This window comes from Pseudomonas sp. I2 (assembly GCF_040984075.1).
Lineage (GTDB): Bacteria > Pseudomonadota > Gammaproteobacteria > Pseudomonadales > Pseudomonadaceae > Aquipseudomonas > Aquipseudomonas guariconensis_B.
The window spans coordinates 113,681-168,280 of record NZ_JBCGFQ010000005.1; the positions used below are offsets into that span (position 1 = coordinate 113,681).

Below are 54,600 nucleotides of genomic sequence, written 5' to 3' on the forward strand. Positions count from 1 at the left end.
CCCGGCAGTGGTGTTCTTGCCGAACAGCGTACCCTGCGGGCCACGCAGCACTTCCAGTTGCTCGACGTCGAGCAGGTCGAACACCGCCATGCCCGGGCGGCCCAGGTAGACGTTGTCCAGGTAGACACCGACGCTGCCTTCCAGGCCGTCGCTGGCCGGATTGTTGCCCAGGCCGCGAATGGAAATGCTCGACTGACGGGCATGGACGTAGGCGACATTGGTGCTCGGCACCAGTTGCTGCAGGTCCTGGACCCGGTAGATCCGCTGGGTTTCCAAGGTTTCGCTGCCGAGCACGCTGATCGGCGTGGGTACGCTCTGGGCGGTCTCCTCACGGCGGCGGGCATTGACCGTGACGGTGCCGAGCCTGGCGTCCTGCTGGGCCGCCGGGGCCACGTCGACCGGCGCTTGCTCGGCGAAGCTGCCGCCGGCCGTGGCCAGCAGCACGCCGGCGGCCAAGGGTTGCAGGGAGAACAGCGACACGCGGGCTGGCCAACGGTGAAGTCGGGACATGCAAATGCTCCTTGAGGCATGGGCCCTGGCGAGCATTTCCGTTGGCGGAACCGAATCGCGGTCAGGCAGGCTTATATTCTTTTAAGAGATATAAATATTTGTAATTCATATTTTGTGGAATAAGTAACTCCCTTTATAAGGATCGAGACCCTCATCAGCAATTGCATTCGACCGAAAGTTTCCATGTAGAAAATGCATATCGATCTCCGCCAGCTCCGCCACTTCATCGCCCTTGTCGAGCACCGCAGTTTCGTCGCGGCGGCGGCGGCGGTGAACCTGTCGCAATCGGCCTTCAGCCGCAGCATCCAGACGCTGGAACACAACGTCGGCTGCCGCCTGGTCGACCGCGCCAGCAAGGAACTGGCGCCGACCCGCCAGGGCCTGCTGGTGCTGGAACACTCGCGGCGCCTGGTGCACGGGGCGCACAACCTGGTCAACGAGATCAACCAGTTCAACGGCGCCACCACCGGGGTGGTGCGCTTCGGTTCCGGCCCGGCGCCGGCTGGGGGCCTGGTCCCTCGGGCGGTGGCGCGCTTCGTCGCCGAGTACCCGGCAGCGCGTACCTGTTTCCAGGTGGATAACTGGCAGGCGCTGAACCGCAGGCTGGTCGCCGAGGAGATCGAGTTCTTCGTCGCCGACACCCGCCAGTTCGAGGCCGACCCGGACTACCAGGTGCACAAGCTGACCCCGCAGCGCTGGCATTTCTGCTGCCGGGCCGGGCATCCCTTGACCGAGCGTGCCGAAGTGCACGCCCGCGACCTGTTCGACTACCCCCTGGCCACCACCTTCCGCCCGCCGAACATCCGCAAGGTCCTCGGCGACCTCAGCGGCCGCCAGGACTTCCTGCCCAGCGTGGAATGCGAGCATGGCTATGCGCTACTCAACGTGGTGCTGCATTCGGACACCCTGGGCATCGCCTGCAGCGCGAACCTGCGGCCTTACCAGCGGGAAGGGGGGTTGGTGGCACTGGAGCTTGCCGACCTTGCGCCGGAGCAGGAGGAAGCGTTCTACACCCGTTATGGGGTGGTGAGCCGGGTGGGGTATGGGTTGTCGGCGCTGGCACAGGGGTTGGTCAGGCAATTGATTGCCTGTGACAAAGAGGTGTAGCTGGCAGGGGCCGCTTCGCAGCGGCCCCAGGATCCATTGACCGGCTCACCCCTTGCGGATGGTCCGGCTCAGTTGCCCATCCACCCCCACCGGCACCTCGCCCGCCAAGGTCACCCGGCGCACCACCCGTGGCTGGGTGCCATAGTCATCCACCGCATAATGCTGGGTCGCGCGGTTGTCCCAGATCGCCACGTCACCGGCCTGCCAACGCCAGCGCACGGTGTTCTCCAAGCGCGTCACGTGCCCCTGCAGCAAGGAGAACAGGTAGGCCGAATCGGCCTGCGAGTACCCCTTGATGCGCTTGACGAAGTGCCCCAGCTGCAGCACCCGCTCGCCACTGACCGGATGCACACGGACCACCGGGTGCTCGGTCTCGTACACCGTCGAGGTGAATATCTTGCGGTAGCGCTCGAGCTTCTCGGGCTCGACATCCGGCTTGGCACCGGCATAGTCGTATTCGTTGCTGTGCACCGCCCAGAGCTTGTCAGCCAGCTCGCGCAGCGGCTCAGGCAGGCTTTGATAGGCCGCGGCGGTGTTGGCCCACACCGTGTCGCCCCCCGAGGCCGGTGCCACCACGCTGCGCAGGATCGAGGCCTTGGGGTAGGCGTCGACGAAGGTCACGTCGGTGTGCCAGGAATTGGCCCGCTGGCCCTCGGCGCCATCGAGCTGCAGCAGGTAGCTGGTGCCATCGACCACCGGCACGGTGGGGTGGGCGACCGGCTCGCCGAGCAGCTTGGCGAAAGCTTCCTGGCCCTGGTCGTCCAGGTGGTCCTGGCCCCGGAAGAAGATCACCTTGTATTGCACCAGGGCGGCCTGGATGGCGTCGAGGGTGGCGGCGTCCAGGTCGGCGGACAGTTTCACGCCCCGGATCTGGGCACCGATACGGCCGGCGACCGGCTGGATGTCGAGTTCGGGGATCTGTGGCGCGGCGGCCAATGCAGCGTTGCTCATGTCGTGCTCCTCACGGTCGATGATGGGGTTGCGGGTTCAGCGGACGGCCTGCACGGCCCGGGCCTGTTGCAGGGCGGCATCGAGAAAGCGTGGCTCGATCCATTCGGACACCTGGAAGCCACGGCGGATCAGGCGTTCCTTGGCGGCAAGGTCCACGCCCTGCTGCAGCAGGCCGACGAATTCGGCATCCAGGCGCGGATCGAAGTAGTGGGCGAGGTCCTCCTGGGCCAGGTCGTCGCTCAGGATGGAGCGCGGCCAGTTGGCGGTGCTCGCCACCAGCTCGATGTAGGCGTCGCGGTTGTGCTCGTTTCGCAGCCACTGCACCGCCTGCTGCTGGGCATTGACCAGCCGCTGCACCAGGTCAGGGTGCTGGCGGATGAACTCGCCGGTGCCCAGCAACACCGACTGGGTACTGCCGGCCCCCTCCAGGTCGCGCGAGTTCACCGGCAACTCGACCAGGCCACGCTCGCGCAGCGACAGCAGGCTGGACAGGCCCCAGGTGGCGTCGATCTGCTTGGCTGCCAAGGCGGCGTTGGCCGCGTTGAAGTCGAGGTTGATGACCTTCAGCTCGCGCTCGGACAGGCCCTGGCTGGCCAGTGCGCTGGCGAACGACAGCTGGTTGGCGGTGCCACGGAACACCGCCACGCGCTTGCCCTTGAGGTCGTGCAGGCTGTGGATACCCGAGCCAGGCACCACGCCCAGGTAGCTCTTGACCCCACGTACCCCGGCGGACAGCACGCGGGTATCCAGGCCATTGGCCTTGCCGATGATCGCCGCCAGATCGCCCAGGTAGGCGAAGTCCGCCTGGCCGTTGGCCAGGGCTTCGTTGACCACCGGCCCGGCGCCCTTGAAGAAGCGCCACTCGATACGGATACCGTCCTTGGCGAATTCCTTTTCCAGCAACTGCTGGTCACGCAGCACATCCACCACGCCTCCAGCGCTGGGCTTGCTGCCGGCGCTGAGGTCAGGCACGGCGATACGGATGCTGTCCGGCCTGGCCGTATCGGCGGCCTGGGCGCTCAGGGCGAATGCACTCAGCAGTCCGAAGGCACTGAGCAAGTGGCGAAAGGGCGTGTTCATGACAAGGCTCCTTGGCAGGCTGCCACCGGCGATGGCCGGCGCTTTGCCCAGAAGCTAGGCTGTCCGGATTAGAACCGACAAAGATCAAAACTTCATTTTTTAGTAACCAAAAGACATAAATCAGGCGACATGCGCCTTCGCGACGGGCTTGCGCAACGCGCATGGAAAATATGAGGAAAACGCAACGGCACAGGGCTTCCACGTACCACCGGCCCATGCTCTTATCCCTTGATCAGCGATCTAGTAAATTTTTAATTCCATAAACGCATAAATCAAAAACGCTTCGAGGGATGCCTGATGAGCGAAATCCTGAGCACGAGTCCATGGCGTCTGCGGGGGGCGCTTGGCGCTTTCGCCACTCCAGGCGCTCACCTCCTGCCGTGGGTGCTGCCCTTGGCCCTGGCCGCCTTGTGGGTCACGGCCAGCCGCCTGCACTGGATGAACGAACAGATCCTGCCGGCGCCGGCGCTGGTCTGGCAGAGCGCGCAGGAATTCGGCGCAGGCGAGCTATGGAGCCATTTGTGGATCAGCCTGCAACGGCTGTTCTGGGGCCTTTTGCTGGGTATCGCCAGTGGCTTGTTGCTGGGGGCCTGGCTTGGCGCGTCGCGTCGGGCACAGGCGCTGGTGCTGCCGACGTTCGTGGCCCTCGCGCAAATCCCCACGCTGGCCTGGATTCCGCTGTTCATGCTGTTTTTCGGCATCGGTGAGTTGCTCAAACTGGTGGTGCTGGTCAAGGCGGTGATCGTGCCGGTGACGCTGCACACGCTGGTCGGGGTGCGCGATGCCCAGCCCAAGCTGCGCGAAGCCGCTGCCGTGCTGCGCCTGCCGCCGCACCTGCTGTTCCTGCGCCTGCTGCTACCGGCCGCCCTACCCGCCTTCCTCGCCGGCGTACGCCTGGCCCTGGCCACCGGCTGGACATCGCTGCTGGCCGTGGAGTTGCTGGCCTCCAGCGAAGGCATCGGCTACCTGATGGTCTGGGGGCGGCAGCTGTTCATGCTCGACCTGGTGTTGCTCTGCATCCTGCTGATCGGCCTGGTCGGCGCCTGCATGGACCGTGGTTTCTCGACACTGGAGCGCCGCCTGCTGTACTGGCCGCAACCGGCCATGGGCGAGCAACCGCGCAGCACCGCCCCACGGAGTTGGCAGGGCCTACTGCTGCCGGTGGCGCTACTGGCGCTGTGGCAGGCCGCCAACAGCCTCGGCTGGGTCGACGGCAACATCCTCACCTCGCCGCTGGAGGTCCTGCGCAGCCTGCTGGCAGGGCTGGCGGACGGCTCGCTGCCCGAGGCCCTGTACCTGAGCCTGCAGCGCAGCCTCGTCGGCCTGCTGCTGGGTGGTGGTGCAGGCTTCGCCCTGGGCTTGCTGCTGGGCCTGGCGCCGGTGGCCGAGCGCCTGCTCGGGCCAAGCCTGTCGGCGCTGCGCCAAGTAGCGCTGTTCGCCTGGGTGCCGCTGCTCACCGCCTGGTTCGGCCTGGGCGAAGGGGCCAAGGTGGTGTTCGTCGCCCTGGCGGCGTTCTTCCCCTTGTTCATCGCCACCCAGCGCGGTATCGCCAGCCTCTCGCCGCAACTGGGCGAGGCGGCCCGCGCGCTGCGCCTGGGCTTGCCGCAACGCCTGCGCCTGCTGGTGCTGCCGGGTGCGGCCCCGTCGATCTTCGCCGGCCTGCGCCTGTCGCTCATCTATGCCTGGCTGGGCACCCTCGGCGCGGAATACTTCATGCCCTCCGATGGTGGCATCGCCAGCCTCATGCTCGGCGCCCAACAGCTGTTTCGCATGGACCAGGTGATGGCCGCCATGGTCTTGATCGGCCTGGTCGGCGCCCTGCTGGGCAGCCTCGGACAACGCCTCGAATCACGCGCCACGCGCTGGAGAACCGCATGAACGCTTTCAACACCTCGGCCCTGCACGCGGCCAACCAACCCGACGTCACTCCGCCACTGGTCAGCTTCGAGCGGGTCGGCAAGGTCTTCTCGGTGGACGGCCAGCCCTTCGAAGCCATCCGCGACTTCGACCTGACGATAGACGAGGGCGAGTTCATCGCCATCGTCGGTGCCTCCGGTTGTGGCAAGTCCACCCTGCTGCGCCTGCTGGTGGGGCTGGACACCGACTACAGCGGCAGCATCCGCGTCGATGGCCAGCCCGTCAGCGGCATCGGCGGCGAACGCGGCATCGTGTTCCAGGAACATCGGCTGTTCCCCTGGCTGACCGTGGAGCAGAACATCGGCCTGGGGCTGGTCAACGAGAAGCTCACCCAGGGCGAGCGTGCCCGCAAGGTGCACGCGTTCGTCCAGTTGGTGGGCCTGGTGGGCTTCGAGTCGGCCTACCCACACCAGCTCTCCGGGGGCATGGCCCAGCGCGTGGCGATCGCCCGTGGCCTGGTGGCCAGCCCGCGCATCCTGTTGCTCGACGAGCCGTTCGGCGCCCTCGATGCCCTGACCCGACAGCAATTGCAGGACGAGCTGCTGGCGATCCGCGAACGTGCCGGCATCACCACCCTGCTGGTCACCCACGATGCCGAGGAAGCGACCTACCTGGCCGACCGGGTGGTGGTGCTGGAGCCACGTCCGGGGCGGATCAAGGCGGTGGTGGAAATCGACCTGCCGCACCCGCGCCAGCGCACCGGCGTGGCCCTGCACGGTTTACGCGAGAAGGTGCTGCACCAGATCACCGGCGGCGAGGGCTACTTGCCGGCGCCCGTGCACAGGATCGAGAGCCTGCGCCCCGAGTTGATCGCCCTGTAGCGTTCAACGCCATCGCGCAGCGGGAAAGAAGCGCTCTACCAGCCCCTCGTCGGCCACGCGCCCGGCATAGGCCTGACGGTCGAACACCTGGCCGGTGCGCAGCTCATGGACAGGCTCGCCAAAGGGCCTGTCCACTTCGCGAAGCCTGAACGTGACGAAGCGGTAGTGCTCGCCCCGCACTTCGCCGACCCCGTCGATACGGAAGCACCGCCCAGGGAGGAACAGGACCTCCGCCTCCTGCCAGTGCAGCGACATCGGCGCCACCGGTGCGCCGCTGGTTTCTTCGCTACCGACCAGTTCGTACAGCACCGTATCGTCGTCGAACCAGGCTGACGCCTGCGCAAGCGGGCTGTCGGCAACGTCCGGCGGCAACATGAACCGGCGCGGGATGAAGGGATTGCTGGTGAAGGACGTGATGTCGGTGCTGACCAACAGGTCGCCGGCCTTGATCTCACCGGCGCGGTAACGGGCCCCCAGGCTGACGCGCGGGCTGCGCCCTCCTCGCCAGAGCAGCGAAGCCTTGCTCTTGGGCAACTGCTCCAGCGAGTCGGCCAAACGCTCGACGAAATCGCGCAGCTCGTCTTGCGCGATCCCTTGCAACCGTGACCTTTCGCCCCTGAACAGGTCGTTGACCTTGGCCATGTGGCCGCTGTACTCCATGACCAGGTCGTTATGGAACTCGCCCTCCTGCCTGAACGTATAGAAGCGCACCCCATCGCGCTCGACGAAGTGGTGGCCGAAGCGGTCCGCCTGCGCCATGTGCCCTTCGAAAACGGGCAGGCCTGCCTCTTCCAGATGTGCGGCCTGTCGGGCCAGGAGCGCACGCGACAGGCTGTCGCTCGATCGCCTGTCGGCATGCATGTAGGTGTCCCAGAACTGCCTCACCAGCCCATCCATGTCGCCGCCCGGTGCATACAACCGCCACCGGCCGTCCCGGCCCCGACGCACCAGCAGGCTCGGCTCCAGGGCATCCAGGTCTTGCACGACCATCCAGCAGGACAGCGAGGCGTGATAGCGCACCGGCAAGGACATCGCCTGCATTTCGATCCAGGTAGCGCCATCGTCGTCGAGCATCACACCTTCGAGTGGGCCGCCCTTACCCGGTGGCTCCGTGGGCACGCGGTTGTTGTCGAGCAGCCCAAGGCGCTCTGCTACCTGCCGGGCATCCTCGACCGGCTCCCAGGCTTGCGGTGTGAGCCGCAACCAATGTGGCGGATACGGGTGGACCAGGGCCTTGAGCCCAAGGCCTGCGTCGATGATCGAGAACACCACGACCAGCGCATCACCGAACGCCTCGAGGATAGCCCGGTCGCGTGCCCCGCTGGATCGAGCACGCACCGCCATGTCGATGTCCAGCACCATGCGCGCGGTACCGGCCCCCAGCATGGCCAGGCCGATCGGCCAGGCTGCAGCCGCGAAAATGCCGAACACCTGGATGAACGCGCCCAGGTAGCCGCGCCAGAGCTGCTTGCGCAGTTCGGCATTGCCGACCAGGTTGTGCAGGACGGTGTTGAGGTCGGCCTTCGCCCACAGCTGCAGGGTGTCGAAAAGGTCCGGCAGCATCAACTCGCGGCCTTCGCCAAAGGGCCACGTCGGCGTGGTGAACGAGCCAACACGCTGGCGCAGCATCTGCAACCGGCCCCGCCGCTCGGCCACCGGCGCCCGTTGGTCCACCCTGTACAGGGCGTCTACCCAAGCCTGCCCGTCGCTCCCGGCCAGGCGCTGGGCGATCCAGGTCAGCATCGCGGCGTGGTTGGCGAATGCCCGCAAGGGCATGGCCAGGGTCGGCGCGTAGAGCACGACGCGGCCTGACTCGTGGCTCAACGTGAACAGGTGCCCTGCGCCCGGTGTGTAGTGTCGCACGCTCGTGCCGGGCCCATGCCCGGAGCGCGCCAGCCGCGCCAGCGTCAGCGGTTGCCCGGCCTCGAAGCCGAGCCAGGCCAGCAAGTGCCTGCGATCACGCCTTTCCAGCAGCCCGGCCCGCACGCCTTCGTCGATCGCGGCGATGAAACGCGCCTTGGCCAGTAGCGCGAAGTCTTCGCCCTCCTCGCCCCAGAAGCGCTCGACACGGGCACGCATCACGGAGGCGAAATCCAGCCGCCACAAATCATCCATCACCGCCTGCGGCAGCAGCGCCACTTGATCGTCAACGCCATATTCGCCCGCACCGGCCGCCCGCGTGTAGAACCCGCCGAACACGGGCAGCACGTCGGGCGCTGCCTGAAAGCCACCGGCGAAGCGGTGGATCAACAGTTCAGTGAAACGCATCGAGCAGCGCGGCGGGCCGGCATGGCGCCAGCCGGTGAACGTCGGGGCACTGACACCGCTGTCGAATACGTGCCACCAGACGTTGTCGGGGTCCAGCGCCTGGCCGGTATGCTCACGCAGATAGACGCCCGCCGCTTCATGGGCCAAGCGGTAGGGGTCGGGCCAGGCCGCAAGGTATCGACGGGCCTTGTCCATCACCGCTCGCGCATCGCCCAGGGAGGCCAGGCTGCGTGCGTAGTGTTCACTATCGATTGCCATGTGAAGATCCTTGGTCGAGAAGGATCCTCGATTAGGCGCACACGCTCTCCCTGCAAGGCGTTAACACTTTCCTACCCGCTCGGCGCGTCCTGTGCCGAGAGGGCTGCGCCTCCCAGTTCGCGTAGGTACGCCCAGGGATAGATGCCCTTGTCGTGCCCGTCGCTGAACACCAATTGGACGCCATAGCCATGTGGCGCGATGCGCTCCAGGCGCACATCGTCGCGCACCAGGGCGATCCCCCCGCGCAGCTTCGTCGCCCGGCACCACGAGCAGGGGCAGGCACCGCGCAGTCGGACATGGCTGATCACCTGCTCAGCATCGCGCCATTGCACGCTCAACTGCCTCGCACCACGCTGGTTGCGCAGGGCGCTGGGAGCGTCCATCAGGCCGCCCCTTGCAACTGCGCCAGGGCGATGCGCACAGCCTTGCGCACTTCCGGGTCGCTGTCTGCCTCGGCTGCCTGCAATGCCGGCAGGGCCTGGGCCCTGCCCAGCTCGCCCAGGGCCAGCGCCGCTTCCTTGCGCAGGTTGGCGATCCTATGGCCGAGCAAGGTGGCCAGCGCATCCAAGGCCTGGCCATGGCGCAGGCGCCCCAGCGAGCGGGCCGCCCGCAGGCGCACCTGCCAGTAGCTGTCGTCCAGCGCCGCGACCAACGCCGCCCCCGCATCGCCCACGCCCACCTTGCCCAAGGTCGTGGCGGCCTCTTCGCGTACCTGCCAGGCGTCGTCGCGCAGGGCTGCGACCAGGGCCGGCAGAACACTGGCATCACGGGCCAGCCCCAAGGCGCCGATCGCTGCACGGCGGACCTCGGTGTCCGCTTCTTCCTCCGCCAAACGGGCCAATGCCGGCAAGGCGGGCACGTGCTTGAGCCAACCGAGGATACCCACCGCCTCACGGCGCACCGAGGCGTCGGCGTCGGCGAGCGCTAACAGCGCTGGCCCGGCGGCGTCCTCCAGGCGCAGCTCGCGCAGGGCACGCAAGGCACTGGCGCGGACGAAGGCATCGGCATGGCCCACCCACGGCAGGATGAGCGGCCCGGCTTCCAGCGACTTGAGTTCGCTCAGGCTCTGGGCCGCCGCCAGGCGCACCGCTTCGTCAGCATCAGCCAGGGCGGCGCACAACGCCTGGACCACCTCGGGCTCTTCCCAGGCCTCCAGCAAGCGCGCGGCCTCGGCCCGCACCGTGGCATCGGCGTCGACCAGCACGGCGTCGGTCAACCAGGGCAGGCCGTCCGGGTCTTCCAGGTCGGCCAGGGCGATCAGGGCGATGCGCCGCACGCCTGCGTCGGCATCGGCCAGGCGTGGCAGCAGTTCGAGGATGTCGGGGTTGTCGGTGGTACGTTCGGTCATAGGGCTATCCGCAGCGGTGGGTGGTCGGCATCGGGCAGGCCCAGCGGCGTCAGACGCGGCAGTTCGCGGCCTTCTTCATGTCGCAGCAGGGCCAGGCAATGGCGCTTGAGGTGGGTGAAGGCCGGGCTGGTCAGCAAGCCAGCCTGGCGCGGACGGGCGAAGTCCAGGCGCAGGTCCTCGATGATGCGCCCGGGGCGCGGGCTCATGACCAGCAGACGGTCGGCTAGGAACAGCGCCTCGTCGATGTCATGGGTAACGAACACCACGGTGGTACGGATGCGCGCCCAGATGTCCAGGAGCAACGCCTGCATGCGCGAGCGGGTCTGGGCATCGAGGGCGCCGAAGGGCTCGTCCATCAGCAGCAGGCGCGGCCGGTTGATGAGCACCCGGGCGATCTCGGCACGCTGCTGCATGCCGCCGGAAAGCTGGTTGGGCCAGCGCCCGGCGAAGTCGGCCAGGCCCACCAGGCGCAGCATTTCACCCGCCTGGCGGTGCCGTTCGGCCTTGCCCAAACCTTGCATCTTCAGGCCGAAGGCGACGTTGTCGAGCACGCTGCGCCAGGGCAGCAGGGTATGGTGCTGGAACACCATGCCGCGCTGGGGCGAAGGCCCGTCGATGGCTTGGCCATCCACCCGCAACTGGCCGGAGCTGGGCGCCAGGTGCCCGGCCAGGGCGCCCAGCAAGGTCGATTTGCCGCAGCCGGATGGCCCGAGGATGCAGACGAACTCGCCAGGGGCGATGGCCAGGTCCAGCGCCTGTACCGCCTCGAATGCCTCACTGCCCTGCCCCAGGCGGATGGACAGCCCACGTGCCTCGATGCGCCCGGGCTCCGGCGCCTGTCGATAGCTGCCCATCATGCGCCCCTCCGTGCCCGGCACCAAGGCGTGGCCAGCGCGCCCAGGCGCTTGACCAGCGCGCTGCTGCCCATGCCCAGCAGGCCGATCAGCAACATGCCGACGATGATGTCCGGGTAGTTCTGCAGGGTGTAGGACTCCCAGGTGTAGTAGCCGATGCCGAACTGCCCGGAGATCATCTCGGCGGTCACCAGGCAAAACCACGAGGTGCCCATGCCGATGGCCAACCCAGTGACGATGCTCGGCAGCGCCCCTGGCAGGACCACCTCGCGCAGTATCGCGTAGCGGCTGGCGCCCAGGCTGCGCGCCGAGGCCACCAGGCGCGGGTCGATCGCCTCGACACCATGCACGGTGTTGAGCAATACCGGAAACAGCGCCCCGGTGAAGGTGATGAACACCATCGACAGTTCCGAGGACGGGAACATCAGGATCGCCAGCGGGATCCAGGCCACCGCCGGGATCGGCCGCAGCACTTCCAGAGGCGGCAGCAAGGTGTCCTCGGCCCATTTCGAGCGGCCGATCAGCAGGCCCAACGTCACCCCCAGCACGGCGGCGACCAGGTACCCGGCGAAGACCCGCGACAGGCTGCTGCCCAGGTGTGCCAGCAAGGCACTGGAGGCCAGCAACTGCCAAGCGGCGTCGAGCACGGCCCGTGGCGTGGGCACGTAGGTGAAGGTGAACAGCCCCAGGTCCAGCTTCAGCCTGGCGGCCAGGTGCCAGAACAGCAGGCAGGCCAGCAGGGAAGCCAGGCGCAGGGGCCAGCGCTTGAGATCGCGGCTCATGAGGGTGTCTCCCGGTCAGCGCTGGGCAAGCAGCTTCTGGTTGGCGCTGACGAAGTCCAGTGCCTCGCCACCGTGCGCCTGGGCATAGCGCTGCGCCTGCTCCTTCAGCAGGAAGGCGGCCAGCTCACCCTTGGCGTTGCGTACGAACCAAGCCTGATTGGCGAGCAACTTGATGCCGCTGTCGGCGGCCTGGGCGTAGATAGCGCGGATGTCCTTGCCCGCTTGCTCCAGCTGCGCCAGGGCGCTGAGCGCGGCTTCGGGCGAGGCGTAGTGGCGGACCTTATCCTCGCCGCGCACCCAAATCTGCGCCAGGCGGCTGAAGTCGGTGATCGGCTTGCCGGTCAGCGCATCCGTGGCCTGCAACGGCAGCGGGTCGTAGTTGTGCAGGGCCTTGTCATAGTCGAGTCCGGCTTGCGCGAAGGCGGCACGGATATACCTGTCGTCGATGAACCTGTCGGTGTCCAGACCACGGTCGGTCTTCTTCAGCAACTTGAGGGTATCGATGGAGGTCGCCACGGCCTGGCGGTATTCCGGTTTCCAGGTCAGGTCGCGGGTTTGCAGGCCGAGCGGGCCGTGGAACAGGTAGTTGACCTCAGCCTCGATGCCGGTGACTTTCTCGATCAGCTCGCTGTACTTTTCCGGCTCGGCGGCGATCAGGCGGTCGGCTTCGAGGCTCGCTCGCAGGTAGGCGGTGACCACTTCGGGGTACTTCTGCGCATAGTCGGCATCCACCAGGGCACCATGCAGCGTCGGCGCGTTGGCCTGGGAACCATCGTAGATCTTGCGGGCGAAGCCACGGTTGGGGAACAGCTCGGCGAACGGTACGAAGTCGGCGTGGGCCTCGATGCGGTTGCTGCGCAGGGCGGAGCCGGCGATTTCCGGCGCCTGGGCAATGATCCGCACGTCCTTCTGCGGGTCCCAGCCCTGGGCGGCGATGGCCCGCAGCAGCATGCCGTGGGCGGTGGAGGCGAAGGGCACGGAGATGGTCTTGCCCTTGAGCTCGGCCAACGACTGCACGGCGGACGCGGCCGGCACCACGATGCCGTTGCCGCTGCCCTGCACGCTGCCGGACAGCACGCTGATGAACAGGCTGCGCTTGCCGGCATCGAGGTGGGCGACACCGTTGAACGAGCCTGGGAAGTCGGCCATGGCGCCGAAGTCGAGCTTGCCGGCGACCATCTCGTTGGTCAGCGGCGCGCCGCTGGTGAAGTTCTTCCATTCGATCTGGTACTTCGCGTCCTTGTACTTGCCGTCATGGGGCAGGTACTTCTCCAGCAGGCCCAGCTCGCGGATCAGCAGGCCGCCGGTGGCGCAGTTGATGGTGGTGTCCTGTGTGCCGATGGCCACACGGATGGTCTGGGCATTGGCGTTCAGGCCAACGATCGCCAGCGCGAGGCCGGCCACGGTTGCAACAAGGCGCATGGGTGTTTCCCCTCGAATCGTTTGAGTCATTGGAGTCGTCTCCGCCACCAGGCGGGGTGGTGGGAAACGAGGGGGCTTTGCAGATGGGCGTCCGGTGGTTTGGCCGGATGGCGTGAGGCTAAGGGTTCGTTTCAGCGCAGCAGGTAGGGAATGTCGACCTTCACCGCGCCAGTCGGGCAGTCTTTCTCGCAAGGCATGCAGTACCAGCATTCGTCGAAGGCCATGTAGGCCTTCTGCGTGGCCGGGTCGATGGCCAGCAGGTCCATGGGGCAGACATCGACGCAGACGGTGCAGCCCTTCTCGGCGATGCACTTGTCTTCGTCGATGGTCACCGGGGCGCTGCTGCGGAAAAAGATGTCCTGGGGACGATAGGGCATGTCACGGAGTCCTTGGAGCCTTTGGCTCTCGTTTCTGAGTTCTTCGGTGATCCAGTGGGGCTGCCTTGCCGGCGATGGGGCGCGAAGCGGCCCCAAAGGGCAGTTTCTAGGCAGCGTCAGCCTTGACCCTCAATCGCTCGTACGCGGTCTGCTCCTCGGCATCCAGGGCCACCAGGTACGGCTCGACCGCTTTCTTGAAGCTGGTCATTCGCCCCTGTTCGTCCTTCTTCAGATGGCAATGGCAGAACCACTCACGGTCATTGCGCTCGGGGAAATCGACCCGGTGGTGGTACAACCCCCAGCGGCTTTCCTCGCGGAACAGCGATGCCCGGGCCGCCATCTCGGCGCAGTCACGGATCACCGTGACCTCCATGGCACGCATCAGCTCGTGCGGGTTGCTCGCTTTCATCTGCGCCAGGTCCTGCTCGATCTCGGCGAAGCGCGCCAGGCCGATTTCCATCTTCTTCGTCACCTTCGGCGGTTGCAGGTAGTCATTGACCATGCGCCGCAGCTTGTACTCGACCTGTGCCGGCGGCAGGCCATGCTCGCGATGCAGCGGGGCGAACACCCGCGCCTGCTCGCGTTCGACCTGGGCCTGGTCCACTGCGGCCAATGCACGACCGGCCACGTACTGCGCCGCGTTGACGCCGGCGAACCAGCCATAGGTGAAGGCGCCGAGCATGTAGTTGTGCGGCACGGCGGCCATGTCGCCGGCGGCGTAGAGCCCGCTGACGCTGGTCTCGGCCTTCTCGTTGACCCACACCCCCGAGGCCGAATGCCCGGAGCAGAAGCCGATCTCGGAGATGTGCATCTCGACCATGTGCTGGCGATAGTCAGTGCCACGGCCGGCGTGGAACTGGCCACGGCTGGGGCGCTCGTTGCCATGCAGGATCTGCTCGATGGTCTGGATGGTCTCCTCGGCCAAGTGGTCGAGCTTGAGGAACACCGGGCCGTTGCCGCCTTCGAGTTCCTGGTGGAACTCCCACATCATCTGCCCGCTCCAGTAGTCGCACTCGATGAAGCGCTCGCCCTTGCTGTTGGCGGTGTAGCCACCGAGGGGGCCGGTGACGTAGGCGCAGGCCGGGCCGTTGTAGTCCTTGATCAGTGGGTTGATCTGGAAGCACTCCAGGTTGGCCAGCTCGGCCCCGGCGTGGTAGGCCATGGCATAGCCATCACCGGCGTTGGTCGGGTTCTCGTAGGTGCCCATCAGGTACCCGGAGGACGGCAGGCCCAGGCGGCCGGCGGCGCCGCAGGCGAGGATCACCGCCTTGGCACGGATCACCCGGAACTCGCCGCTGCGGCAGTCGAAGCCCATGACCCCGGCAGCAGCGCCTTCGGCGTCCAGCAGCAGGCGGGTGCAGACCATGCGGTTGCTGATGTCTACCCGGGCACGCTTGAGCTGGCGGTACAGCACCTTCTTGATGTCGTGTCCTTCGGGCATGGGCAGCACGTAGGCGCCCATGTGGTGGACCTTTTTCACCGCGTAGTCGCCCGTCTCGTCCTTCTCGAACTTCACGCCCCAGCGGTCGAGCTGCGAGAGGGTCTCGAAGCTATGGGTGGCATAGGCATGCACCGTGGCCTGGTTGACGATGCCGTCGTTGGCCACGGTGATTTCCTTGGTGTACTGCTCGGCGGTGGCGTGGCCGGGAATGATGGCGTTGTTCAGGCCGTCCATGCCCATGCTGATGGCGCCACTGCGCTTGACGTTGGCCTTGTCCAGCAACAGCACGCGCAGGGTCTTGTCCTGCTCCTTGGCCTTGATGGCGGCCATGGGGCCGGCGGTGCCGCCGCCGATCACGACGATGTCGTAGTCCTGGGTGTCGATGCTCATGGCTTGGGTCCCTTCTGACGGTCGATGCGCAGGCGATACTGGAAGGCATCGCCGCGGTAGTAGAGGTGCTCGAAGTCCAGCGGCGTGCCGTCGGCGGCGTGGGTCAGGCGCTCGATGCGCATGATCGGCGAGCCCTCCTCCACCTCCAGCGCCTGGGTCAGGTCGCTGTCGGCCAGCACCGCATCGATGGCCAGGTCGGCGTGGCCCAGGGCGATGCCGCAGTCGTTCTCCAGCACCAGGAAGATGTCACGGGTGGCCAGGTCGGTCTTTTCCAGTTTTTCGCCGATGGCCTTGGGCAGCCAGGTCAGCTCCAGCGACACAGGCTCGCGGTTGATCAGGCGTACCCGGCGGATCTCGGTGACCAGGCTGCCCTCCTCCACCTGCAAGCGCGCCGCCACCAGCGCGTTGGCTGGCACATGGCGCAGGCTGCGCAGACGGTTGAGCACCTCGTAGCCCATCTGGGTCATGGACTCGGCCAGGCCTTGCAGGGTGGTGACGTTCTGGAACGCCTTGGGCTTGGCGACGAAGGTGCCCTTGCCGTGGATCTTGAAGATCAGCCCCTCCTTCTGCAGGTCGCCCAGCGCCTGGCGCACGGTGATGCGGCTGACGTCGAAGGCCTTGCCCAGCTCGTTTTCCGAAGGCATGCGGCTGTGCGGCGGGTAGGTGCCGTCGAGGATTCGCCCGCGCAGCAGTTCCTTGAGCTGGGTGTAGAGCGGTACCGGGGAGAGGGGGAGCAGTTCGGCCATGGGATCTCTTCGCTATGGACTGACTTGTTATAACAAGTTGTGACCAGAGAGTAGCGAGCATAAGAGCCTCCGGGGAAATACCGATATTGAATATGGTTATTCACAGGCACGGGCCCCAAGGCACGCCCATCGCTGCCCGAGACCCTGGAAAATCACCCTGAATCAAGGCGATGGACGTCATCGACGCAGATGGGTATCATTGCGCCCCGTTGCACTCGTAGCTCAGCTGGATAGAGTACTGCCCTCCGAAGGCAGGGGTCGTGGGTTCGAATCCCGCCGAGTGCGCCATACCTGAAAGCCCTGGGAACCTTCCCGGGGCTTTTTCGTTTGTGCGACATCGCACGCTTGGCACTCCCGTACCGCAGGCCATTGGTGTTAGCGTGAGCGTCTTCCCGTTTCCTACAAACGGGTACCTCCCTTCCAACGCTCAGCAAAGGAATGCGCTCGCCCATGTACCTGAAAAAACTCACCGCCGCGACCCTGCTGCTGGCCAGCCTGGGCTTGTTCGCCAACCAGGCCCAGGCCAACCTCACCCCGCAGCAGTCCGCCGCGATCCTCAAGGCCTACGATAACAGCGACCCGGCGGATTTCCGCCGGTTCCTCGGCCAGCTTGCCAGCAGCGAACTGGCCAAGGCCGACAACCTGGCTGAAACCCTCAAGGCGTACCTGGCCAACAAGCCGCTGGGTGCCGAGCAACAGAACGAGATCCACCGCTTGCTCGGCCTCTACACCCGCATCAAGTACGGCAAGGCCGCGACCGAGACCCTGCGTGAGCTGGTGGCCATCCCGACCTTCCAGGTCGAGGGCGTGCCGCAGCACGAGAACCCCGAGTTCCTGAAGATCGCCGACAAGATCAAGGCGCTGGCCGAGGGTTTCGGCCTGCACTTTCGCAACATCGACAACCGGGTCTACGAGATCACCCTGGGTGACGACGCCAAGGAAGTGGTCGGCATCCACGCCCATGCCGATGTAGTACCGGTGAACCCGGACAACTGGAAGCTCGAGGACGGCACCCGCCTGGACCCGTTCAAGGTCACCCTGGTGGGCGATCGCATGTATGGCCGCGGCACCGAGGACGACAAGAACGGCATCGTCGTGGCGCTGTATGCGCTGAAGGTGGCCAAGGACGAAAAACTGCCCCTGGCCCGTCAATTCAAGCTGTTGGTGGACACCACCGAGGAAACCAGCGGCGATGCGATCCCCTACTACTTCGCCCGCAACCCCACGCCCACCTACAACCTGGCGCTGGATGGCGGCTACCCGGTGGTGATCGCCGAGAAAGGCTACGGCACCGTGATGGCCAGCTTCCGCCGGCGCCCCGCCACCGGCAAGGGGGCGGAAATCATCCACCTGACGGGCGGGCTGGCCACCAACCAGATCCCCACCACCTCGGTGGCGACCCTGCGTGGCGACAATCCCACCGCCCTGGCCGCAGACCTGCAGAAGGCCGGTGCCGACTACGTCAAGCGCAACGGCGGCGATTTCACCCTCGATGCCAAGGTAGCCGGCAAGGAAGTGGTGCTGACGGTGACCGGGGTCTCGGCCCACTCTTCGGAGCCCGAATCGGGGATCAACCCCGTGGCCCGGATGCTCGACTTCCTCAACGGCCTGGGCGACCAGGTACCGCTCAAGCACAACCACATCACCGATGCCGCGCGCTATGCGGCCGATAACTGGGGGCTGGACTACTTCGGCAAGAAGCTTGGCGTGGACTTCGAGGACAAGTTCATGGGCCCACTGACCGCTTCGCTAACCTACGTCGGGCTCGATCAGAAGGCCCTCAAGCTGGCGGTGAACCTGCGCATTCCAAAAGGCAAGGCGATTGCCACGATCAAGGACGAGCTGGCCGACAAGCTCGGGACCTGGGCCCGCGGCAGCCACACCTCGGTAGCGTTCGAGTACAGCCTCGACGAGCCGATGTACCGCAACCCCGAAGGCGAATGGGTCAAGGCCTTGCTCGCCGTGGCCAGCGAGAACCTCGGCCTGCCCCATGAGTTCGGCGCCTCCGCCGGCGCCACCTCGGTGCATGACCTGCCCAATGGCGTGCAGTTCGGCCTGGCCATGCCCAACGTGAAGTACACCGGGCACAACGACAACGAGTTCAAGACCGTGGAGCAGTTCATGCTGGACCTGCAGATCGTCAGCGAGATGGTGGCGCGGATCGGGCAGATGCCAGAGCTCTGAGCCTTCGGTACGCGCCATTTGGGCGATGGGCTGCAAGGCAGCCCAATACCGCCCAACTGCCCACGAAGCCCCCAGCCCCCGCCAATGACGTTTTTCAATCAAGTCCATGCCGTTTTCCGCATTGCCGTGCAGGACGCCGTGCAGGATGCTTTATTTACTGCCGACACATCGCTTTTCCACCCGCAGAGGCCCGTATGAAGAACGTCGAAGAAATCCTCAAGACCAAGTCTCAGCATCAGACCGTCTACACCATAGGGCCTGACGACTCGGTGCTCGACGCCCTGAAGTTGCTGGCGGAAAAGAACGTCGGTGCACTGCCGGTGGTGGAGAACGGCCAGGTGATGGGTATCGTCAGCGAACGCGACTACGCCCGCAAACTGGTGCTCAAGGGCCGCTCGTCGGCGGCGACGCCCGTGCGCGAGATCATGAGTGCGCCGGTGGTCACAGTCGAACCCAAGCAGAACCTGGAGTACTGCATGAACCTGATGACCAACCGCCACCTGCGCCACCTGCCGGTGGTGAGCAACGGCGAACTGCTCGGCCTGCTGTCGATCGGCGACCTGGTCAAGGAAACCATCGCCGAACAGGCCAACCTCATCCTGCAGCTGGAGCAGTACATCCGCGGCGAGTGATCAGTGGTAGGCGCGCTCCAGTTCGTCCAGCTGATGGTCGAAGCTGCGCAGGCGCGCCGACCAGGTGTACACCAGCACTTCCAGGTCGCGGTTGAGCACTGCGGTATTGCCCCCATCGCTGCCCCGTGGGTCGCACAGGTCGAGCTGATAGCGCTCGCGAGCCATGGCCGTGGCCACGCTGGAAAGGTCACGGGCATTGGCCAGCCAGCGGTGATGAGGATCGTGGACCTCCCGGTCCAGCTCCCGACACTGACGCTTGAGGGCATCCAGGCTCTGCTCCAGCGGCGTGCCCTTGAGCTCGCCCATGACCTCCTCGAAGGTCCTCCCCGAATGCCAGTAGCTGCCCCAGAAATAACGATCGAATACGGTCTCGACCCGGCGCAGGGCCACCTTGGTGTTCCAGATGCTCAGCAACGTTCGCCCCTGGCTCACTTCGCGCTTGTTCAGGTGCAGTTGCTGCCAGGCGATCCAGGCCAGGGCGCAGAGCGCCACCGCCGCGGTGACCGCGGCGGCGGCATACAGGAACTGCACGGCCTGGTCCATGTGGTGGACGTGCCGGATACCGTAGAAGTAACCCGCCGTCAGGGTGCCCAGGATCGTCACGGTGCACCAGAATCCTGGTGCGTAGGGATCTTTCATCGCGCTATCCCCTTTTTGTTTTTCCTGAGCATAGCAACGGCCAAATCACTCAACAGGTGCCGCTCGGCGCTTTATTTGCGGGGGCGGCGCAACGCTTCGTTGAGTTGATCGAAGGGCACCGCCCAATCGGCATCGTCTATCACGCTCTCCTTGAGAAAGGCACGCTGGGCGTCGCTCCAGAACGGCGCATCCACCAGCTTGATCTCGTTCTTCAACGGCGAGTGCGTGGTGATGAACTTGTCGATGCTCTCGGCATCGTCCGCCAGGCCCAATTGCTTGAACAGCTCGGAAAATGGATGGATCGGTGCTTCCATGATTCCTCCTCGGGCCGGGCGGGTCGTCCACGACGCCGGCCCGGCATTGGCTTGAACGTCATCAGCACAGTTCGCGCACTTCGGCGTGCGGAACCAGCTTCAGGTATTGCTCCATGCTCATGTGGATCAAGTGATCGTGATCACCTGCCTCCAGGTAGACATCGCCCTGGCGGGTAAGGCTCGGGTCGAGCAACATCTTCACGTCATAGGCATCGCCGAGCGCCGGGATGGCGCCGCGCTCGCAGTCGCCGAACAGCGTCGGCAGGCCACTCTCGCGGGTCAGTTGCCAGGCGCCGGTCATGCGCACCTTGCTCATGTCCAGGTGCCGGTTGGCCGGCAGCACGGCCATGAGGTAGTTGCCATGACGGTCGTCGAGCATCACCGACTTGGCGACCCGTTCGGCGGGTACGCCGGCAGTGCGTGCCGACTCCAGGCTCGTGGCCGAGTGTGGATGGGAAATGATGTCGTAGTCGCAGTTGGCCTGGTCCAGGCGCTGCTGCAGGGTCTTGGCCATACGCATGATGCACCTCCGGTTTAGCCCCCAACCTGAAGTTTAGGCCCTGGTCCGGCGAGCACGACTAAACTTCGGGGACAGGTCCGACGAGGTGACGACAGGTGATCGCTCGCTGCTGGTACTGCCTGCTGCTGTTACTGATGCTCGGCGCGGCCCCGGGAGGCCAGGCCGCACCAGGCGGTAGCGTGTGGGTGCTGGGCATCGACGATGCCATCGGCCCGGCCAGTGCGGACTACCTGGTACGCGGTCTGGAGCAGGCACAGGAGCAAGGCGCGCAGTTGGTGGTGATCCGCCTGGACACCCCCGGTGGGCTGGACAGCTCCATGCGCCAGATCATCAAGGCGATCATCGCCAGCCCCGTACCGGTGGCCAGCTTCGTCGCCCCCAGCGGCGCCCGGGCCGCCAGCGCCGGGACCTATATCCTGTATGCCAGTCACGTGGCAGCCATGGCGCCGGGGACCAACCTGGGCGCGGCCACGCCGGTGCAGGTCGGCGCCCCCGGCCCGCCCTCCACGCCCGCCTCCAAGGACAAGGACGAGAAGGCCTCCGCCCCCGAGGGCCAGGACGCCCTCACACGCAAGCAGGTCAACGATGCCGCCGCCTACATCCGCGGCCTGGCGCAGTTGCGCGGACGCAACGCCGACTGGGCCGAGAAGGCCGTGCGCGAGGCGGTCAGCCTGCCGGCCAACGAGGCCCTGCGCCTCAAGGTCGTCGACCTGGTGGCCAACGACCTGCCCGACCTGCTACGCCAGCTGGACGGCAAGACCCTGGAGGTCGCCGGCCAACCCCGTCAGTTGCAGACCGCCGGCGCCCTGGTGCTCGAGCATCCGCCAGACTGGCGCACCCGCCTGCTGGCAGTGATCACCAACCCTAGCGTGGCACTGATCCTGATCATGATCGGCGTCTATGGCCTGCTGTTCGAGTTCATGAACCCCGGCTCCGGGGTTGGCGGCGTGGTCGGCGGTATCTGCCTGTTGCTGGCCTTGTACGCCCTGCAGTTGCTACCGGTCAGCTATGCCGGCGTGGCGCTGATCCTGCTCGGCTTGGCGTTCATGATCGCCGAAGCGTTCCTGCCCAGCTTCGGCGTGGTCGGCTTCGGTGGCATCGTAGCCTTCGTGGTCGGCGCGGTGATCCTGATGGATACCGAAGCGCCCGGCTTCGGTATCCCTCTGGGCTTGATCGTCAGCCTGGCAGTGCTCTCGGCGGTGCTCCTGGGCGGTGTGCTGGGCATGGCCCTCAAGGCGCGACAGCGGGCCCTGGTCAGCGGCGATGCCGGCCTGGTCGGCAGCCTGGTCACGGTGACCCAAGTGATGGCGGACAACCCGTTCTGCGGCTCGGTGCAGGCCCAGGGCGAACAATGGCAAGTTCAATGCGCGACCCCATTGCAGCCTGGGCAGCATGTGCGGGTAATCGCCCGCCATGGCGTGATGTTGGAGGTCAGTGCCACCGCGCCCGCGGCGCAAGGAGAGTGAAGATGTTCGTTCAGTTCGGTTTCGGCGCCTTGCTGGCATTGCTTGGCGTGCTGTTGGTGTCGGCACTGCGCATCCTGCGCGAGTACGAGCGTGGCGTAGTATTCCAGCTGGGGCGCTTCTGGCAGGTCAAGGGGCCAGGGTTGATCATCCTGATCCCGGGGATCCAGCAGATGGTCCGGGTCGACTTGCGCACCGTGGTGCTCGACGTACCGCCCCAGGACGTGATCACCCGTGACAACGTCTCGGTCAAGGTCAACGCCGTGGTGTACTTTCGCGTGCTCGACCCGCAGAAGGCGATCATCCAGGTCGAGGATTTCCTCACCGCCACCAGCCAGCTGGCCCAGACCACCCTGCGCGCCGTGCTCGGCAAGCATGAGCTGGACGAGCTGCTGGCCGAGCGCGAGCAGCTCAACTCGGACGTTCGCCAGGTGCTGGACGCCCAGACCGATGCCTGGGGCATCAAGGTGGCCAACGTCGAGATCAAGCATGTCGACCTCAACGAGTCGATGGTCCGCGCCATCGCCCGCCAGGCCGAGGCCGAACGCGAGCGGCGGGCCAAGGTGATCCACGCCGAGGGTGAGTTGCAGGCGTCGGAGAAACTTATGCAGGCCGCGCAGATGCTCGGCAAGGAACCGGGGGCCATGCAACTGCGCTACATGCAGACCCTGGGCTCGATCGCCGGAGACAAGAGCTCGACCATCGTCTTTCCGTTACCGGTGGACCTGCTCAAGGGATTGGTCGACAAGCAGCGCTAGCGGGGCCACTCAACTGCTGGCCTAGACCGGCGCGCGACGCAGGGTGGCCAGGAAGGTCGCCGCGCCGATGAACAGCCCGGCAAAGGTCCGGTTCAAACGCTTCTGCTGCCTGGGCGTGCGCAGCATCCGCAGCACCCGGGCCGCCAGCCCGGTGTAGCCGGCCATCACCAGCATGTCGACGCTGATCATGGTGAGGGTGATCGCCAGGTACTGGGGCAGCAGCGGGGCATGCGGATTGATGAACTGCGGCAGCACCGCGAGCATGAACACCAGCGCCTTGGGATTGCTGACATTGACCAGGAAACCGCGGAACACCAGGCTCAACGGCTTGCCGATCGGGCGCACGCCCGACGAATCGTCCATGTCCATGGGCAACGCGCGCCATTGCCGGTACGCCAGGTACACCAGGTAGGCGACACCGAACCATTTGATGATCTGGAACGCGGTGGCCGAGGCGGCGAGGATCGCGCCGACACCGGCGGCGATGATGGCGATCTGCACGATCAGGCCCAGTTGCAGGCCCAGGGCGTTCCAGTAACCACGCCAGAAACCGTACTGCAGCCCACTGGACATCGAGGCGATGGCCCCGGCACCCGGCGACAGGCTGATCACCCAGCACGCGGCAAAGAAGGCCAACCAAGTTTCCATCGACATCGCACACCTCGTTCGAACATGTTGCAAAACGTTAAGCTACGGTGTTGGTGAAATTTTCACCAGCGATTTTTCAGCTGCCGCTCAATCGGCCTCGCCTGTCGTATCCTGGGCCAGCACCGGCACTTCGGTACCGCGCCAACGCCGCACGGCCTTCTGGAAGAACTGGCTGTTGGGCACCTGCACCAGCGTCCCACCCGCCTCCGGCACTTCCAGCAAGGTGGTATAGAGCAGGTTGATGGCGATCACCCGCCCCTTCACACCGGGCTTGTCGAGGGTGTCGACCAGCTCGACCACATCGCCGATGCGAAACGGCCCCACGGTGAAGATCAACACCGCGCAGAGCAGGTTGGACAATACGCTCCAGATGGCGAAGAAGGCCACCGCCGCCACCGCGACGAAGCCCGACAGGGCGGTCCACAGCACCGTGGCCGAGACACCCAGGCGCTCCAACACGAACAACAGTGCGCTGCCCATGATCAACCAGCGCAGGCTGCCGCGCACCGGCACCAGCAGCTCCGGCGGCAACGGGTAGCGATCGCCCAGGCGGCTCAGGCCGCGGGCGACGATGCGTTGCAGGACGAATGCAGCCACCAGGATCAGCAGGATCTGCAGCCCCAGCCAGAACGGCTCCATCCATTGGCCCGGCAGTAGCGTGCGCAGCGCCTCCATCAGGACAGCGCCTCCAGCTCGGCCTGCATGCTTTCGAGCGTCTCCAACGCCTCCATCCAGGCCTCCTCCAGCTCGCCCTCACGCTGCTTGAGCGTGCTCTGGCGCGCCAGCAGGTCGCGCAACTCGTCCTTGCGCGCAGCCTCGTAGAGGCCCGCGTCGCCCAGGGCGGCCTCGATCCCGGCCAGTTGGGCGTGAACCTGGCCCAGTTCGGCCTCCAGCTTCTCGGCGGCACGCTTGTGCGGCGCCAGTTGCTGGCGCAGGGCTGCAGCAGCCTGGCGCTGGGCTTTCTTGTCGGTCTTGTCCGGGTTGGCCGGGGCATTGCTGGCGGGCGCACTGCGCTGACGGTAATCGATCAGCCAGCGGCTGTAGTCGTCCAGGTCGCCATCGAAGACCTGGACCTTGCCGTCGGCCACCAGCAGGAAGTCGTTGGTGGTGCTCTTGAGCAGGTGACGGTCGTGGGACACTACCACCACCGCTCCACTGAACTCCTGCAAGGCCATGGTCAGGGCCAGGCGCATCTCCAGATCCAGGTGGTTGGTCGGTTCGTCGAGCAGCAGCAGGTTCGGCCGCTCCCAGGCGATCAGCGCCAGGGCCAGGCGCGCCTTCTCGCCACCGGAGAAGTTGACCACCGGCTCGTCGACCCGGTCGCCATGGAAGTCGAAGCCACCGAGGAAGTCGCGCAGGGTCTGCTCGCGCTCGGTCGGGGCGATGCGCTGCAGGTGCAGCAGCGGGCTGGCCTTGTCGTCGAGGGCGTCGAGCTGGTGCTGGGCGAAGTAGCCCACGGCCAGGTTCTCGCCACGTACCAGACGCCCGCCCAGCGGCTCCAGCTCGCCGGCGAGGTTCTTGATCAGGGTCGACTTGCCGGCGCCGTTGGGGCCGAGCAGGCCGATGCGTGCACCCGGCGCCAGCTGCAGCTTGACCTTCTCCAGGATCACCTTGTCGCCATAACCGAGGCGGCCCTCGGACAGGTCGAGCAACGGATTGGAGATTTTCTGCGACTCGCGGAAGACGAAGTCGAACGGCGAATCCACATGGGCCGCCGACAGCTCCTCCATGCGCTCCAGCGCCTTGATCCGGCTCTGTGCCTGACGGGCCTTGGTGGCCTGGGCGCGGAAGCGGGCGATGTATTTCTCCATGTGCGCACGGCGGGCCTGCTGCTTCTCGTAGGCCTGTTGCTGCTGCGCCAGGCGCTCGGCACGGGTGCGCTCGAAAGCGGTGTAGCCGCCGCGGTAGAGGTTGAGCTTGCGTTGCTCGACGTGCAGCACATGGTCGACCACGGCATCGAGGAAGTCGCGGTCGTGGGAGATCAGCAACAGTGTGCCTGGGTAGCCCTTGAGCCAGTCTTCCAGCCAGAGGATGGCATCCAGGTCCAGGTGGTTGGTCGGCTCGTCGAGCAGCAGCAGGTCAGATGGGCACATCAGCGCCTGCGCCAGGTTCAGGCGCATGCGCCAGCCACCGGAGAAATCGCCGACACGGCGGTTCATCTGCTCGGCGGTGAACCCCAGGCCGGCCAGCAGCTTGCGCGCACGGGCGTCGGCGGTATAGCCGTCGGCGCTCTCCAGCTCGCTGTGCAAGCGCGCCAGGGCGGTGCCGTCGTGGGCCGACTCGGCGGCTGCCAGCTCGGCCTGGACCTGGCGCAGGCGCACGTCGCCGTCGAGCACATAGTCCACCGCCAGGCGATCGAGGGTGTCGACCTCCTGACGCATATGGGCGATGCGCCAATCGCTGGGGAGCTGGCAGTCGCCGGCATCGGGCGACAGCTCGCCGCGCAGCAGGGCGAACAGGCTGGATTTACCGGCACCGTTGGCGCCGATCAGGCCGGCCTTGTGACCGGGGTGCAGGGTCATCTCGGCGCCTTCTAGCAAGCGCTGCGGACCACGCTGTAAAGTGAGGTTCGATAGTCTGATCATGATGGTCGCGGAGTCTATCAGCTTCCCCTGCAACCACACAGGCCACTTGATCGTCGGCGCGAGGCGAACATGCATACCGATTTGTGGCGCCATGCCTTGGCGCTTTATGGGCAACCCGGCGTCGAAGCCGCCTGCCTGGAGCTGCAGGCGCTGGGCGGCGATGTCTGCCTGCTGCTGTGCGGTACCTGGCTGCAGGCCGGTAACGTCCAACCCGATGCCGAGCGCGTACACGCACTCCGGAGCCTTGCCGAACCCTGGCAGCGGCAAGTGGTCGCCCCGCTGCGCGTCCTACGCCAGCAATGGCGTGCCGATGCCCAGGACGATGCGCACCTGGCGGTGCTGCGTGAGCAGGTCAAGGGACTGGAACTGGAGGCGGAGCGCACCTTGCTGGCGCGCCTGCAGGAGCAGGCAAGGGCATGGCCCGCAGGCCCAGACGGGCCCACGGACGATTGGCTGGCCTGGCTGGCGCCGGACCAGGCCCGCGGCCACGACGCGCTGCATCGCTTGCGCGTCGCGGCCGAGGCGCTTCAGGACGCCGTGGACGGCGACTGAACCGGGTTGCTGGCCGGTGCCGGCGAGGCGCTGGCTGGCGCGGCCGAGTTGGTCACTGGCGCCGGGGCGCTGGTGGCGGGTGCGGCCGGCTTGCTTTCGACAGGTTTGCTCGCGGCAGGCTTGGCCGCTGCCTTGGCAGCCGCCGAACGGGTCGCAGCGGGCTTGGCTGCCGGCTTGGCGGCTGTGGAACGGGTTGCAGCTGGCTTGGCAGCGGGTTTGGCAGCATTGGCCCTGGCCGCAGCCGGTTTCGCCGCTGGCTTGGCCGCTACGGGCTTGGCGCTGGACGCTTTCGCCGCAGGCTTGGCCGCTGGTTTCGCAGCGCTGGCCTTGGCCGGCGCCTTGGCAGCAGGCTTGCTGGCGGCCTTGGCCGCCGGTTTGGTCGCAGCAGCCTTGGCAGGTGCGCGGGTGGCGGCGGTGCCCTTGGCCGCAGTCGCGGCAGCAGCCCTAGCCGGCGCCTTGCTGGCAGCCGGTTTGGCGGCACTCTTGGCAGCCGGTTTAACGGTGCTCTTGGCAACTGGTTTGGCTGCAGCGGCCTTGGCCGGTGTGCGGGTGGCGGTCGGCTTGGCGGCGGGTTTCGCGGTGGCGGGTTTGGCCGCAACCTTGGCAACGGGCTTGGCGGCTGCCTTGGTGGCCGCGGCACGCTGGTCGAGGGCCTTGCCGGCAGCCTCGCGTACCTTGCCAACGCCCTGGGCCAGTTTCAGGCTTTCCTGGGCATCACGCTTGAGTTGCTGGATATAAGTACGGGTCTGGGTCTGGCGCTCTTTGAGCGAGTCGAGCAACGCTTCAAGTTCGCCGGTGGCTTTCTTCGCCTTGTTCTGCGCCTTGGCTTTACCGGCCTTGGCGGCATCCTGCAACTTCAGGCGTGCGTTGTGCAGTTTCTCCTGGGCCTTGCCACGTTGTTTTTCCAACTTGGCCAGCAGTTTTTCCGCATCCGCCAGCGCTTGCGAGCAGGCATCTTCCAAATGTTCGAGCAGACTACCCGAAAGTTGCTGGAGCAGGTGCAACGGCGTACTGACTGGCTTCTTCTTGGCCGACATGGTTTACCTCCTGGCTGACGAGATTGCGGCTCATACTATGCTTCTGCTGCTAACGCCGCTAGGGCATGTTGACAGTATTGGTGCCGCCGCGTTGCATGCCTGGGCAAAGTTGTTATCTTGCAGCTCGGTGCAAGTGTAGTTGCCCAATAAGCAATTGCTGATATTTACACATTTCCCGCCAACAAGGCTGGCATACTTCCGGCTCATTGCCGCAGGAGCCAACCGTGCCTCGCTATCTTGTTCTCGGGCTGTGCCTGGCCGCCCCCTTCGCCTTCGCAGGCCCAGACACCGCCCCCGCCAACGACCACGACCTCGCCTACAGCCTGGGCGCCAGCCTCGGCGAGCGGCTGCGCGAGGAAGTACCCGGCCTGCAGCTCGATGCCCTGGTGCAAGGCCTGCGCCAGGCCTACCAGGGCCAACCGCTCAAGCTCGACGCGCCACGCATGCAGGCCATTCTCCAGCAGCATGAGGCGCAGGCCGCTGCCGCAGCCGAACAAGCCCAGGCGGAGCAGCTCCAGGTCGCGGAGCAGCGTTTTCTGGCCAACGAACGCGCCCGCGCCGGCATGCATGAGCTGGCCGGTGGCGTTCTCTACAGCGAACAGGTGCCTGGCAACGGCGCCCAACCCAAGGCGGGCGGCAAGGTGCAGGTACGTTACGTGGGGAAATTGCCCGACGGCTCGGTGTTCGACCAGAACCTGCAACCCCAGTGGTTCAGCCTGGGCTCGGTGATCGAAGGTTGGCAGGTGGCGTTGCCACACATGAAGGCAGGGGCGAAATGGCGGCTGGTGATCCCCTCGGCGCAAGCCTACGGCGCCGAAGGTGCGGGCGACCTGATCGCGCCCTACACCCCCCTGGTATTCGAGATCGAATTGCTGGCGGTGGCCGACTGAGGCCAGGCGTCAGGCCTGGACCGCCCCTTCTTCCTTGTGGGCGTTGTGCAGCACCTCGATCAGGCAATCCTCCAGCTCGAAGCGCTCGTGCAGCAGGCTGCCCAGCTCGCCGAGTTTCTTGGAGAAACGCTCGGGGTCCTTGCACTGGCCTTTTTCGCAATGGTCGTTGAAGGCCAAAGCGATCTGGGTGATGTCGTTGATCCGCGGGTTGATCTGCTCGGCCAGCTCCAGCGCGCCGTCGTCGCCGAAGGCCTTGGCCTCGCTGACCAGTTGTTCGCAGACTTCGAAGTGCCATGCCGAGACATAATCGACCAGGATCTCGCAGAAACGGCCGTTCTGCTCCTTGTCGGCAAAGGCCGGCTTGGCGTCGCGCAGGGCGCGGAAGGCGTGCACCAGTTCCTGGCGCTCCTCCAGCCAGCGGTCGATCAGCTTGTGAACCCCACCCCAGCGTTCCTGAGCGTTCTGACAACTATCGAGCATGGCTATCTCTTCCCTTCTGGGTAGATGCCGCTGCACCTCGCACCACAACACCACAGCACAAAGGTGACATCAGCAGGACGGCATCGAGCAGTTGTGTTTTCGGTATGCGTGCAGGGAGATTATTCCCGCGCGTGCTGACCATCAAGGTACGCATCGGACAAAGTTCGTACAAGCGTTTAATCTCGTTGCGGCTCACCACTGGTCGAGCGATCGTGGCGGGCTTGCCCTGGATCAAGCGTTGCCCAGGCGGCGCAAACAAAACCTCAGCAGCCAGGACAACGGCAGCGCCGACAACAGCAGGAACGCCAGCAGGCTCCACTCGGGCAGGGTCAGGTCGAGAAAGCTCCAGGTCAGCGAGTCGCAGTCCGGGCCGCCCAGCAACAGCATCTTCAAGGCCTGGCCCCAGGACTGCTCCAGGACCTGCTGGAACGGGACATGGCAGGCTTCCAGCGGCATGCTCCCCCCCTGCAACCAGACATGCCGCGCCGCCAGCAGCGCGCCACCCAGCGAACAGGCCAAGGCCAGCGCGCAGTAGGCGCGCCGGCCCGACGAGCCGGGGTGGTGGATGACCGCGCACAGACAGACCAGCGAGTAGAGCCCCAGCAGAAAGCGTTGGCTGAAGCACAAGGGGCACGGCACCAGGCCCAGAACGCTTTCGAGGTGGAAAGAGGCAGCCAGCACCGCCAGCGAGGCGAGCCAGGCAGGAAGAAAGAACGTATGCAAACGGGCCAGCAGCATGAGCGATGTAGGTCCCGGGTTGAAGATATGGCTTGGAACGGTAGAGGAAAGGCGCGCTTTGTTTCAAGGCGCTACAGTGGGGACAAGTCGCTGATTGACAAGGAAAGTTTTCAACAATCAGTAGGAAATTTCCGAAGAAGGAAAGCGCAAACCCAGCCTTTGCGGCTGGAAAATCCACAAACCCAAGCGCCCGCGCACTGGCGCGGGCGCTTGGGGGTACTCAGGCTCGCATCCCCTCGGGCAATGGCAGGGCCAGCAGGCGCTCGTCCAACAGGCCCAGGCCTTCCTGGAACAGCTGGTTGCTGCGCTCGGTTTCGCCCAGGCCGGCGAGCAGGCGGGCCAGCTCGGCGCAGGTCTCTGGGTTACGCTCCAGGCGCAGGCTGCTTTCCAGGTAGTCGCGCGCCTTGCCCCACAGACGGTTCTGCAGGCTCAGGCGGCCCAGGGTCAGCAGCAGGCTCGCATCCTCGGGGTGCTCCTTGAGCCAGCCCTCGGCAGCCTGCAGCTGGCGCGCCGGATCATCGCCCCGTACCAGGCCGTACAAGCGAGCCAGGTGGCTTTCGTACTGGCGCTTGAGCGCGGTGCGCAGCACCTGCTCGGCCTCGCCCTGGGCACCGACCTGGCGCAGTTGCTCGGCGTAGGCCAGCACCAACTGCGGCTCCTGACGCTGGGCAGCGGTAAGTTGCTGCCAGGCACGCTCCAGGCCCTGGCGGGCGGCCTGGGCATCCTCGCCACGGGTCGCCGCCAGGCACAGGTTCTGGCCCCAGGCGCGCTGTTCCAGCTCTGCCAGCTCCTTGGCCGGCAGTACCTTGCCCTTGCGCAAATCGGGCAGCAGGCGGATCAGCGCCGGCCAATCGCCCCGCTCCAGGTGCAGGCGCTGCAGCAGGCGCAGCACCTGGGCGTTGTGCGGGTGACGCTCTTGCATGGCCAGCAGGGTGTCGAGCGCCCCCTCGGCATCGCCACGGTCCATCTGCAACTGGGCATGGGTCAGGGCGATGGCGAGTTCCGCCTGTGGCTGGCGTTCGAGAGCGCGCTCGAGCAGGTTGTCGCTGTCCTCGGTACGGCCCAGCTCGTTGGCCGCACGTGCGGCGCCAAGGTAATAGAGCAGTGGTTGGCGCTCGGCTTCGGCAGCCCGGTGCAAGTGGCGCTGGGCACTTGCCCAGCGGCCCTCGGCCAGGTCCAATTGGCCTTGCTCGATGGCGATGCGAGTACGCCGACTACGGTTGCGCCGCGACCAGGGGTTGACCACACCGCTCGAGGTCAACACCAGGCCGACCAGGTAGCGCAACAGCCAGAGCGCCCCGACGATGGCCACCAGCGCCGCCAATGCCGCCCACAGCCCCGACTGGTAACGGAACCCGCCATAGGCGATCAGCACGTAGCCACTGTGCTTGGCAACGGCGATCCCCAGCGCCGCGGCCACCACGATCGCCAGCACCGCCAGCAGGTAGACACGCTTCATGGCTTGCCCCCTTCGGCTTCGGCCGGCAGGTGGCGACGCTGGATGTAGGCCTGCACCGCAGCCAGGCTCTCGCTCAGGTCGGGCGTGACCACCGAGACCGGCTGCTCGGCCAGCGCGTTGAGGCTGTCGAGCATGGCCTTGCTCTGCGGGTTGTCGGCGTTGAAGTTGGCCAGCAGCACGCTGCGCGCATCGTCCAGGGCCTGGGTGTAGACCTTGGCCTCGCCGTTGAGCGCCGCCCACTGCGCCTGCTCGATGGTCAGGCTCAGGGCCAGGCGCAACTGGTTGAGCGATTGCCCGGCCAGCAACGGACGCACGTTCTCGTCGGCGTTGAACTCGATCTGGAAGTACTTGGAGATTTCTGCCCACCACTGGGACCAGCGGCTGGCTCCATCGCCGTCGGCGGTCAGGGCACCGAGGGCGTCGGCATTGCTGTCGAACTCGGGGGACTGGGCGCTGAGCTGCTGCACCAGCTCGCGCTGGGCCGCGAGCTTGAGGAACAGGCCGGTACGGTCAGGCTGCTGGGTGCTGTCGAGCATCGCCAGGCTGCGGGCCAGTTGCTCGCGGGCGGCGAAGGCGCCCGGGTCGCTCTGCTCGCGCAGGATCTCGTCGGCGCCTTCGACCAGGGCCTTGGCGCTGGCGATGTCCTGCAGGGCCGACAGGCGCAGGGTGGCCAGACGCAGCAGGTGCTCGGCTTCGGCCAGTCGCCATTCCTTGCGGCTCTCGCCGAGCACGGTTTCCAGGCGCTGGCTCAGGCGCTGCTGGTCGCCCTGCAACTGCGCCACCAGGCGGCGTCGGTCTTCCAGCTCGCTGGCCGCCGGCAGGCTGGCCAGTTGCGCGCTGATCTGCTGCTCTCGCTGCTGCAGCGCGCTGGTGCGTTCACTCAGGGCCTGCAGGTGCTGGCCCTGGCCCTGCTCGCTGCCTTGCAGCTGGCGGACCTGCCAGGCTCCCCAGCCCCCGACCGCGATCCCGGCCGCGCCCAGCAGCAGGGCCAGCAATGCCAAGCCATTGCCAGAGCGCTTGGCAGGTTTGGCGACGGGGGTTTCCGGCGTCTCGGGCGCCGATGGCTGTTCGTTGTTGGACAAGACAGTTTCGCTCACGTATCCATCCTTTGCATGGGGGCGCGTCGCATTGAGCTTAGCGCCTTAGGAGGCAGGTGCAGCGCTACGCTGCACGGCTGCCAGCAAGGCCGCGGCACTGGCGCCACGGCAATCCACGATCTGTTGGGCGCCCGCCGCCCGGGCCTGTTCGGCGACCCGGGGGCTCGGCACGAACAACGGCACACGCGCCAGGCGCGGCCAGTCGGCACCCGCCAGGCGCAGCAGGTGTTCAAGACCTTGCCCACTGCTGACCACCAGGCCGTTGAGGCGTTCCGCCTCGATTCGACGCACCAGGGTCCCCTCCGGGTAATCCGGCAACTGGCGGCGATACAGTTCCAGATAATCGACACTAGCACCTTGCTCCCCAAGACGCTCGGCCAGCAGTTCGCGACCTCCCACACCCCGCACGACCAGCACGCGCGGCGTGGCGACGGCGGCGATAGCCTCGCCCAGGACCGGCAGTGCGAGCAAGGCTTCACTGTCATCGCCGTCAGCGGGGAAGTCGACCAGCAGGCCCTGATCCTGGAGAATCCGCGCCGTGGCTGCGCCCACCGTGAACCAGCCCCGGCGAGGCGGCGGCAGGCCCGCCCCGGCCAGTTGCTCGAGCAGCAGGCGCGCGGCCGGCTTGCTGACCACGATGATCGCCTGGTAGTCGCGCAGGTTGGCCAGGCGCTGGCCTTGCCGGGCGTCCAGCACCACCGGCTCGATGGCCAGCAATGGCAGGCAACTGCTGGCGATGCCGGCGGCAGCGAGGCTCTGCGCCAGTGCCTGGCAGTCTTCCTCGGGCCGGGTCAGCAGCAGGCGCCAGGGGCTCACGGGTGTCCGGCCTCGCCATAGACATCCTTGAGAATGGCCTCGGCGCCCTGGCTGAGCAGGTCTTCGGCGACCTGCACGCCCAACGCCTCGGCGGCGCTGCGCGGAGCGCGTGCCTCGGCGCGCAGCAAGGTACCGCCGCTGGGCTGGCCGACCAGGCCGCGCAGCCACAACTGCTCGCCTTCGAGCACGGCATAGCAGGCGATCGGCACCTGGCAACCGCCGTTGAGGCGCTTGTTCAGGGCTCGCTCGGCCACCACGCGGTCGGCGGTGTCGGCATGATGCAGGGGTGCCAGCAGGGCATGGATTTCATGATCGGCACTGCGGCATTCGATGCCCACGGCCCCCTGGCCACCGGCCGGCAGGCTGTCATCGACACCGATGGTCGAGGTGATGCGTGCCTCGAAGCCGAGGCGGATCAGGCCGGCCGCAGCGAGGATGATGGCGTCGTACTCGCCGGCATCGAGCTTGGCCAGGCGGGTATTGACGTTGCCACGCAGGAAGCGGATTTCCAGGTCCGGACGGCGCGCCAGCAACTGGGCCTGGCGACGCAGGCTGGAGGTGCCGACGACACTGCCGGCCGGCAGCGCGTCGAGGCTGGCGAAGCGATTGGAAACGAAGGCGTCGCGTGGGTCCTCGCGCTCGCAGATGCAGTACAGGCCCAGGCCTTCGGGGAAGTCCATGGGCACGTCCTTCATCGAGTGCACGGCGATATCGGCCTCGTTGTCCAGCAACGCGGTTTCCAGCTCCTTGACGAACAACCCCTTGCCACCGATCTTCGCCAGGGGCGCATCGAGCAACTTGTCGCCGCGGCTGACCATGGGCACCAGGGTCACCACGAGGCCCGGGTGGGCCTGCTCCAGGCGGGCCTTGACATATTCGGCCTGCCACAGGGCCAGGGCACTTTTACGGGTGGCAATACGGATTTCGCGAGTGGACATGAAACGCCCCGATCCAGAGAAATACCGCCGATCATAACAGCTCCGCCGGCCTTGCCAGCAGATCCAGGTCATCAGGCTACCCTGTAGGCGCGGTGTTTTATCATCCGAGGCTGCCTTGCCGACGATGGGGCGCGAAGCGGCCCCAGCTGGCAGCTGAAAGTATTGACTGAGCGGCTGTCGCCTGGCCACGAACAAGGGCTAGGCCCTTGCCATACCGTGAAGCCCGTGTCAGAGCGTCTGCATCATCTTGCGCACACCCGCCACATGACGCCGGCTGACGGTCAGGGCATCGCCATCCAGGCCTTTGAGGAACAGCTGGAAATGCCCAAGCGGCGTGCGCTGCAGACGCTCGATGCGCTCCCGGGCCACCAGCGCGTTGCGGTGGATGCGCACGAAACGTTCACCGAACTCGTCCTCCAAGGCCTTCAATGGCTCGTCCAGCAACACTTCCCCGGCCTCATGGCGCAGGGTCACGTACTTGTGGTCGGCGATGAAATAGATGACCTGCGGCAAGGGGATCAGCTCGATGCCCTTGCGCGTTCGTGCGCTGATGTGGCTGCGCGGGCCGCCGCCCTCGTTGGCCGGCCGGGTCAGGGCCGCGAGCTGGGCGCGATTGGGTTTGTCGGCCTTGCGCAGGGCTTCGCGCAGGGCCTGGGGTTGGATCGGCTTGGTCACGTGGCTGAGGGTGCTGTCCTTGAAGGCCTGGCTGCCGTATTCGTCGTCGCCGGTGCAGAACACCACGGCCGGCGGCGCCTCGCGCTCGCACAGCCGGGCGGCCACCTGCAGGCCGTCCAGGCCAGGCATGCCGATGTCCAGTAGGACCACATCGGGTTTGTGGCTGTCGATCAGGGCCAGGGCCTCCTCGCCGTTGGTGGCGCTGGGCTCCAGCACGGTGTAGCCCTCAAGCTCGCCGAGCAGCCGGCTCAGGCGTTCGCGGGCTTGGGGTTCGTCATCAACGATCAGGACATTCATAATTGCGCTGGATTCCTGAGTGAGTCTCGCATCGGTATAGCGTAGACAGGTGTAGGGCGACCGACACCGCGGTCACGCTCTAGACCGACGCGATGGCCAAAGATTCACTGGCCTGGCAGTTTCGCCGCCAGCCCTTTGTCCAACTGTAGACGGTCCGTGGAACACTGCCGTTCAATCATTGAATATCCCCAGGACCCGCCCGCCTCCGCCTCGCCGGGGTTTCTCTCGACCGACGCCCCTGCGGCGCAGGCCTCAACCCTGTTATGATCGACGCCACTTTTTTCGTTCACGCCTTCAACGAGTGAATCCATGAGCACCGACAAGACCAATCAGTCCTGGGGCGGCCGCTTCAGTGAGCCCGTCGACGCCTTCGTCGCCCGCTTCACCGCCTCGGTCGATTTCGACAAGCGCCTGTATCGCCACGACATCATGGGTTCGATCGCCCACGCCACCATGCTGGCACAGGTCGGCGTACTCACCGATGCCGAGCGCGACGCCATCATCGACGGCCTGAAGACCATCCAGGGCGAGATCGAGGCCGGCACCTTCGACTGGCGCGTCGACCTGGAAGACGTGCACATGAACATCGAGGCCCGCCTGACCGACCGCATCGGCATCACCGGCAAGAAGCTGCACACCGGCCGCAGCCGCAACGACCAGGTGGCCACCGACATCCGCCTGTGGCTGCGCGACGAGATCGACCTGATCCTGGCCGAGATCACCCGCCTGCAGCAGGGCCTGCTGGAGCAGGCCGAGCGTGAGGCCGAGACCATCATGCCCGGCTTCACCCACCTGCAGACCGCCCAGCCGGTCACCTTCGGCCACCACCTGCTGGCCTGGTTCGAGATGCTCAGCCGCGACTACGAGCGCCTGGTCGACTGCCGCAAGCGCACCAACCGCATGCCCCTGGGCAGCGCCGCGCTGGCCGGTACCACCTACCCGATCGACCGCGCGCTGACCTGCAAGCTGCTGGGCTTCGAGGCCGTGGCCGGCAACTCGCTCGACGGCGTGTCGGACCGTGACTTCGCCATCGAATTCTGCGCGGCTGCAAGCGTAGCGATGATGCACCTGTCGCGCTTCTCCGAGGAACTGGTGCTGTGGACCAGCGCCCAGTTCCAGTTCATCGACCTGCCTGATCGCTTCTGCACCGGCAGCTCGATCATGCCGCAGAAGAAGAACCCGGACGTCCCCGAGCTGGTTCGCGGCAAGAGCGGCCGCGTGTTCGGCGCCCTGACCGGCCTGCTGACCCTGATGAAAGGCCAGCCGCTGGCCTACAACAAGGACAACCAGGAAGACAAGGAACCGCTGTTCGACGCCGCCGACACCCTGCGCGACTCCCTGCGCGCCTTCGCCGACATGATCCCGGCGATCAAACCGCGCCACGCGGTGATGCGCGAGGCGGCCCTGCGCGGCTTCTCCACCGCGACCGACCTGGCGGACTACCTGGTGCGCCGTGGCCTGCCCTTCCGTGACTGCCACGAGATCGTCGGCCACGCGGTGAAGTACGGCGTCGACACCGGCAAGGACCTGGCCGAGATGAGCCTGGACGAGCTGCGCCAGTTCAGCGACCAGATCGAGCAGGACGTGTTCGCCGTGCTCACCCTGGAAGGCTCGGTCAACGCCCGTGACCATATCGGCGGCACCGCGCCGGCGCAGGTGCGTGCAGCCGTGGCCCGGGGCAAGGCGCTGCTGGCTTCGCGCTAAGGCTTCCCCCAGTGCGAGGGCTACGCCCTCGCTCGCGGCATCCCCCTCAGCGCTTGCTGCGCATCATCTCCAGGAACGCCGGCATCGCCGCGTCCTTGTCCGCCACGATCCGCGCCATGTGCGGGTTCTCTCCCAGCTTCTCCAGCAATGCCCCTGCCTGCGGGAAGTCCGCCAGGAAATCGATGTTCAGCACCTTCTTGCCCACCAGGCAGGCCAGGTCCACCGAGAAACAGAACATCAGGTCGGCCAGCGTCAACTGCTCGCCCGCCACGTAGGGGGCGAAGCGGCCGTTGCGCTTGAGCGTGGCGAAACCGGCCAGCAGCTCGCTGCGGGCGCGTTCCTTGATCACCGGCTCCACCGCCATGCCGAAGAACGCCTCGGGGTAGCAGGTACGGGCCGGCAACTCGATGTACAGCTCGATCTCCTTGAGCAACTCGCGCACCTTGGCCTGGGCGAAGGCATCCGCCGGCAGCAGTGGCTTGCCGGCCTGGGTCTGCTCGATATAGTCGAGGATCACGCAGGTCTCGCTGAGAAAACCCTGTTCGGTCTCCAGCACCGGCACCTTGCCGCGTGGGCTGATGGCCAGGGCCTGCGGGCTCTGGCCGGCGAAGAACGGCACCTCTTCGAAGGGCAAGCCTTTTTCCATCAGGGCCAGCTTGACCATGTTGTAGTAGTTGCTGACCGCGAATCCGTGAAGCTTGAGCATTGATACAGCCTCCAGGCCGTGTGGGGATGGCCCGGCTGTTATAGACCGATCGCCCTGGCCTGGCCAGCATCATGCGAGCTGTCGATGACAGGGCATCCGCAGTGCGGGCATGGCACACTGTGTGCCCCACCACAGGAGCAGCGCCATGAGCGAACCCAGCGACATCGACAACAATGACGAGGAAGCCTTCGTCGAAGCGACCCTGATTCAGGCCATCGAGAACCAGATCGAAAGCGGCGAGCCAGCAGCGGCCAAGGCCACCTTCAATAAGCTGACCCTGGTCGGCTACGAACGCGAGGACATCCTCAACCTCATGGCCCATGTGCTGGCCATCGAGATCGACGCCATGCTCGACGAGGACCGGCCGTTCAATGGCCAATGGTACGAGAACGCCCTGCGCGCCTTGCCCGAGCTGCCACCTGAAGCAGATCAAGGCGACAACGACGAAGCCTGACTACACTCCTGGATCAGGCGCCGGCAACGGTGCCGCCATCCTTGTCTGGAAGTCAGGAGTCATCCATGTCCTTCACCCCCGAACTGATCGCCGAACTGGAAGTCCTCGCCCTGTTCAACCTGGACAGCAGCCAGGAAGGCATCAAGGTCCACAGCAACGCCTCCCCCACTTTGGTCGCCGCGGCCCGGCGCCTGCACGACAAGCAACTGACCACCCAGCCCGATGGCGGCTACCTGACCAGCCTGGGGCTGGATGCCGCCGAGAACGTCCAGCAGTTGCTGACCATCCTCAAGGCCGTGCAGCCGGCTTGAGTTCGCAGCGCCCTTTGCGCGGGCAAGCTCCCACAGGTTCGCCGGCGCCCTCAAGGACGGCGTTGTTCCTGTGGGGGCCTGCCGGGGCGCCGAACTGCCGCGAAAAAGCCCCACGCCCGCGAGGAAAATGACGTCAATAACCCAGCCAACGCTTATCCGAGCGCCGCACTCAGGCTAAACTCGCCAGTGCTCCCCTGGCCTGCCTGAGTGCGCAATGAACCACCCCCACGAAATCCGCCCCGACCTGGAACAAGGCATCGACCGCAAGGAGCTGGCGAAGCTGCGTGCGCGCTTCCTGCAGCTCAACCAGGGGCGACTGGAGCGGGCCATGGAGGGGTTGTCCACGCGCCAGCAGCAGGTGTTGACCCTGCTGCCGCTGCTGTTCCACGTCAACCACCCGTTGCTGCCCGGCTATGTCTCGGGCAACACACCGGCCGGTGTCTCGGGGTTCGAGCCCGACGTCCAGCTGCTGGCCGAGGCCCAGCGCCTGGCCCGCTCGTTCACCCACAAGGCCCGCCATGGCAACCCACCGCGACCGATCCATGGCCTGTTCCTGATGGGCAGCCTGGGTACCCTTGCCCAGGCCGAGCAGAGCGACATGGACCTGTGGGTCTGCCATGCCGCGAACCTCGGCGAGGCCGAGATGGCCGAGCTGCGGCGCAAGTGCCAGTTGCTCGAGGCCTGGGCCGCCAGCCAAGGCGCCGAGGCGCACTTCTTCCTCATCGAGCCCCAGGGGTTCGTCCAGGGTGAACGCGATGGCCAGCTCGGCTCCGATGACTGCGGCACCACCCAGCATTACTTGCTACTCGACGAGTTCTACCGCACGGCGATCTGGCTGGCCGGCCGCACGCCGCTGTGGTGGCTGGTCCCGGTCTACCAGGAGCACAACTACCGGGAATACACCCAGGTGCTGCTGTCCAAGCGTTTCATCCGTGCCGAGGACGACCTCGACCTCGGCCACCTGGCGCACATCCCGCCGGGCGAATTCGTCGGTGCCGGGCTGTGGCAACTGTTCAAGGGCATCGACTCGCCCTACAAGTCGGTGCTCAAGCTGCTGCTGACCGAAGCCTATGCCAGCGAGCACCCCGAGGTACGCTGCCTGAGCCTGGACTACAAACAGGCAGTGTTCGCCAATCGCCTGGACCTCGACGAGCTCGACCCCTACGTGATGGTCTACCGGCGCATCGAGCGCTACCTGCAACGCCGGGGCGAAACCGCACGCCTGGAGTTGGTGCGGCGCGCTCTGTACCTGAAGGTCAACAAGAAGCTCAGCGAACCCGGCCGCTCACGTGTCGGCGGTTGGCAACGCCGGTTGCTCGGGCGCCTGGCCGAGGAATGGGGCTGGAACCTGCGCCAACTGGCCATGCTCGACAGCCGCAGCCAGTGGAAGGTACGCCAGGTAGCTGCCGAGCGCCGTGAGCTGGTGGCCGAGTTGAACCACAGCTACCGCTTCCTCGGCCAGTTCGCCCGCAGCCAGAACGCCAGCAGCCGCGCCGACCAGCGCGACCTCAACGTCCTCGGCCGCCGCCTGTACGCTGCCTTCGAGCGCCGCGCTGGCAAGATCGAGGTGATCAACCCAGGCATCGCCCCGGACCTGGCCGAAGATACCCTGACCCTGGTCCAATCGCCCAACCGCAAGGAGCCCGGGACCCACCACTGGGGGCTGTACAATGGCAACCTCGGCGTGCACGAATGGGAGCACTTCAGCCCGATCAAGCGCTGCCGCGAACTGCTCGAACTGCTCACCTGGGCCCATCGCAACGGGGTGATCGACAGCAGCACACGCCTGGCCCTGCACCCCGGGGTCAGCGACCTGAGCGAATTCGAGCTGTTCAACCTGCTGGGCAGCCTGCAACAGACCATTGCGCTGCCGCTGGAAACCGTCAGCGAGATCCGCCTGCTGCAGCCGAGCGTGGCCGACGAGATCCTGCTGCTGGTCAACGTCGGCATCGACCCGCTGCGCCATCATCGCGACCTGAACATTCTGATGACCACCGAGCGCACCGACTCGCTGAGCTACGCCGGTGTGCGCGAGAACCTGGTGCTGACCCTCGACCAGGTCACCCTCAACAGCTGGAACGAAGTGCTGGTGCAGCGCTACGACGGCGAGCACGCGCTGGTGCGCTGCCTGCGCGACTTCCTCAACAGCCTCGGCCAGCGCAAGCACCGGCCACGGCTGCGGGTACGCTGCTTCTGCCACAACCGCGCCCAGGCCATCCGCCAGCGGGTCGAGGATATCTTCGATACCGCGCAGTCGCTGCTCGACCAGGCGCTGAACCATCGCTACCTGCTGCAGGTGGCGCAGTACACCCATGTGCTGGAGCTGCAGCCTGGGCAGGTCAGCCTGGCCACCCTCGCCGACCACGAGGCCGTGCTTGATTGCCTGGGCGAGGAGCGCGGTGAGTACAGCCCCCTGCACCTGGACGCCAATGCCCTGCAGGATCACGACCTGCCGCTGATCCTGGGGCAAGGGCAACCGGGCTGCATCCAGGTGTTCTATCGCCTGCTCGACGGCTGGGCCGACCTCTACGTGCTGGACGAGTACAACGCCCTCTGGCAGCAGCGCCTGCCCTTGCAGGACGAAACCCACCTGCTGCTGCCCCTGCAGCGCTTCTTGCGTTCGGTAGTGATACGCCGCGACGCCCTGCTGCCGCTCGACAGCCTGCAACAGGCATCGCTGGACATCCTCTACTACCAGTTGCAGCCCTCCGGTGCCGGCAAGGCCCGCAGTCTGGAGCCGCGTCCGGCGCCGAGCGATGGCAGCGACCAGCCCTACTATGAGGTACAGGCGATCCTGCAGGCTGGCACGGGCGACGATGTGCACGTCACGCTCTACTGCGACCAGCAGGAGTTCTCCGAACTGGAGCATGGCGACCAGCTCTACGCCGTGGTTGCCCGCCAGATCATCGGCCGGCGTCGCAGCGCCGGCAACTACCGCTGCTACATCACCGACCTGGACCTGTCCGAGCTACTGGAGGACGACCAAGGCTCGACGGTGCTCTACCTGCGCTACAAGCGCGAGCTGGAGCAGGCGCTCAACGATGGGCTGGAGCAGTTGCAGGCGGCCCTGGAGCCCTAGTGGGGCCCTGCAGGCCTTCATTGGGGCCGCTTCGCGTCCCCAGGTGGCCGGCACCGCTACCGCGAAAACCGCCTACAGGTCGTAGTCGCCCGCCGCCTCCGGCTGGTATTCGACATCCAGCAGGGTGAGCTTGAGGGTCTTGCCACCAGGGGCCGGCCAGTCGATCTGGTCGCCCACCGACAGCCCCAGCAACGCACAGCCGATCGGCGCGAGAATGGAGACGCTCCCTTCAGGCCCTGCGTCCTTGGGATAGACCAGGGTCAGGTGGTAGTCCTTGCCACTGGCTTCTTCGCGGCAGTGCACGCGCGAATTCATGGTCACTACACCGGCCGGGACCTCCTCGTGACCGACAACCTGGTCGGCGCGGTCCAGCTCGTCCTGCAGGGCGAGCACACCCGGCGTACTTTCATCGAGGCTGTCGATCAGACGCTCGAGACGCTGTACGTCCAATCGGGTGAGGATGAGGGAAGGCTTGGTGCTCATGATCCAGTCAGACTCCTTTTTAACAGGCAAATAAAGCAAAACCCCGCCCAAGGGCGGGGTTTGTGAATACTTTCGGCATCACCGACGCTGGGTTCGACACTACCACAGCCGGGCAAATACTCAAGCCCGGCCGTCACTGCGCGGCGTACTGCCCCCGTCGGGCCTGGGCCTCTCGGCAGATCTGCCGGCGTCGCTCGTCATCGGCCGAGCGCCATTCGCGGATGTGCTCCACCGGCCGGAAACAGCCACGACAGACCTTGTGCTCATCGAGCCGGCAGACGTTCACGCACGGCGAAGGTACCGCCGGGCTGACGTTGCTGTAGAGCGGCTTCGGGGGCCGTGCCGGGTCGCTCATCTCAGATCTCGTCGAAGTCCAGCTTCTCGCCGGCCCGCTCCCAGACGATACGCTCGAGCATCTCGCCCAGCAGCTCCTCGCTCTTCTCGCAGACCCACTTGCCGCTCTGCTCGTCGTAGTCGAAGTGGAAGCCGCCGGAGCGATCGGCCAGCCACAGCTGGCGCAGCGGCTCCTGGCGGCTGAAGATCAACTGGCTGCCGTTGTCGAACTTGACGGTCAGCACCCCGGCGGAATTCTCCATGTCCACATCCAGGCCGCTCTCATCGAACAGGTCTTCCAGGGCCTGTTGGGTCGCGTCGACCAGATCATGGAAACGTGCTTCGCTCAAACTCATTGCAGGAACCTCGAAATTGGCTACTTACGGCAAGCCGGGCAAGATACGGGCGACTTGGCGGGAATGCAAAGCTTCACGCCAATCAGCTGCAAGCTGCAAGCGCCGAGCGGCAAGAAAAAGCCAAGCATGCGCCAGGCTGCTTTTTCTTGCCGCTTGCCGCTCGAGGCTGGCCCGCCGGGCGGACCAGCCCTTGCATAGGCAATCCGGCGGTCGCTCGGTATACTCGGGCGCAATACTGCTTATTTCAAAGGATTTCTCCAATGAAGCGCCTGATTTCCTCCCTTGCGGCGCTGGTCGCGGTTGCTTGCCTGGTTTCGGCCTGCGGTCAGAAGGGCCCCCTGTACCTGCCTGAAGAGGGCAATGGGAAAGAGCAAAAGTCCCACCAGCACCAACACGCCCAGCCATCGCAGCCGCAGGAACAGCAGCCTGAGCTGCAGCCCGAGCAGACGCCAGCGCAGTAAGGAAATCCAATGGACGCTTTCAACTACCGCGACGGCGAACTGTTCGCGGAAGGCGTGGCCCTGTCGGCCATCGCCGAACGTTTCGGCACCCCCACCTACGTGTACTCGCGAGCCCACATCGAGGCCCAGTACCGCAGCTACGCCGATGCCCTAGAGGGCACCTCGCACCTGGTCTGCTTCGCCGTCAAGGCCAACTCCAACCTCGGCGTGCTGAACCTGCTCGCCCGCCTGGGCGCAGGCTTCGACATCGTCTCCGGCGGTGAGCTGGAGCGCGTGCTGGCCGCCGGTGGCCGTGCCGATCGCGTGGTGTTCTCCGGCGTCGGCAAGACCCGCCAGGACATGCGTCGCGCCCTGGAAGTGGGCGTGCACTGCTTCAACGTCGAATCCGCCGACGAGCTCGAACGCCTGCAGGCAGTCGCTGCCGAGATGGGCGTGCAGGCACCGGTCTCGCTGCGGGTCAACCCGGACGTCGATGCCGGTACCCATCCCTACATCTCCACCGGCCTGAAGGAAAACAAGTTCGGCATCGCCATCACCGACGCCGAGGCCCTGTACGTACGCGCGGCGCAACTGCCGAACCTGGACGTGGTCGGCGTCGACTGCCACATCGGCTCGCAGCTGACCAGCGTCGCCCCCTTCCTCGATGCCCTCGACCGCCTGCTGGTGCTGGTCGATCGCCTCGCCGAATGCGGCATTCACCTGCGCCACCTGGACCTGGGCGGCGGTGTCGGCGTGCGCTACCGTGACGAAGAGCCGCCCCTGGTGGCCGACTACATCAAGGCGATCCGCGAGCGCGTGGGCGAGCGCGACCTGGCCCTGGTGTTCGAGCCGGGCCGCTACATCGTGGCCAACGCCGGTGTCCTGCTGACCCGGGTGGAATACCTCAAGCACACCGAGCACAAGGACTTCGCCATCATCGACGCGGCGATGAACGACCTGATCCGCCCGGCCCTGTACCAGGCCTGGATGGGGGTCGACGCCGTCACCCCGCGCGAGGGCGAAGGCCGCACCTACGACCTGGTCGGCCCGATCTGCGAGACCGGCGATTTCCTGGCCAAGGACCGCGTGCTGAACCTCGCCGAGGGCGATCTGCTGGCCGTGCGCTCCGCGGGCGCCTATGGTTTCGTCATGAGCTCGAACTACAACACCCGTGGCCGCTGCGCCGAGGTACTGGTCGACGGCGACCAGGCCCATGAAGTACGTCGCCGGGAAACCATCGCCGAACTGTTCGCCGGCGAAAGCCTGCTGCCGGAGTGACCCCATGCTGCTGCGTTTCACCAAGATGCATGGGCTGGGCAACGACTTCATGGTCCTCGACCTGGTCAGCCAGCACGCGCACATCCAGCCCAAGCATGCCAAGCAATGGGGCGACCGCCACACCGGCGTCGGCTTCGACCAGCTGCTGATCGTCGAGGCACCGAACAACCCGGACGTGGACTTCCGCTACCGGATCTTCAACGCCGATGGCTCCGAAGTCGAACAGTGCGGCAACGGTGCGCGATGCTTCGCCCGTTTCGTGCAGGACAAGCGCCTGACCGCGAAAAAGCGCATCCGTGTGGAAACCAAGGGCGGCATCATCGAGCTGGACGTGCGCAACGATGGCCAGGTCTGTGTCGACATGGGCCCACCACGCCTCGCCCCGGCCGACATCCCGTTCGTTGCCCAGGCCCAGGCGCTGAGCTATCCGTTGGAGGTCGACGGCCAGATCTACCCGATCGCCGCGGTGTCCATGGGCAACCCCCATTGCGTGCTGCGCGTCGACGACGTGCGCACGGCCCCGGTCCATGAACTGGGCCCGAAGATCGAGCACCATCCGCGCTTCCCGCAGCGGGTCAACGCCGGATTCATCCAGGTCATCGACCGCCACCGCGCCAACCTGCGCGTCTGGGAGCGTGGTGCTGGCGAGACCCAGGCTTGCGGCACCGGTGCCTGCGCGGCCGCGGTGGCGGCCATCAGCCAGGGCTGGATGGACTCGCCGGTATCCATCGACCTGCCAGGCGGTCGCCTGAGCATCGAGTGGGCCGGCCCCGGCAAACCGGTGCTGATGACCGGCCCGGCCGTACGTGTCTTTGAGGGACAGGTTCGTCTCTAAGCGAGTGACTTCCATGACCGATCAGCCCCAGGTTCTACCCGAACAGGCCAGCGACCTCGATGACGAGGCCGTGGTCGCCTACCTGCGTGCCCGCCCGACGTTCTTCGCCGAGCACGACGAGCTGCTCATCGAGCAGCGCATCCCGCACCAGCGCGGCGACAGCGTGTCGCTGGTCGAACGCCAGCTCACGCTGCTGCGCGACCGCAACATCGAGATGCGCCATCGCCTGTCGCAGTTGATGGATGTGGCCCGGGACAACGACCGGCTGTTCGACAAGACCCGCCGGCTGATCCTCGACCTGCTGGATGCCAGCAGCCTGGAGGAAGTGGTGATGGCGGTCGAGGACAGCCTGCGCCAGGCGTTCCAGGTGCCCTTCGTCAGCCTGATCCTGTTCGGCGAGAATGCCGCCCCGGTCGGCCGCTGGGTCAGCAGCGCCGAGGCCCAGCAAGCCATTGGCGGGCTGCTGGGCAGTGGCAAGACGGTCAGTGGCAACCTGCGCGAGCACGAACTGGCCTTCCTGTTCGGCGAGGGACAGCACAAGGAGGTCGGCTCCAGCGCCGTCGCCACCCTCGAGCACCAGGGCCTGCACGGCGTGCTGGCGATCGGCAGCCGCGATCCGCAGCACTACAAGAGCTCCGTTGGCACCCTGTTCCTGAGCTATATCGCCGAGGTGCTCGGCCGCGTCCTCCCGCGCTTCACCCAGACCCTGCGATCGGTGCGCTGATGGAACGCCAGCTGGAGGCTTATTGCGCACACCTGCGCAACGAGCGCCAGGTGTCCGAACACACCCAGCTGGCCTATCGCCGCGACCTGGAAAAGGTCATCGACTTCTGCAACAGCCAGGGTATCGCTGGCTGGGAAGCGCTGCAGGTCCAGCAACTGCGCCAATTGGTGGCGCGCCAGCACCATCATGGCCAGTCCGCCCGCAGCCTGGCACGCCTGCTCTCGGCGGTGCGCGGCCTGTACCGCTACCTCAACCGCGAGGGCCTGTGCCAGCACGACCCGGCCAACGGCCTGGCGCCACCCAAAGGGGAGCGCCGGCTGCCCAAGGCGCTGGATACCGATCGCGCCCTGCAACTGCTCGACGGTGGCGTCGACGACGACTTCATCGCCCGCCGCGACCAGGCCATCCTCGAACTGTTCTATTCGTCCGGCCTGCGCCTGTCGGAGCTGACCAACCTCGACCTGGAGCATCTGGACCTGGCAGGCGGGCTGGTGCAGGTGCTGGGCAAGGGCGGCAAGACCCGCGTGTTGCCGGTCGGCCGCAAGGCCCGCGAAGCGTTGCAGGCGTGGCTCCGGCTGCGCGGTATCAGCGCCCCACAGGATAACGCGGTGTTTCTCTCCCGCCAGGGCCGGCGCCTGGGCCCACGCGCCATCCAACTGCGGGTCAAGGCCGCCGGCGAGCGCGAGCTGGGCCAGCACCTGCATCCGCACATGCTTCGCCATTCCTTCGCCAGCCACTTGCTGGAGTCGTCCCAGGACCTGCGCGCGGTACAGGAGATGCTCGGCCATGCCGACATCAGCACCACGCAGATCTACACCCACCTGGACTTCCAGCACCTGGCCGCGGTGTACGACAGCGCCCACCCCCGGGCCAAACGCAGCAAAGGCACAGACTCATGAGCATCAAGCTGATCACCTTCGACCTGGACGACACTCTGTGGGACACCGCACCGGTGATCGCCAGCGCCGAGATCGTCCTGCGCGACTGGCTCGAAGCCAACGCGCCAAGCCTGGGCAGCGTACCGGTCGAGCACCTGTATGCCATCCGCGAACGCCTGGTGCAGGCCGAACCGGGCCTCAAGCACCGCATCAGCGCCCTGCGTCGGCGCGTGCTGTTCCATGCCCTGGAAGAGGTCGGCTACAGCGAGAAGCACGCCCAGGAGCTGGCCAACGAAGGTTTCGAAGTGTTCCTCCACGCACGACACCAGGTCGAGGTGTTCCCCGAGGTGCAGCCGGTGCTGGAGATCCTGCGCCATCACTACACCCTCGGCGTGGTCACCAACGGCAATGCCGACGTGCACCGCCTGGGGCTGGCGGACTACTTCAGGTTCGCCCTGTGCGCCGAGGACCTGGGGATCGGCAAGCCGGACCCAGCCCCGTTCCTGGAGGCCCTGCGCCGGGGTGAAGTAGAGGCGCAGGCCGCCGTGCATATCGGCGACCACCCCGGGGACGATATCGCCGGCGCCCAGCGCGCCGGGCTGCGAGCGGTGTGGTTCAACCCCCAGGGCAAGGCCTGGGAAGGCGAACAGGCGCCGGATGCGCAGATCCAGCGGTTGTCGCAGTTGCCCGACGTTCTGGCACGCTGGCGCTAGGGGCTCGGCACCCTGCAGAGCAAGCTCGAGGCCGGTCAGTTAAGACTTTCCAGCCGTCATTTGGGCCGACAGCGCCCACAAAAAAGCCCGCAGCGACGGCGGGCTTTCTTGCATTCAACCACTCAGATAGGGCGGCTGCCGTACTTGTTGTCCGGCTTCTTGGGCGGATCGGCGACCACGTTGGGCTCGACCTCCTGGATCTTGCCGCCACGCGCCAGGAACTCTTCCATGGCCTTGGCCAAGGCATCGCGCTCCTTCTGCTTGGCTTCCAAGCTCGGCATGTCGTCAACCGAGACAGCGGCCTTGGCCTTGCCCTTCGCAGCGGGGGCGGGGCTGTCGTCTTCGCCAGCGTCTTCGGCTACATCATCTGCCGCTGCTGCGTCGAGGCCCTCATCACCCTCGTCTTCATCGCCTACTTCGAGGTCATCGTTTTCCAGATCGTCGTCGCTCATGTTCTACCTCATGACTTGCGAAAAGCAGATTAGTTATAGACCGTGCAGCCGTAGACCGGCAGCCATCGGTGAAAATTCAACTGGCCGTGGGTTGGCCACTGCCCTGGGCGTTCACCTCCTGATGGGAGGCCGGCACCCTGCAGACCCTGCTCCTGGCAGGGCCTGACGAAATCCTTGAGCCATTGGCCGGAACAGCCCGGCGCCACCTGCTGGCTCCGTGCTATTGGCAAGCCTAGCAAAGGGTGGCGAAGTGTGCGGACAGCTCGTCAAGCACCCTTCCGGCGCGCATTCTAGCGCGCCCGGAGAAAAAGCAAAGCTCCCTGAATGCCCTGTGAGCTGTAAGTTTTCGGGCCGTGTCACGAACGTGTCGGGTAAACCGTTTGCTCTTCGCCGAACAGCGAATTCCAGGCAAAAAAATGCCCGGCGAACCGGGCAGATTTTTTACCGCGTCGCAGTTACAGGTTGTAGCCGCGTTCGTTGTGCTGAGCCAGGTCGAGGCCGACCGACTCTTCTTCTTCGTTGACCCGCAGGCCCATCACCACATCCAGCACCTTGAGGATCACGAAGGTGACGATGGCGGTGTAGACCACGGTGAAAATCACGCCCTTGGCCTGCACCCAGACCTGCGCGCCGATATCCACGACCTCGCCGAACCCGCCCAGGGCCGGGGCGGCGAAGACCCCCGTGAGGATCGCGCCGACGATACCGCCGATCCCGTGCACGCCGAAGGCGTCGAGGGAGTCGTCATAGCCGAGCTTGCGCTTGAGGCTGGTGGCGCAGAAGTAGCAGATCACGCCCGAGCAGAGGCCGATCACCAGGGCGCCCATCGGGCCGACGGTGCCGGCGGCCGGGGTGATGGCCACCAGGCCGGCGACCACGCCGGAGGCGATGCCCAGGGCGCTTGGCTTACCGTGACCGATCCATTCGGCGAACATCCAGCCCAAGGCCGCGGCAGCCGTGGCGATCTGGGTCACCAGCATGGCCATGCCGGCGGTGCCGTTGGCGGCTGCGGCGGAGCCGGCGTTGAAGCCGAACCAGCCGATCCACAGCATGGCCGCGCCCATCAGGGTGTAGCCCAGGTTGTGCGGCGCCATTGGCGTGGTGGGGTAGCCCTTGCGCTTGCCCAGCACCAGGCAGCAGACCAGGCCGGCGATACCGGCGTTGATGTGCACCACGGTGCCACCGGCGAAGTCCAACACGCCCCAGTCCCACATCAGCGCGCCGTCACCGCTCCAGACCATGTGCGCGATCGGAGCGTAGACCAGGGTGAACCACACGCCCATGAAGATCAGCATGGCGGAGAACTTCATGCGCTCGGCGAAGGCACCGACGATCAGCGCCGGGGTGATGATGGCGAAGGTCATCTGGAAGGTGATGAACACCGCCTCGGGGAACGCCGCGGTCAGGCTGTCAGGGGTCACGCCGCTGAGGAATGCCTTGGAGAAACCGCCCACGAAGGAATTGAAGTTGACCACGCCCTGTTCCATACCGGTGGTATCGAACGCCAGGCTGTAGCCATAGACCATCCACAGGATGCTCATCAGGCCGGTGATGGCGAAGCATTGCATCATCACCGACAACACGTTCTTCGAACGCACCATGCCGCCGTAGAACAGGGCCAGGCCCGGAATGGTCATGAACAGCACCAGCGCGGTGGCGGTGAGCATCCAGGCGGTGTCACCGGCGTTGAGCGCCGGGGTGGCTTCCTCTGCCAGGGCCAGGCCAGGCATTACGAGGGACAATAGGGCTCCTAGCCCTGCGATCTTGCGCAGAGTCATGTTGTTTTCTCCTGGGGCGTTGGGTTTGGTGAGGCTTTTTCTTAGATCGCGTCGGTATCGGTTTCGCCGGTACGGATGCGGATCGCCTGCTCCAGATTGACCACGAAGATCTTGCCGTCACCGATCTTTCCGGTGTTGGCGGCCTTGGTGATGGCTTCGATCACCCGGTCAAGGTCTTTGTCGTCGATGGCGACATCGATCTTCACCTTGGGCAGGAAATCGACCACGTACTCGGCACCGCGATACAGCTCGGTGTGGCCTTTCTGCCGACCGAAGCCCTTGACTTCGGTCACGGTGATGCCCTGCACGCCGATTTCCGACAGCGACTCGCGCACGTCGTCCAGCTTGAACGGCTTGATGATGGCAGTGACTAGCTTCATGAAACTCTCTCCCGATTTGGTGGACTTGCCCCAGGAAAACAAACCCGTCTCAAGTCTAAGCGCAGCGCCTGGCTTTGTAACCCGTCGTCGACTCCCTCCTCCCCCGCCGACGCATGTCGCGGCAATGACGAAGGGCCTTTCAGCTCCACCTGCGCACTGCCTGGTCACAAGGAACTGCATCAGTGCATGGCTTGCCAAGGTCTTTGCAGAAACCTTGCCAGGTCATGGAAAGCCAGTGAAAACAATCAGTTGTGGAAAAAGCCCGGCATTGGCCAGTCGCCAGCAGAGAAAAGATGCACAACTTCGGTGCGCACACCTCGGCCGCCCTGCGCAAAAAGTGTGCAGCGCAAGGCCCGCCAGGCAGCGTGCTACACTGCCCTCCTTTTCCATGATTAGCGGAACGCCGAACATGCTCGCGCCCAAAGCCTTTCTCGATGCCCTGAGCGACCAGGCCTCGCGCCTGTTCAACGGCGACAACACGCCGCCACGGGCCGAACTGGAGAGCCAGTTCAAGATCCTGATGCAGAGTGCCTTCAGCAAGCTCGACCTGGTCAGCCGGGAAGAATTCGACAGCCAGATGGTCGTCCTGGCCCGCACCCGCGCGCGCCTGGAAGCCCTGGAGCGACAAGTCGCTGAGCTGGAAGCCCGGATGGCGCCGACAATCCAGGAATAACAACCGACACACGGAGCGGCTCCCATGAAAGTCAGTGCCCGCAATGTCTTCGAAGGTACCGTCAGCAACGTCCAGCCTGGCGCGGTCAACGCCGAGGTCGAACTGACCCTGGGCGGCGGCGAGAAACTGGTGGCGGTGGTCACCATGGCCAGCCTGCACAACCTGAACATCAACGTCGGCAAGCAGGCCGTGGCCCTGGTCAAGGCGCCCTGGGTGGTGCTGATGACCGATGCCGACGGCTACAGGCTGTCGGCGCGCAACGCCCTGCAAGGCAAGGTGGTGCGGGTCGGCGACGGTGCGGTGAACGCCGAGGTGGTGCTGCAGTTGGCAGGCGGTACCGAGGTGTCTGCCATCGTCACCCGCGAGGCGGTGCAGGAGCTGGGCCTGACGCCGGGCGTGGCGGCCACGGCGTTGATCAAGGCCTCGCACATCATCCTGGGCGCCAAGCCCTGACACCTTGAGCATGGGGCTGCTTTGCAGCCCCAAATGACAGCTGAAAGCCCTGGCTGACCAGCATTGGGGCAATCCCAAGACCCAGTCCCCAGGCATCCGCAGTAAAATCCGGATGCACTCTTTCCCAGTGCCCCTCACCATCGCTCACTATTCTTCCGTGACCGCAGGAAGCGGCTTTTCCACAAGCGACCACGGAGTGTCCATGTCCCTCGCCCTCGTCCACAGCCGCGCCCAGGTCGGAGTGCTGGCGCCGGCTGTCAGCGTCGAAACCCACCTGGCCAACGGCCTGCCCACACTGACCCTGGTCGGCCTGCCCGAAACCACCGTCAAGGAAAGCAAGGACCGGGTACGCAGCGCCATCGTCAATTCCGGCCTGGACTACCCAGCCCGGCGCATCACCCAGAACCTCGCCCCCGCCGACCTGCCCAAGGACGGCGGCCGCTACGACCTGGCCATCGCTCTGGGCATCCTCGCCGCCAACGGCCAGGTGCCGGCGGCGACCTTGAGCGAGATCGAATGCCTCGGCGAACTGGCACTCTCCGGTAGCCTGCGCCCGGTGCAGGGCGTGTTGCCTGCAGCCTTGGCGGCCAGGGAGGCCGGGCGGGCGCTGGTGGTGCCACGGGAGAACGCCGAGGAGGCGAGCCTGGCGAGCGGGCTGGTGGTCTACGCGGTGGGCCATCTGCTGGAGCTGGTGGCCCATCTCAATGGGCAGGTGCCACTGCCACCCTACGCCGCCAATGGCCTGCTGCTGCACAGCCGGCCCTACCCTGACCTCAGCGAGGTGCAGGGGCAGGTGGCGGCCAAGCGCGCCCTGCTGGTGGCAGCGGCCGGTGCCCACAACCTGCTAGATTTGTGATAGGTTGCAAAACATCACCTACACAACGTTCAGACCATGAGTGCAAAAGCCTACAGCTACATCCGTTTCAGCAGTCCCGAGCAGGCAAAGGGCGATAGCTACCGCCGTCAGAAGGATGCGGCAGTGAGATACTGTCAGGAGCACGGTCTTGAACTAGCCACAACCAAAGAATACACGTTCCTCGACAAAGGCCGGAGCGCCTACAGTGGTCGAAATCTAGATGATGAAGGTCAGCTTAGAAGGTTCCTCGACCTTGTTGAGAACGGCACCATTGAGAGTGGCTCCTACCTGCTGGTGGAGAGTCTGGACAGACTGTCACGGGAAAAGGTTACGACTGCTCTCCCTCGTTTCATGGACCTACTCAACCGTGGAATTCGGGTCGTCACGCTCTCCGATGGTCGCTTGTATACCGAAGAATTCAACGAACTGGACTTGATTATCTCAATCGTCCACATGTCTCGGGCTCACAACGAAAGCGCGATCAAAGGAGACCGCGTTTCAGCCGCATGGGCAAACAAGAGGGCATTGGCTCGGTCGGATAAGACGCCACTGGGTAAGGCATGCCCCTACTGGCTAGAGCTGGTAGATGGTCGTTATCAACCAATCACCAACCGAGTTGAGACGGTGAAGCTGATATTCGAGCTGGCCATTCAAGGCTACGGACAGGGTTCCATTCCACGTATTCTCAATGAACGAGGCATACCTGTGTTTGGAAGTCGTAACCGCAACCATTCGGGAGCATGGGGTAGCAGCAGTGTGTCCAAGCTCCTCAACAATCGAGCATTGTTAGGGGAATACCAACCCACTCACGTGGTAGACGGCAGACGAGTCAATGATGGAGAACCTGTAACAGGCTTCTTTCCTCCAGTGATTGAGGAGTCTGTCTTCTACCAAGCGCAGGCAGTTCGGGCAGAACGCAGAGTTCATAGGACTGGCAATCAGTCTGATCGATTCAATGTCTTCCAAGGCATCGCCAAATGTGGGGCATGCGGTGACTCGATGCACCTTGTCAACAAGGGGCGCCCACCCAAAGGGGCAACCTACCTCCAATGCCACTCTGCTCGAAAGGGTGTATGCAAGAACGGATATGTTCGTGTTGAGCGAGCAGAACGGGCGCTTCGTCAGATTCTTGCGAAGGTGGATAGCTTGAGCCTTGTTCAAGCGAGCGAGGGTCAGACGGCAAAAGAGTTAGCCGCTTTGAAAGGCAAGACTCAGGAAGTGAATGAGCGGCTCACCAAAGCCATTGGGCTAATGACCCAAGCGCCTTCTCGTGCCCTAGCCGTATTGGTGCAAACTCTTGAAGGTGAGCTGGAGGAGCTCAAGAAGGAGGAGCAGAAATGTCACGAACTGCTCGCGGTCAATCAGGTCATCTCCAAGCAAGAGTTCTTTGCCAAGCTTGACCTCGTATCGTTCGAAGGAAGGCATGCAGCGAACAGCCTTCTCAAGCGACTCAGTATTGTAGTTACTATGTCGATTTCCAAAGCCCATCAGTCCTACAGTGCTACCAAAGATGGCATTCCGCAGCTCCTGATCATGCAATATCTTGAGGCGATGGTCATCATCGCAACAAACGAAAGCACCCTTGATCTACAGGTCCTACAAGGTGAGCTTTCTCCTCAGGAACGGGACGCATGGCTGCAATGGTTTGAGATTCGGAGAAATGGGCTTCCTGCTGGCGCTATTGAACAGATCAGGGCCAGACTCCAAAACATCGACTTGAGTAAAGTCAGGCTCAAAGGGCTACCGGACCAGTTTAAGAAAGTCATTCCGGTGAGAAATCCTGAGTAACGCCAGACCTGCTTAGCCCGTGTGTGGCATGTCAACATAGAGTGCCAAAGCGGAACCACAAATAACCTCACAGCCAGCAGGCCATAAAGGGCGATTCTAGAGCGCTTCATGACACCCCCTTGGGTAAGGGCATCGAACCCATGAAAACGCCTGAGCGAGCTCTCAGGAGCCCTCAGAGCGAATACCTTTCATTGCTCGCTGAACAGTACTCAGGCTGACCCCAAGTTCAGCAGCAACTTTACGAAACGACGCTCCATCCTTGGCCATAGCTTCGCGGATAGCTGCGTCATCAATGGTTTTCACGCGACCTTTGTAGACGCCTGCCTCCTTCGCTTTAGCAATGCCTTCACGTTGACGCTCTCTGATCATGCTTCGTTCGAACTGAGCAACGCTGCCCAACAAAGACAGCATCAGCTCTTGCATCGCATTTGCTTCACCCGTGAAGTGCAGTTGCTCCTTGTGAAACCGAATGGCGATACCTCGGCCAATCAATTCTTTGACCAGCGCCAGCAAGTCCTCAAGAGAGCGAGCAAGGCGGTCAATCGAATGCACATGAACAGTGTCGCCCTTTCGTACATGCCTCAACATAGCCTGTAGCTGTGGACGATCTGTAGTGGCACCGCTGACTTGATCAGTGAATACATCCTCCAGAGCAACACCATCTAGCTGACGGGCTGTATTCTGATCAACCGAGGACACTCGCACGTAGCCAATCTCTGCCATCACCCGCACTCCGTATTCTTTAGGGTCTAGATGCCGAGATTGTGGCTGTATTCCTTACAAATATCAACCCTATTGAATACAGATGTCGTTTTCAGAAGACGGCTGCACTGAACGTCAGAAGCCGACTGCACTATAGCAGCGGAGGGGTTGGATCCATCAGGCAACGACGGGCTGCTGCCGGCCATCAGCGGACGCAGGGAGGACTTTCC

57 protein-coding genes, 1 tRNA gene and 1 pseudogene (1 of these 59 running past the window's edge) are annotated in these 54,600 nt (G+C 65.3%); 24 read left to right on the forward strand and 35 right to left on the reverse strand.

The genetic code is table 11. The annotated features are described in order from the left end of the window. Positions 1–510, reverse strand: partial view of a TonB-dependent receptor gene (locus WCE05_RS04370; RefSeq protein ID WP_368815503.1) — the 5' portion only. 1,830 nt of this gene lie to the left of the window's left edge; 510 of the gene's 2,340 nt are visible here — the first part of the coding sequence; it begins with the start codon at positions 508–510; the stop codon falls past the left edge of the window. A 192-nt stretch (positions 511–702) separates the two neighbouring features. On the opposite strand from WCE05_RS04370, the gene WCE05_RS04375 reads away from it, so the two are divergent. Continuing rightward, a complete protein-coding gene (locus WCE05_RS04375) occupies positions 703–1,617 on the forward strand; it encodes a LysR family transcriptional regulator (protein ID WP_225786677.1) in 915 nt (304 codons plus the stop codon). A 45-nt stretch (positions 1,618–1,662) separates the two neighbouring features. Here the strand turns inward: WCE05_RS04375 and WCE05_RS04380 are convergent, their stop codons facing one another. After that, entirely contained in the window at positions 1,663–2,568 is a 906-nt protein-coding gene (locus tag WCE05_RS04380; RefSeq protein WP_368815504.1) for a TauD/TfdA dioxygenase family protein, read from the reverse strand. A gap of 36 nt (positions 2,569–2,604) precedes the next feature. Next, the gene (locus WCE05_RS04385; RefSeq protein WP_225786679.1) at positions 2,605–3,648 is read right to left on the reverse strand and encodes an ABC transporter substrate-binding protein; all 1,044 of its coding nucleotides are present in this window, start codon (positions 3,646–3,648) and stop codon (positions 2,605–2,607) included. A gap of 297 nt (positions 3,649–3,945) precedes the next feature. Between WCE05_RS04385 and WCE05_RS04390 the strand changes: the two genes are divergently transcribed. Then, complete coding sequence (locus WCE05_RS04390) at positions 3,946–5,526, forward strand: ABC transporter permease (protein WP_368815505.1); 1,581 nt, start codon at positions 3,946–3,948, stop codon at positions 5,524–5,526. Then, positions 5,523–6,386 (forward strand): ABC transporter ATP-binding protein, encoded by an 864-nt coding sequence (locus WCE05_RS04395; protein ID WP_225786681.1) that lies wholly within the window; start codon positions 5,523–5,525, stop codon positions 6,384–6,386. The genes WCE05_RS04390 and WCE05_RS04395 overlap by 4 nt, the downstream gene beginning before the upstream one ends. A gap of 3 nt (positions 6,387–6,389) precedes the next feature. Here WCE05_RS04395 and WCE05_RS04400 read toward each other — a convergent pair whose 3' ends face one another. The 9 genes from WCE05_RS04400 to WCE05_RS04440 all read right to left on the reverse strand — a co-directional run bounded on the left by WCE05_RS04400 (position 6,390) and on the right by WCE05_RS04440 (position 16,272). Beyond that, complete coding sequence (locus WCE05_RS04400) at positions 6,390–8,912, reverse strand: DUF6543 domain-containing protein (protein WP_368815506.1); 2,523 nt, start codon at positions 8,910–8,912, stop codon at positions 6,390–6,392. Between the two features lie 71 nt (positions 8,913–8,983). Then, the gene (locus WCE05_RS04405; RefSeq protein WP_253080620.1) at positions 8,984–9,295 is read right to left on the reverse strand and encodes a gamma-butyrobetaine hydroxylase-like domain-containing protein; all 312 of its coding nucleotides are present in this window, start codon (positions 9,293–9,295) and stop codon (positions 8,984–8,986) included. Beyond that, entirely contained in the window at positions 9,295–10,260 is a 966-nt protein-coding gene (locus WCE05_RS04410; protein ID WP_225786683.1) for a HEAT repeat domain-containing protein, read from the reverse strand. The genes WCE05_RS04405 and WCE05_RS04410 overlap by 1 nt, the downstream gene beginning before the upstream one ends. Beyond that, positions 10,257–11,114, reverse strand: coding sequence for an ABC transporter ATP-binding protein (locus tag WCE05_RS04415; protein ID WP_225786865.1), 858 nt, complete (start codon positions 11,112–11,114; stop codon positions 10,257–10,259). Before WCE05_RS04415 ends, WCE05_RS04410 begins: the two co-directional genes overlap by 4 nt. Continuing rightward, the gene (locus WCE05_RS04420) at positions 11,114–11,896 is read right to left on the reverse strand and encodes an ABC transporter permease (RefSeq protein WP_225786684.1); all 783 of its coding nucleotides are present in this window, start codon (positions 11,894–11,896) and stop codon (positions 11,114–11,116) included. The genes WCE05_RS04415 and WCE05_RS04420 overlap by 1 nt, the downstream gene beginning before the upstream one ends. A 15-nt stretch (positions 11,897–11,911) precedes the next feature. Further along, positions 11,912–13,318, reverse strand: coding sequence for an ABC transporter substrate-binding protein (locus WCE05_RS04425; RefSeq protein WP_225786685.1), 1,407 nt, complete (start codon positions 13,316–13,318; stop codon positions 11,912–11,914). Between the two features lie 131 nt (positions 13,319–13,449). Beyond that, complete coding sequence (locus WCE05_RS04430; protein ID WP_253080622.1) at positions 13,450–13,695, reverse strand: ferredoxin family protein; 246 nt, start codon at positions 13,693–13,695, stop codon at positions 13,450–13,452. 106 nt (positions 13,696–13,801) lie between these two features. Then, the gene (locus tag WCE05_RS04435; protein ID WP_368815507.1) at positions 13,802–15,526 is read right to left on the reverse strand and encodes a fumarate reductase/succinate dehydrogenase flavoprotein subunit; all 1,725 of its coding nucleotides are present in this window, start codon (positions 15,524–15,526) and stop codon (positions 13,802–13,804) included. Next, entirely contained in the window at positions 15,523–16,272 is a 750-nt protein-coding gene (locus tag WCE05_RS04440; protein ID WP_225786688.1) for a GntR family transcriptional regulator, read from the reverse strand. Before WCE05_RS04440 ends, WCE05_RS04435 begins: the two co-directional genes overlap by 4 nt. 211 nt (positions 16,273–16,483) lie before the next feature. Between WCE05_RS04440 and WCE05_RS04445 the strand changes: the two genes are divergently transcribed. From WCE05_RS04445 to WCE05_RS04455, 3 genes are all read left to right on the forward strand, one after another. Then, positions 16,484–16,560, forward strand: a tRNA-Arg gene (locus WCE05_RS04445). A 162-nt stretch (positions 16,561–16,722) separates the two neighbouring features. After that, positions 16,723–18,456, forward strand: a complete 1,734-nt coding sequence (locus WCE05_RS04450; protein WP_253101300.1) for a dipeptidase — start codon at positions 16,723–16,725, stop codon at positions 18,454–18,456. 194 nt (positions 18,457–18,650) lie between these two features. Continuing rightward, the gene (locus WCE05_RS04455) at positions 18,651–19,088 is read left to right on the forward strand and encodes a CBS domain-containing protein (RefSeq protein WP_225786692.1); all 438 of its coding nucleotides are present in this window, start codon (positions 18,651–18,653) and stop codon (positions 19,086–19,088) included. Here WCE05_RS04455 and WCE05_RS04460 read toward each other — a convergent pair whose 3' ends face one another. From WCE05_RS04460 to WCE05_RS04470, 3 genes are all read right to left on the reverse strand, one after another. Continuing rightward, the gene (locus WCE05_RS04460) at positions 19,089–19,727 is read right to left on the reverse strand and encodes an NADH:ubiquinone oxidoreductase subunit N (protein WP_225786693.1); all 639 of its coding nucleotides are present in this window, start codon (positions 19,725–19,727) and stop codon (positions 19,089–19,091) included. A 71-nt stretch (positions 19,728–19,798) separates the two neighbouring features. After that, complete coding sequence (locus WCE05_RS04465) at positions 19,799–20,041, reverse strand: DUF2789 domain-containing protein (protein ID WP_225786694.1); 243 nt, start codon at positions 20,039–20,041, stop codon at positions 19,799–19,801. 61 nt (positions 20,042–20,102) lie between these two features. Then, a complete protein-coding gene (locus WCE05_RS04470) occupies positions 20,103–20,561 on the reverse strand; it encodes an aminoacyl-tRNA deacylase (RefSeq protein WP_225786695.1) in 459 nt (152 codons plus the stop codon). Positions 20,562–20,656: 95 nt separating this feature from the next. On the opposite strand from WCE05_RS04470, the gene WCE05_RS04475 reads away from it, so the two are divergent. Further along, the gene (locus WCE05_RS04475) at positions 20,657–22,027 is read left to right on the forward strand and encodes a nodulation protein NfeD (protein ID WP_368815508.1); all 1,371 of its coding nucleotides are present in this window, start codon (positions 20,657–20,659) and stop codon (positions 22,025–22,027) included. Positions 22,028–22,029: 2 nt separating this feature from the next. Beyond that, on the forward strand, positions 22,030–22,782 hold the full coding sequence (locus WCE05_RS04480) for a slipin family protein (protein WP_253080625.1): 753 nt from the start codon (positions 22,030–22,032) through the stop codon (positions 22,780–22,782). A gap of 21 nt (positions 22,783–22,803) precedes the next feature. Here the strand turns inward: WCE05_RS04480 and WCE05_RS04485 are convergent, their stop codons facing one another. The 3 genes from WCE05_RS04485 to WCE05_RS04495 form a co-directional block, all read right to left on the reverse strand. Further along, positions 22,804–23,436 (reverse strand): LysE family transporter, encoded by a 633-nt coding sequence (locus tag WCE05_RS04485; RefSeq protein ID WP_225786698.1) that lies wholly within the window; start codon positions 23,434–23,436, stop codon positions 22,804–22,806. 81 nt (positions 23,437–23,517) lie between these two features. Beyond that, complete coding sequence (locus tag WCE05_RS04490; protein ID WP_368815509.1) at positions 23,518–24,105, reverse strand: mechanosensitive ion channel domain-containing protein; 588 nt, start codon at positions 24,103–24,105, stop codon at positions 23,518–23,520. Beyond that, entirely contained in the window at positions 24,105–26,015 is a 1,911-nt protein-coding gene (locus WCE05_RS04495; RefSeq protein ID WP_368815510.1) for an ATP-binding cassette domain-containing protein, read from the reverse strand. Before WCE05_RS04495 ends, WCE05_RS04490 begins: the two co-directional genes overlap by 1 nt. A gap of 69 nt (positions 26,016–26,084) precedes the next feature. Here WCE05_RS04495 and WCE05_RS04500 point away from each other — a divergent pair, with 69 nt between their 5' ends. After that, positions 26,085–26,567, forward strand: coding sequence for a TIGR02444 family protein (locus WCE05_RS04500; protein WP_225786701.1), 483 nt, complete (start codon positions 26,085–26,087; stop codon positions 26,565–26,567). On the opposite strand, the gene WCE05_RS04505 is transcribed toward WCE05_RS04500, so the two are convergent. Continuing rightward, the gene (locus WCE05_RS04505; RefSeq protein WP_368815511.1) at positions 26,543–27,604 is read right to left on the reverse strand and encodes an AlgP family protein; all 1,062 of its coding nucleotides are present in this window, start codon (positions 27,602–27,604) and stop codon (positions 26,543–26,545) included. The genes WCE05_RS04500 and WCE05_RS04505 overlap by 25 nt on opposite strands. Positions 27,605–27,828: 224 nt before the next feature. Here WCE05_RS04505 and WCE05_RS04510 point away from each other — a divergent pair, with 224 nt between their 5' ends. Next, positions 27,829–28,494 (forward strand): FKBP-type peptidyl-prolyl cis-trans isomerase, encoded by a 666-nt coding sequence (locus tag WCE05_RS04510; protein ID WP_225786703.1) that lies wholly within the window; start codon positions 27,829–27,831, stop codon positions 28,492–28,494. Between the two features lie 9 nt (positions 28,495–28,503). Here the strand turns inward: WCE05_RS04510 and rsd are convergent, their stop codons facing one another. The 7 genes from rsd to WCE05_RS04545 all read right to left on the reverse strand — a co-directional run bounded on the left by rsd (position 28,504) and on the right by WCE05_RS04545 (position 34,994). Beyond that, on the reverse strand, positions 28,504–28,974 hold the full coding sequence (gene rsd, locus WCE05_RS04515) for a sigma D regulator (protein WP_225786704.1): 471 nt from the start codon (positions 28,972–28,974) through the stop codon (positions 28,504–28,506). Positions 28,975–29,205: 231 nt separating this feature from the next. Then, a complete protein-coding gene (locus tag WCE05_RS04520) occupies positions 29,206–29,712 on the reverse strand; it encodes a disulfide bond formation protein B (protein WP_225786705.1) in 507 nt (168 codons plus the stop codon). Between the two features lie 220 nt (positions 29,713–29,932). Further along, positions 29,933–31,171, reverse strand: a complete 1,239-nt coding sequence (locus WCE05_RS04525) for a heme biosynthesis protein HemY (RefSeq protein ID WP_225786706.1) — start codon at positions 31,169–31,171, stop codon at positions 29,933–29,935. Then, positions 31,168–32,268 (reverse strand): uroporphyrinogen-III C-methyltransferase, encoded by a 1,101-nt coding sequence (locus WCE05_RS04530; protein WP_253080626.1) that lies wholly within the window; start codon positions 32,266–32,268, stop codon positions 31,168–31,170. Before WCE05_RS04530 ends, WCE05_RS04525 begins: the two co-directional genes overlap by 4 nt. Before the next feature lie 45 nt (positions 32,269–32,313). Next, on the reverse strand, positions 32,314–33,084 hold the full coding sequence (locus WCE05_RS04535; RefSeq protein ID WP_225786708.1) for a uroporphyrinogen-III synthase: 771 nt from the start codon (positions 33,082–33,084) through the stop codon (positions 32,314–32,316). Continuing rightward, positions 33,081–34,022 carry a hydroxymethylbilane synthase gene (gene hemC / locus WCE05_RS04540; protein WP_225786709.1) on the reverse strand — a complete coding sequence of 314 codons (942 nt, stop codon included), beginning with the start codon at positions 34,020–34,022 and terminating at the stop codon, positions 33,081–33,083. Before hemC ends, WCE05_RS04535 begins: the two co-directional genes overlap by 4 nt. Positions 34,023–34,250: 228 nt before the next feature. Further along, positions 34,251–34,994, reverse strand: a complete 744-nt coding sequence (locus WCE05_RS04545; RefSeq protein WP_225786710.1) for a LytTR family DNA-binding domain-containing protein — start codon at positions 34,992–34,994, stop codon at positions 34,251–34,253. A gap of 309 nt (positions 34,995–35,303) precedes the next feature. On the opposite strand from WCE05_RS04545, the gene argH reads away from it, so the two are divergent. Then, positions 35,304–36,698: an argininosuccinate lyase gene (gene argH / locus WCE05_RS04550; RefSeq protein WP_225786711.1), complete on the forward strand. Its 1,395-nt coding sequence runs from the start codon at positions 35,304–35,306 to the stop codon at positions 36,696–36,698. A gap of 46 nt (positions 36,699–36,744) precedes the next feature. Here the strand turns inward: argH and WCE05_RS04555 are convergent, their stop codons facing one another. Continuing rightward, entirely contained in the window at positions 36,745–37,404 is a 660-nt protein-coding gene (locus tag WCE05_RS04555; protein WP_253080628.1) for a glutathione S-transferase, read from the reverse strand. A gap of 145 nt (positions 37,405–37,549) precedes the next feature. On the opposite strand from WCE05_RS04555, the gene WCE05_RS04560 reads away from it, so the two are divergent. The 3 genes from WCE05_RS04560 to WCE05_RS04570 all read left to right on the forward strand — a co-directional run bounded on the left by WCE05_RS04560 (position 37,550) and on the right by WCE05_RS04570 (position 41,248). Then, entirely contained in the window at positions 37,550–37,858 is a 309-nt protein-coding gene (locus tag WCE05_RS04560; protein ID WP_225786713.1) for a hypothetical protein, read from the forward strand. A gap of 65 nt (positions 37,859–37,923) precedes the next feature. Continuing rightward, entirely contained in the window at positions 37,924–38,169 is a 246-nt protein-coding gene (locus WCE05_RS04565) for a TIGR02647 family protein (protein ID WP_225786714.1), read from the forward strand. A gap of 214 nt (positions 38,170–38,383) precedes the next feature. Beyond that, entirely contained in the window at positions 38,384–41,248 is a 2,865-nt protein-coding gene (locus tag WCE05_RS04570) for a class I adenylate cyclase (RefSeq protein ID WP_368815512.1), read from the forward strand. A 72-nt stretch (positions 41,249–41,320) separates the two neighbouring features. Here WCE05_RS04570 and rnk read toward each other — a convergent pair whose 3' ends face one another. The 3 genes from rnk to cyaY all read right to left on the reverse strand — a co-directional run bounded on the left by rnk (position 41,321) and on the right by cyaY (position 42,420). After that, on the reverse strand, positions 41,321–41,731 hold the full coding sequence (gene rnk, locus WCE05_RS04575) for a nucleoside diphosphate kinase regulator (RefSeq protein ID WP_253080630.1): 411 nt from the start codon (positions 41,729–41,731) through the stop codon (positions 41,321–41,323). 133 nt (positions 41,732–41,864) lie between these two features. Further along, the gene (locus WCE05_RS04580) at positions 41,865–42,086 is read right to left on the reverse strand and encodes a DUF1289 domain-containing protein (protein WP_253080631.1); all 222 of its coding nucleotides are present in this window, start codon (positions 42,084–42,086) and stop codon (positions 41,865–41,867) included. 1 nt (position 42,087) lies between these two features. Beyond that, complete coding sequence (cyaY, locus tag WCE05_RS04585; RefSeq protein WP_225786718.1) at positions 42,088–42,420, reverse strand: iron donor protein CyaY; 333 nt, start codon at positions 42,418–42,420, stop codon at positions 42,088–42,090. Positions 42,421–42,680: 260 nt separating this feature from the next. On the opposite strand from cyaY, the gene WCE05_RS04590 reads away from it, so the two are divergent. From WCE05_RS04590 to WCE05_RS04615, 6 genes are read left to right on the forward strand one after another with little or no spacing between them, the layout of a single operon-like run. Then, positions 42,681–42,881, forward strand: a complete 201-nt coding sequence (locus tag WCE05_RS04590; RefSeq protein ID WP_225786719.1) for a lipoprotein — start codon at positions 42,681–42,683, stop codon at positions 42,879–42,881. A 9-nt stretch (positions 42,882–42,890) separates the two neighbouring features. After that, positions 42,891–44,138, forward strand: coding sequence for a diaminopimelate decarboxylase (lysA, locus tag WCE05_RS04595; protein ID WP_253080632.1), 1,248 nt, complete (start codon positions 42,891–42,893; stop codon positions 44,136–44,138). A 4-nt stretch (positions 44,139–44,142) separates the two neighbouring features. Then, on the forward strand, positions 44,143–44,973 hold the full coding sequence (gene dapF, locus WCE05_RS04600; RefSeq protein ID WP_225786721.1) for a diaminopimelate epimerase: 831 nt from the start codon (positions 44,143–44,145) through the stop codon (positions 44,971–44,973). Positions 44,974–44,986: 13 nt separating this feature from the next. Then, positions 44,987–45,697 (forward strand): DUF484 family protein, encoded by a 711-nt coding sequence (locus WCE05_RS04605; protein WP_225786722.1) that lies wholly within the window; start codon positions 44,987–44,989, stop codon positions 45,695–45,697. Beyond that, a complete protein-coding gene (gene xerC, locus WCE05_RS04610; RefSeq protein WP_253080633.1) occupies positions 45,697–46,596 on the forward strand; it encodes a tyrosine recombinase XerC in 900 nt (299 codons plus the stop codon). The genes WCE05_RS04605 and xerC overlap by 1 nt, the downstream gene beginning before the upstream one ends. Further along, complete coding sequence (locus WCE05_RS04615) at positions 46,593–47,288, forward strand: HAD family hydrolase (RefSeq protein WP_253080634.1); 696 nt, start codon at positions 46,593–46,595, stop codon at positions 47,286–47,288. Before xerC ends, WCE05_RS04615 begins: the two co-directional genes overlap by 4 nt. Before the next feature lie 122 nt (positions 47,289–47,410). Here the strand turns inward: WCE05_RS04615 and sutA are convergent, their stop codons facing one another. The 3 genes from sutA to glnK form a co-directional block, all read right to left on the reverse strand. Further along, on the reverse strand, positions 47,411–47,740 hold the full coding sequence (gene sutA / locus WCE05_RS04620; RefSeq protein WP_225786725.1) for a transcriptional regulator SutA: 330 nt from the start codon (positions 47,738–47,740) through the stop codon (positions 47,411–47,413). Between the two features lie 455 nt (positions 47,741–48,195). Then, positions 48,196–49,518 carry an ammonium transporter gene (locus WCE05_RS04625; RefSeq protein WP_225786726.1) on the reverse strand — a complete coding sequence of 441 codons (1,323 nt, stop codon included), beginning with the start codon at positions 49,516–49,518 and terminating at the stop codon, positions 48,196–48,198. Between the two features lie 41 nt (positions 49,519–49,559). After that, complete coding sequence (gene glnK / locus WCE05_RS04630; RefSeq protein ID WP_002555808.1) at positions 49,560–49,898, reverse strand: P-II family nitrogen regulator; 339 nt, start codon at positions 49,896–49,898, stop codon at positions 49,560–49,562. Between the two features lie 409 nt (positions 49,899–50,307). Between glnK and WCE05_RS04635 the strand changes: the two genes are divergently transcribed. From WCE05_RS04635 to WCE05_RS04650, 4 genes and pseudogenes are all read left to right on the forward strand, one after another. After that, positions 50,308–50,571: an accessory factor UbiK family protein gene (locus WCE05_RS04635; protein WP_225786727.1), complete on the forward strand. Its 264-nt coding sequence runs from the start codon at positions 50,308–50,310 to the stop codon at positions 50,569–50,571. A 24-nt stretch (positions 50,572–50,595) separates the two neighbouring features. Continuing rightward, positions 50,596–51,024, forward strand: coding sequence for a molybdopterin-binding protein (locus tag WCE05_RS04640; RefSeq protein ID WP_225786728.1), 429 nt, complete (start codon positions 50,596–50,598; stop codon positions 51,022–51,024). 202 nt (positions 51,025–51,226) lie between these two features. Continuing rightward, positions 51,227–51,871, forward strand: a pseudogene (locus tag WCE05_RS04645) (magnesium chelatase domain-containing protein); the annotation flags it as partial. Between the two features lie 45 nt (positions 51,872–51,916). Beyond that, positions 51,917–53,668 (forward strand): recombinase family protein, encoded by a 1,752-nt coding sequence (locus tag WCE05_RS04650; RefSeq protein ID WP_368815513.1) that lies wholly within the window; start codon positions 51,917–51,919, stop codon positions 53,666–53,668. Between the two features lie 162 nt (positions 53,669–53,830). Here the strand turns inward: WCE05_RS04650 and WCE05_RS04655 are convergent, their stop codons facing one another. Continuing rightward, positions 53,831–54,391 (reverse strand): recombinase family protein, encoded by a 561-nt coding sequence (locus tag WCE05_RS04655; RefSeq protein ID WP_368815514.1) that lies wholly within the window; start codon positions 54,389–54,391, stop codon positions 53,831–53,833. A 26-nt stretch (positions 54,392–54,417) separates the two neighbouring features. Then, on the reverse strand, positions 54,418–54,600 hold a 183-nt coding region (locus tag WCE05_RS04660), incomplete at its 5' end, for a hypothetical protein (protein ID WP_368815515.1).

Bases quoted from the DNA above. Each gene is read 5' to 3' on its own strand.
- lysA (WP_253080632.1), top strand. From the start codon at position 42,891: ATGGACGCTTTCAACTACCGCGACGGCGAACTGTTCGCGGAAGGCGTG.
- sutA (WP_225786725.1), bottom strand. From the start codon at position 47,740: ATGAGCGACGACGATCTGGAAAACGATGACCTCGAAGTAGGCGATGAA.
- WCE05_RS04505 (WP_368815511.1), bottom strand. From the start codon at position 27,604: ATGTCGGCCAAGAAGAAGCCAGTCAGTACGCCGTTGCACCTGCTCCAG.
- WCE05_RS04440 (WP_225786688.1), bottom strand. From the start codon at position 16,272: ATGGCCGAACTGCTCCCCCTCTCCCCGGTACCGCTCTACACCCAGCTC.
- WCE05_RS04545 (WP_225786710.1), bottom strand. From the start codon at position 34,994: ATGAATGTCCTGATCGTTGATGACGAACCCCAAGCCCGCGAACGCCTG.
- rsd (WP_225786704.1), bottom strand. From the start codon at position 28,974: ATGCTCGATAGTTGTCAGAACGCTCAGGAACGCTGGGGTGGGGTTCAC.
- WCE05_RS04455 (WP_225786692.1), top strand. From the start codon at position 18,651: ATGAAGAACGTCGAAGAAATCCTCAAGACCAAGTCTCAGCATCAGACC.
- WCE05_RS04635 (WP_225786727.1), top strand. From the start codon at position 50,308: ATGCTCGCGCCCAAAGCCTTTCTCGATGCCCTGAGCGACCAGGCCTCG.
- WCE05_RS04485 (WP_225786698.1), bottom strand. From the start codon at position 23,436: ATGTCGATGGAAACTTGGTTGGCCTTCTTTGCCGCGTGCTGGGTGATC.
- WCE05_RS04565 (WP_225786714.1), top strand. From the start codon at position 37,924: ATGTCCTTCACCCCCGAACTGATCGCCGAACTGGAAGTCCTCGCCCTG.
- WCE05_RS04415 (WP_225786865.1), bottom strand. From the start codon at position 11,114: ATGGGCAGCTATCGACAGGCGCCGGAGCCCGGGCGCATCGAGGCACGT.
- WCE05_RS04395 (WP_225786681.1), top strand. From the start codon at position 5,523: ATGAACGCTTTCAACACCTCGGCCCTGCACGCGGCCAACCAACCCGAC.
- WCE05_RS04460 (WP_225786693.1), bottom strand. From the start codon at position 19,727: ATGAAAGATCCCTACGCACCAGGATTCTGGTGCACCGTGACGATCCTG.
- dapF (WP_225786721.1), top strand. From the start codon at position 44,143: ATGCTGCTGCGTTTCACCAAGATGCATGGGCTGGGCAACGACTTCATG.
- WCE05_RS04655 (WP_368815514.1), bottom strand. From the start codon at position 54,391: ATGGCAGAGATTGGCTACGTGCGAGTGTCCTCGGTTGATCAGAATACA.
- WCE05_RS04495 (WP_368815510.1), bottom strand. From the start codon at position 26,015: ATGATCAGACTATCGAACCTCACTTTACAGCGTGGTCCGCAGCGCTTG.
- WCE05_RS04420 (WP_225786684.1), bottom strand. From the start codon at position 11,896: ATGAGCCGCGATCTCAAGCGCTGGCCCCTGCGCCTGGCTTCCCTGCTG.
- WCE05_RS04450 (WP_253101300.1), top strand. From the start codon at position 16,723: ATGTACCTGAAAAAACTCACCGCCGCGACCCTGCTGCTGGCCAGCCTG.
- xerC (WP_253080633.1), top strand. From the start codon at position 45,697: ATGGAACGCCAGCTGGAGGCTTATTGCGCACACCTGCGCAACGAGCGC.
- WCE05_RS04555 (WP_253080628.1), bottom strand. From the start codon at position 37,404: ATGCTCAAGCTTCACGGATTCGCGGTCAGCAACTACTACAACATGGTC.
- WCE05_RS04580 (WP_253080631.1), bottom strand. From the start codon at position 42,086: ATGAGCGACCCGGCACGGCCCCCGAAGCCGCTCTACAGCAACGTCAGC.
- WCE05_RS04490 (WP_368815509.1), bottom strand. From the start codon at position 24,105: ATGGAGGCGCTGCGCACGCTACTGCCGGGCCAATGGATGGAGCCGTTC.
- cyaY (WP_225786718.1), bottom strand. From the start codon at position 42,420: ATGAGTTTGAGCGAAGCACGTTTCCATGATCTGGTCGACGCGACCCAA.
- WCE05_RS04500 (WP_225786701.1), top strand. From the start codon at position 26,085: ATGCATACCGATTTGTGGCGCCATGCCTTGGCGCTTTATGGGCAACCC.
- WCE05_RS04465 (WP_225786694.1), bottom strand. From the start codon at position 20,041: ATGGAAGCACCGATCCATCCATTTTCCGAGCTGTTCAAGCAATTGGGC.
- WCE05_RS04615 (WP_253080634.1), top strand. From the start codon at position 46,593: ATGAGCATCAAGCTGATCACCTTCGACCTGGACGACACTCTGTGGGAC.
- WCE05_RS04405 (WP_253080620.1), bottom strand. From the start codon at position 9,295: ATGGACGCTCCCAGCGCCCTGCGCAACCAGCGTGGTGCGAGGCAGTTG.
- WCE05_RS04380 (WP_368815504.1), bottom strand. From the start codon at position 2,568: ATGAGCAACGCTGCATTGGCCGCCGCGCCACAGATCCCCGAACTCGAC.
- WCE05_RS04480 (WP_253080625.1), top strand. From the start codon at position 22,030: ATGTTCGTTCAGTTCGGTTTCGGCGCCTTGCTGGCATTGCTTGGCGTG.
- WCE05_RS04385 (WP_225786679.1), bottom strand. From the start codon at position 3,648: ATGAACACGCCCTTTCGCCACTTGCTCAGTGCCTTCGGACTGCTGAGT.
- argH (WP_225786711.1), top strand. From the start codon at position 35,304: ATGAGCACCGACAAGACCAATCAGTCCTGGGGCGGCCGCTTCAGTGAG.
- WCE05_RS04560 (WP_225786713.1), top strand. From the start codon at position 37,550: ATGAGCGAACCCAGCGACATCGACAACAATGACGAGGAAGCCTTCGTC.
- WCE05_RS04410 (WP_225786683.1), bottom strand. From the start codon at position 10,260: ATGACCGAACGTACCACCGACAACCCCGACATCCTCGAACTGCTGCCA.
- WCE05_RS04435 (WP_368815507.1), bottom strand. From the start codon at position 15,526: ATGAGCATCGACACCCAGGACTACGACATCGTCGTGATCGGCGGCGGC.
- WCE05_RS04375 (WP_225786677.1), top strand. From the start codon at position 703: ATGCATATCGATCTCCGCCAGCTCCGCCACTTCATCGCCCTTGTCGAG.
- rnk (WP_253080630.1), bottom strand. From the start codon at position 41,731: ATGAGCACCAAGCCTTCCCTCATCCTCACCCGATTGGACGTACAGCGT.
- WCE05_RS04470 (WP_225786695.1), bottom strand. From the start codon at position 20,561: ATGCGTATGGCCAAGACCCTGCAGCAGCGCCTGGACCAGGCCAACTGC.
- WCE05_RS04390 (WP_368815505.1), top strand. From the start codon at position 3,946: ATGAGCGAAATCCTGAGCACGAGTCCATGGCGTCTGCGGGGGGCGCTT.
- WCE05_RS04605 (WP_225786722.1), top strand. From the start codon at position 44,987: ATGACCGATCAGCCCCAGGTTCTACCCGAACAGGCCAGCGACCTCGAT.
- WCE05_RS04525 (WP_225786706.1), bottom strand. From the start codon at position 31,171: ATGAAGCGTGTCTACCTGCTGGCGGTGCTGGCGATCGTGGTGGCCGCG.
- WCE05_RS04425 (WP_225786685.1), bottom strand. From the start codon at position 13,318: ATGCGCCTTGTTGCAACCGTGGCCGGCCTCGCGCTGGCGATCGTTGGC.
- WCE05_RS04520 (WP_225786705.1), bottom strand. From the start codon at position 29,712: ATGCTGCTGGCCCGTTTGCATACGTTCTTTCTTCCTGCCTGGCTCGCC.
- WCE05_RS04570 (WP_368815512.1), top strand. From the start codon at position 38,384: ATGAACCACCCCCACGAAATCCGCCCCGACCTGGAACAAGGCATCGAC.
- WCE05_RS04430 (WP_253080622.1), bottom strand. From the start codon at position 13,695: ATGCCCTATCGTCCCCAGGACATCTTTTTCCGCAGCAGCGCCCCGGTG.
- WCE05_RS04650 (WP_368815513.1), top strand. From the start codon at position 51,917: ATGAGTGCAAAAGCCTACAGCTACATCCGTTTCAGCAGTCCCGAGCAG.
- WCE05_RS04400 (WP_368815506.1), bottom strand. From the start codon at position 8,912: ATGGCAATCGATAGTGAACACTACGCACGCAGCCTGGCCTCCCTGGGC.
- WCE05_RS04625 (WP_225786726.1), bottom strand. From the start codon at position 49,518: ATGACTCTGCGCAAGATCGCAGGGCTAGGAGCCCTATTGTCCCTCGTA.
- WCE05_RS04640 (WP_225786728.1), top strand. From the start codon at position 50,596: ATGAAAGTCAGTGCCCGCAATGTCTTCGAAGGTACCGTCAGCAACGTC.
- WCE05_RS04590 (WP_225786719.1), top strand. From the start codon at position 42,681: ATGAAGCGCCTGATTTCCTCCCTTGCGGCGCTGGTCGCGGTTGCTTGC.
- hemC (WP_225786709.1), bottom strand. From the start codon at position 34,022: ATGTCCACTCGCGAAATCCGTATTGCCACCCGTAAAAGTGCCCTGGCC.
- glnK (WP_002555808.1), bottom strand. From the start codon at position 49,898: ATGAAGCTAGTCACTGCCATCATCAAGCCGTTCAAGCTGGACGACGTG.